Genomic DNA, 55,433 nt, shown 5'->3' on the forward strand with positions numbered 1-55,433 from the left:
CTCCCCTACGCCTCCACCCTCTGCGGCGCCTGCTACGACGTCTGCCCCGTCGCCATCGACATCCCCGAAATCCTCGTCCACCTCCGCGAACGCGTGGTCCAGGGCGGCCCCGTCACCGTGCGCGGCACCCGCACCACCATCAAACCCGCCAAGGGCCACGCCGCCGAGCGAGCCGCGATGCGCGCCGCCCGGTGGACGCTGGACCGTCCGGCGGTGTGGGGCACGACCCAGCGGATGGCCGGCGCCACCCGCCGCCTGCACCCGAGGCGGCTGCCGCTGCCCGGCCCAGCACAGGCGTGGAGCGGCAGCCGGGACCTCCCCGAGGTGCCCGCGCAGGGGTTCCGCGCCTGGTGGCAGCAGCGGGAGAAGGACGCGAAGCGCGGAAAGGGCGAGCAGAAGTGACCGACGACAACAGCAGCCGTACCGAGATCCTGCGCCGTATCCGCGCCGCGCTGACCGACGTGCCCGGCACCCCCGACGAGCGGCCGATCCTCCGGGACTACGCCGTCGTCCACGCCGAGCGCACCCCGGAGCAGAGCACCGACCTGCTCGCCGAGCACCTGTCGGACTACCGCGCCCACGTCCACCGCTGCACCGCCGCCGACCTGCCCCGTACGATCGCGGAACTGCTCACCGCACACGGCAGCCGCAGCGTCGTGGTGCCACCCGCGCTGCCCGACGGATGGCTGCGGGACGCGGCGGACATCGAGATCACCGTCGGCGGTGACGACCTCGGCACGCACGAACTCGACCGCATCGACAGCGTCGTCACCTGCTGCGCGCTCGCCATCGCCGAGACCGGCACCATCGTCCTGGACGCGAGCCCGGACCAGGGCCGGCGCCGGATCACGCTGGTGCCGGACCACCACGTGTGCGTCGTACGGGTACCGGAACAGGTGGTGGACTCGGTGCCGCAGGCGCTGCCCAGGCTCGACCCGGTCCGCCCGCTGACCTGGATCTCCGGCCCCTCGGCCACCAGCGACATCGAACTCGACCGCGTGGAAGGCGTACACGGCCCGCGCACCCTGGACGTCGTGCTGGTGTCGGGGGCCGAGCCGCCGGTGTCCGGGTCCGCGCCGGACTCGGCGCCCGGCTCAGTGCCGGGCTCAGTGTGAGCCGGACGCCGCCGAGCGGCTGACCTTCACGGCCCAGATGACCAGCGGCACTTGGAGCGGCAGCCGGGCGTAGGCGGCGGCCCTGAGCGGGGCGGGGCGGTGCCGCCAGTCGTAGGCCATCTTGACGTTGGCCGGGAAGACCGCGGCGAAGAGGCCGGCCGCGAGCAGGCCGCCGGTCCTGCGGGTGGCCGGCAGCGCGACAGCGGCCGCGAGCGCGACCTCGGCGACGCCGCTGGCCCGGGTCCAGTCGCGGGGGCGGCCCGGCAGGGCGGTGGGCACGATGGAGTCGAAGGGCTCGGGCCGCAGGAAGTGCAGGGCGCCGGCGGTCGCGAGCAGTCCGGCGAGCAGCGGTGCGGGGCGTATGAGCACGTGGACGGCCTCCTCGAACGGGCGGGCGATTCCCGCCGGAAGCCCACCTTACCCACGGGTAACGTCGTGTCGGCAAGCCCGCGCACCGGATTCTCAGGGCGCGATGACCGCCGGTTCGAGCGCGGCCGGGGCTCCGGCGGCCTCGTCGGCGTGCTGCTCGCCGCGCCGGCTGAGGGCCGCGTACCGCCCGTCGAGGGCGAGGAGTTCGTCGTGGGTGCCGCGTTCGACGATGCGTCCGGCGTCGAGGACGGCGATCTGGTCCGCGTCGCGGATCGTGGACAGCCGGTGGGCGATGGTGATGGTGGTGCGGCCCGCCGAGAGGGCGTCGATCGCGTCCTGGACGGCGGCCTCGGTGCGGGTGTCGAGCGCGCTGGTGGCCTCGTCCAGGATCAGCACCGGCGGGTCGCGCAGGATCGTACGGGCGATGGCCAGGCGCTGCTTCTCGCCGCCGGAGAAGCGGTAGCCGCGCTCGCCGACGAGGGTGTCGTAGCCGTCGGGCAGGCCCGCGATGTGGTCGTGGATCTGCGCGGCCCTGGCGGCGGCCTCGATCTCGGCGTCGGTGGCCTCGGGCTTGGCGAAGCGCAGGTTGTCGGCGACGGAGGCGTGGAAGAGGTAGGTCTCCTGGGAGACGACGCCGACGGCGGCCGCGAGCGTGTCGAAGCTGAGGTCGCGCACGTCGGTGCCGTCGAGGGTGACCCGGCCGCCGGTCACGTCGTACAGGCGCGGCACGAGGTAGCTGAGGGTGCTCTTGCCGGAGCCGGTCGCGCCGACCACGGCCAGGCTGCCGCCCGCGGGCAGGGTGAGGTCGATGCCGCGCAGGGTCGGCGCGGCGTGCTTGCCGCCCTCCGCCTCGTAGGCGAAGTCCACGTCCTCGAAGCGGATGTCGCCGCGGACCCGGTCGATGCGCACCGGGTCGGGGCGCTCGGTGATGTCCACCGGCAGGTCGAGGTACTCGAAGATGCGCTGGAAGAGCGCGAGCGAGGTCTGCACCTCCACGCCGGTGGCGAGCAGCTGCACGGTCGGCCGGAACAGGCCCTGCTGGAGGGTGACGAACGCGACCAGGGTGCCGATGGAGATCGCCGAGCCGGGACCGCCGCCGCCGGTGAGGCCGGCCGCCCAGTACAGCAGCGCGGGCATCGCGGACATCACGATGCCGATCACGGCCATCCGCCAGCGGCCCTGCATGTTCGAGCGGACTTCGAGGTCGACCAGGCTCTCGGACTCGGTCGAGAAGTCGCGGGTCAGGGAGTCGGCCCGGCCCATGGTGCGGCCGAGCAGGATGCCGCTCACCGACAGCGACTCGGTGACGATCGCGGACAGCGTGGCCATCTGCTTCTGCCGCTTGGTGGCGATCTTCTTGCGCTCGCGGCCGACCTTGCGGGCGATCCAGACGAACACCGGCAGCAGGAGGAGCGAGACGATCGTCAGCTCCCAGTCCAGGGCGACCATGGCCACCACCGCGGCGACCACCGAGGTGAGGTTCGAGACCAGGGAGGTGGCCGTGGACGTGACGGTGGCCTGCATGCCGCCGATGTCGTTGGCGATCCTGGACTGCACCTCGCCGGTGCGGGTGCGGGTGAAGAAGGCGAGCGACATCCGCTGGAGCCGCTCGTAGACGGACGTGCGCAGGTCGTGCATGACGCGCTGGCCGACGGTGGTGGAGATCAGGGTCTGCATCACGCCGAACACGCCGTTGGCGACGGCGGTGGCGATCATGCCCAGGGCCAGCACGGCGAGCAGGCCGGTGCGGCCCTGCGGGATGGCGGTGTCGAGGATCGCGCGCAGCAGGAACGGCGAGGCGACCGACACCAGCGAGGACAGGGCGACCAGCAGGCCGACGAAGACCAGCCGGGCGCGGTACGGGCGGAACAGGCGCATGATGCGGCGGACGTCGACGTCCGCGCGGGTGCCGGGTGCGCTCTTCGGTGGCGTCCACCGGCTGACGAGGTCGTTCTCGGGGCGCAAAAGGCTCCTCCGGGTTCGGGTACGGATACGGGCCAGGGTCCGCGTTCGGGATACGCGGACATAGGGAGTATAGGTCATTGTTACCTATACTCACAATGGGGTGTGTCCTGATAGCCTGAGGACATGGACCCCCGCACCACCGCGACCGCCGAGGAGAGCGCGGCCGGACAGGCTTCGCGTCCGGCGGACAGCGAGGCAGCAGCTCCGGATTCCGGCCAGGTCGCCGCGGCCGCCGGCCAGGCACGCGACGAAGCCGCCGCCCGGGCGCTCGCGTCCGGCGCCGACGAGGTCACCGGCCGGCTCGCCGACCAGTTGCTGACGCTGAGCCGGCGGCTGCACCGCTCGCAGCGCCGGCTGATGGAGCCGCTGGGCATCACACCCGCCCAGTCCCGGCTGCTGCGCACCCTCGCGCACTGCGAGGCGCCGCCGCGGATGGCCGACCTCGCACAGCGCCTCGACGTGGTGCCGCGCGCGGTCACCACGCTGGTGGACGCGCTGGAGGAGCTGGAACTGGTCCGCAGGGTCCCCGATCCGCACAACCGGCGGGTGATCAGGATCGAGCTGCGGGAGGACGGCGCGCGGGCGCTGTCCGCGCTGCGCGGGGCGCGCCGGGCCGCCGCGGCCGAACTGCTGGCGCCGCTGGACGGCGAGCAGCGCGCCGCGCTGTCGGCGCTGCTGGACGTGCTCGGCGAGGGCGAGCCGTCAGGACACGGGCACGGACACGGGCACGGGCACGAGCGCGGGCACGGTCGCCAGTAGGGAGGGACGGCGAACGGCGCGCCGCGGTGGAGACGCGGCGCGCCGTTTCGTCGGCAGCGCGTGGCTGCCTGTGCCGCTACTTCGTGATGTCGACCCCGGCGGCGTCGCTCACACCGGCGCCGTCCTTCTCACCGCCCTGGGCCGGCACCGTCGGCGTGAGCACCGCGGTGCAGGCGCTGCACCGCTTGGCCGCGGCGGGGATCGCGCTCAGGCACTCCGGGCACTCGCGGGTCGGGGCGCTCGCGGCCTTCGGGAAGAACTTCTCCTGCATGCGGTTCATCGGCAGCACGACCAGGAAGTAGATCACCGCAGCCACGATCACGAAGCTGATCGCCGCGTTGATGAACACGCCGTACGGGAAGGTGACGCCCGAGGCGTGGAAGTTCCGGTGGCTGAAATCTCCGGTGGCACCGCTCACCAGGCCGACGATCGGTGTCAGGAACGCCCCGACGAAACCGTTCACCAGCGCGGTGAAGGCCGCACCGACGACGATGCCGACCGCGAGGTCGACGACGTTGCCGCGCAGCAGAAATGCCCGAAAGCCCTTCATGTGGGGGGTCTCCTCTGGTGACCATGGTGTGGAGCCACACAGTGTGCCGTTTCCGGCCGCGGACCTGCAAAGTCGGTGTGGTTCAGGTCACTCGCACGAGTGGCGGCCGAGTTCGAAAACCGTTTGACCCGACGGCGGGGGCGCGGCGAGTCTTGCACGGCTCACGGTTGTTTCCGGCCCGATTGCGGGGGATCGCCCGGAAGACCCGGAGCGCCGTACCTCGTCCGCCGCCGCCCGGGCCGCAGTTCCGTCCGGGCTCCGACTCCTGCCCGCACGCCCGCATCCACCTCAGGACATCATGCCGTCCCTCAGCAGCATCCCCTTCGCCGACCCGGGTCGGCCCGACACCCGTTCCGGCCGACGGCTCCTGATCTGGCTGGAGTTGGGCCAGTGGCGCGGTCAGGTGGCCGCGGCCGCGTGGGGCACCCTCCACATGGCCTCGCTGGCGTGTTTCCCCGCGGTGGTCGGGGTGGCCGTGCAGGCCGTCGTGGACCGCTCGGGCACCCGGCTGGTACTGGCCGGTGTCGTGCTGCTCGTGCTCGGCCTGCTCACCGCGCTTGGCGACACCATGCTGCACCGCACCGCGGTCACCAACTGGATCAGCGCCGCCACCAGGGTGCAGCAGCTCCTCGCCGCCAAGGCGGTCGAGCTGGGCGCGATCCTGACCCGGCGGGTGGCGGCAGGAGAAGTCGTGGCGGTGAGTACCGGCGACGTCGAGAAGATCGGATGGTTCGTCGAGGCGCTGGCCCGCTTCACCTCGGCGCTGCTGGCCACCGTGGGCGTGGCCGTGGCGCTGCTGGTGTACGAACCGAAGCTCGGTGTCATGGTCGCCGCGGCCGTACCGGTGCTGGCGCTGTCCGTGCTGCCGCTGCTGCCCGCGGCCACCCGCCGCGCCGACCTCCAGCGGGAGAAGGGCGGCCGGGCCACGGAGCTGGCCGCCGATACGGTGGCGGGGCTGCGGGTGCTGCGCGGGATCGGCGGCGAGCAGCTCTTCCTCGACCGCTACCGCCGCGTGTCGCAGGAGGTGCGCCGGGCCGCCGTGCACAGCGCCCGGATGTGGGCCACCATCGCGGCCGTCCAGGTCGCGCTGCCGGGACTGCTGCTGGTCGGCGTGGCCTGGTATGGGGCGCGGCTGGCGCTGGACGGGCAGATCTCGGTCGGCCAACTGGTCACGGTCTACGGCTCGGTGTCGTTCCTGATGTTCCCGCTGCAGAACTTCGAGGAGATCGCCATGGCCTGGTCGTTCTCCAGGCCGTCGGCGAAGCGCGCCGCGCGGGTGCTGGCGCTGCGGCGGAGCGACGTCGACGGGGCGCCCGCAGAGGTGGCCGGCGGAGTGGGCGGCGGGGCGCTCGACGGCGCGGCCGGCGACCCGCTCGCGCTCAGCGGCGAGCTGTACGACCCCGCGACGGGGCTGCGCGCGCCGTCCGGGCTGCTCACGGCCGTGGTGTGCGGGGACCCGGACGCCGCGGGCCGGCTCGCCGACCGGCTGGGCGGGCACAGCCCGGTCGCCGTCGAGGGCGAGCCGTCGGCGCTGCTCGGCGGCAGGGCGCTGGACGCCGTACCCCTGGCGGTGGCCCGCTCCGCCGTACTCGTGCACGACAAGGACCCGGTGCTGCTGTCCGGCACCCTGGCCGACCTGCTCGACGTGCCCGCGTCCGGGCGCGTCACCGCCCCGGCGGCGCTGGCCGCCGCGCAGTGCGCCGACGTGCTCGACGCGCTGGTGCGGTCCCTGGACGGGGCTGACGCGGACTCCGGCGACGCGATGCGGGCCCGGATCATCGAGCGCGGCCGGTCGTTGTCGGGCGGCCAGCGGCAGCGGCTCGCGCTGGCCCGTTCGCTGGTGGCCGACCCCGAGGTGCTGGTGCTTGACGAGCCGACGTCGGCGGTCGACGCGCACACCGAGGCGCGGATCGCGCACGGTCTGCGGGAGATCCGCGCCGGCCGTACCACCGTGGTGTTCACGTCGAGCCCGCTGGTGCTCGACCGTGCCGACCAGGTGGTGTTCGTCCACGACGGCACCGCGGTGGCCGCCGGTGTCCACCACGAACTGCTGCGCGCCACCCCGCTGTACCGGGCCGTGGTCACCCGTGAGGACGAGGCCCAGGGGGACGCCGCGACCGCGACCGGAGCGGCGGCTCGCGCGGCGGGCGAAACCGGAACAGACGAAACAGCCGGAACCGCCAGAACCGCCGGAACCCCCGATGTCCGTGACGACATGTCGATGGAGGAGTCCGCATGATCGGCGTACGACCGCCGGAGCACGACCCCTCGATGCCGACCCGGAACAGCATCACGCTGCCGGTCGGTTCGCCCGCCACGGTGCGCGGTTACGTCCGCGAGCTGGCCCGGCGGCACCGGGGCGCGTTCGCCGTGCTGCTCGGTGTCAACACGGTCGCGGTCGTCGCGTCGATGATCGGGCCGTTCCTGCTGGGCGACCTGGTGCAGGACCTGGCCGACGGCCATCGCGACATCCATCTGACCTGTACCGTCTGCCTGTTCCTGGCCGCGCTGGCGGTGCAGGCGTGCTTCGTGCGGATGGTCCGGCTGCGCGGGGCGGTACTGGGCGAGCGCATGCTCGCCGACCTGCGCGAGGACTTCCTGGTGCGCTCGGTCTCGCTGCCGCCGGGCGTACTGGAGCGGGCCGGCACCGGCGACCTGCTGTCGCGGATCACCACCGACATCGACCGGCTGTCGGAGGCGATGCGGGAGGCGGTGCCGCAACTCGCGATCGCCGTGGTGTGGGCGCTGCTGCTGCTCGGAGCCCTCGCGGTGACCGCGCCGCCGCTGGCGCTGGCCGTGCTGGTGGGGCTGCCGCTGCTGATCGTCGGCTGCCGCTGGTACTTCCGGCGGGCACCGGCCGCCTACCGCGCGGAGGTGGCGAGTTACGCGGCCGTCGCCGCCGCGCTCGCCGAGACCGTCGACGCCGGCCGCACCATCGAGGCGCACGGCCTGGGCGAGCGCCGGGAGGAGCTGTCCCGGACCCGGCTGCGGAACTGGGTCGGCTGGAGCCGCTACACGCTGTGGCTGCGCAGCGTGCTCTTCCCGGCGATCACCATGACCCACGTGCTGATCCTCACCTCGGTGCTGATGATCGGCGGTGGATTCGCGCTGCACGGCTGGCTGGCCGTGGGCGCGCTGACCACGGGCGCGATGTACGCGCAGATGCTGGTCGACCCGATCGGCCTGATGCTGCGCTGGTACGACGAGTTGCAGACGGCGCAGGCGTCGCTGGCCCGGCTGGTCGGGGTGCGCGAGGTCGCGGTCGACGAGGGCGACGGCACGCTGACGCCGGACGGCCGGACCATGACCGCGGACCGGGTGCGGTTCGGCTACGTCGAGGGCACCGATGTGCTGCACGACGTGTCGCTGAACGTGCCGCCCGGCACCCGGCTGGCGCTGGTCGGGCCGTCGGGCGCGGGCAAGTCCACGCTCGGGCGGCTGCTGGCCGGGCTGTACGCGCCGCGGACCGGCGAGGTCACCCTCGGCGGGGCCGCGCTGGCCCGGATGCCCGCCGAGCGCGTGCGGGAGCACGTCGCCCTGGTCAACCAGGAGCACCACGTCTTCGTCGGCACCCTCCGCGACAACCTGCGGCTGGCCCGTCCGACGGCCGGCGACGGCGAACTGTGGGAGGCGCTGGCCGCCGTCGACGCGCAGGAGTGGGCGCACGCGCTGGACGACGGCCTGGACACCGAGGTCGGCTCCGGCGGCTCCGTCCTGACCCCGGCGCAGGCGCAACAACTCGCGCTCGCCCGGCTGGTGCTGGCGGACCCGCACACCCTGGTGCTCGACGAGGCGACCTCCCTGCTCGACCCGCGCGCCGCCCGCCACCTCGAACGGTCCCTGTCCCGGGTGCTGGACGGCCGTACCGTCGTGGCCATCGCCCACCGCCTGCACACCGCGCACGACGCCGATGTGATCGCCGTGGTCGAGGACGGCCGGATCAGCGAGTTGGGCAGCCACCACCAACTGGTCGAGGCGGAGGGCGCGTACGCGGCGCTGTGGCGCTCCTGGCACGGATGAGCCTTCCACGGCGGGACGGGTGAGCCTTCCGCGGCGGGTGGACGGTGAATGTCGGCAGTGCGCGGCGCGGATGTCGCAGCGTCACGTGTCGCGGCCCGTGGAGCCAGGAGGAGGTCGGTCCCCGCGGTCGTAGGCTTCCTGCGAGGCTGATACGTCGCCGAGGTGCGCGATCGACCATTCCTCCAGCGCCCGCAGCGGCCCGCGCAGGGTGCGGCCCGCCTCGGTGAGCGCGTACTCGACGCGGACCGGGACTTCGGGGTGGACGGTGCGGCGCACCAGCCCGTCCCGTTCGAGCCCGCGGAGGGTCTGGGTGAGCATCTTCTGCGAGATGCCCTCGATGCGCCGGCGCAACTCCGAGAAGCGGGCGCTGCCGTCCCAGAGGGCGCCCACGATGAGCACCGTCCAACGGTCGCCGATCCGATCCAGGATGCGGCGAGTCGGGCAGTCCGCGCGGTAGGGGCTGTCACGGAGCATCGACTCGGCCCGGGTGGTTACCACAAAGTGCCTTCTTCCCATGGGAGAGCTGCTTTCTTACGGTAATCGCATCGCGTCGCCCGACGTCACCCGTCCCGGAGAAGGGCACTTCGTGTGTCGGCGCCGTATCCGCGCCCGGCCCTCCCTGGCCACCTGACAACGTACGGAGAGACATGTCGCGCCCAGCCCGCCCGGAGGACTTCCCCCTGCCGGCCACCCGAAGCGACCTGCCGATCGTCGACTCCCACCTCTTCGACGACCTGATCCCGCCGGAGGCGGCCTTCGAGCTGACCGCACCCTTACGCCGGCATCGCGAGCCCTACGTCGGCATCACCGAGAACGGCACCCCGCGCCGGGGCCTCTACCGTCTCCACCACCCGGCGGCATCCCCGAAGACCGCCGTCACGGCCGCCCGGGCCTACCTCGACGGGCTGGCGCCCCACCAGAGGGTGGTCGCCGCGCTGCCGATGGACGCCCCGGAATGGCGGTTGTGGACGAACGCGATCCCGACCTGGCACCCGAAGGGCATGCGCCTGGAGCGGCTCACCGGCCGTGACCGCGATCGCGCGCTCGCCGTCGTCGAGGCGAGCCTCAGCCCTGCCGGCTACGCCCAGGTACGAGCCGCGATGGCACTCAACGAGCACCTGGGCGAGCTCATCGACGACTACCGGGACACCCTCACCGAATTCGCCTACTGGTTCACCGTCTTCGGGACCCCTTCGGGCGACTCCCCGTGGGGGTGGCAGCTGATGGGGCATCACGTGGACCTGCACTGCGTCTTCGTCGGAGGGCAGGTGGTTCTCGCCCCCGTGTTCCTCGGCGCCGAGCCGACGTCCGGGACGGGACGGTTCGCGGGCATCACGGCTTTCGGCGACGAGACCGAGGTCGCCCTTTCCTTCCGCCGCGCCCTGGACCCCGACCGGGAGGGCGAGTTCCTGATGGGTCCCTCGCTTCGCGCGGAGGACCTTCCGCCCGAACTCGCCGGCCCGTGGAAGGGCCGGCATCTCGCCGGCGCGGGCAGTGACAACCTCATCCTGGCTCCCGAGGGGATCGTCGCCGCAAGCCTGCCGGCCGACCAGCGTGACGCTCTGGTGGAGCTGATCCGGGTCTATCTCGACCGTCTCCCGCAGCCCCAGGCCGAGCGCACCCTGGCGCTCGTCCGTGAGCACTTCGACGAGACGCGGTTCGCCTGGCGCGGCGGCCACGACGACGAGTGCGCCTTCTACTACCGGATTCACTCACCCGTGCTCCTGGTCGAGTACGACAACCATCCCGGTGTCTTCCTCGCCAACCCCGAGCCCGCCCGCTTCCACGTCCACACCATCGTGCGAGCCCCCAACGGCAACGACTACGGACGTGATCTCCTCGCCCATCACTACCGGCTCCACCACGGCGGTTGACCGGGGCGGAACGGAGACCAGTCCCTGGCGGCCGGGCTACCGCCGTTCCCCGGCCGCCAGCCGGTGAAGCGTCCACCCTCGCCCCTGCGGATCGAACGGCCGGGTGGCGGCCGTGAAGACCTCCGCGGCGCGGCGGTAGGACAACCGGCCCCGGGCGGTCGTGAACAGCGGTCCGTCCACGCGCCCGAGAGTGAGCAGCGGAAGCAGCCCGGCCGATCCGTCGCCCCAGCGCAGGGCGCCGCGCCCGCGGGTGCGCCGGCCGGGCAGGTCCAGGTCGTCGACGTCGAGAGCGAGGACGCGCTCGATCGTCGCCCCGGTCTCGTGCAGCAGGTGCCAGAAGGTCGTCTCCCGCAGCGGGACCGGCAGGTCGAGAACGGCTCCGACCTGGGCGGCGTCCAGCCGGATTCCGGCCGCCGGCGCGGCCGACACCGGCAGGCGCCGCACGCCGGTGAGGGGGTCGCCCGCCAACCAGCCCTGCCCGCGCCACCAGTTGACCGCGGCGGCCAGCACCGACAACTCGCGGTTGGCCGTACGGGCACCGACCACCGCGGCTCGCGCGGCGAAGGCGTCCCGCAGCCGCCCCGGGGTGTGCGGGGCGTCCAGCAGGGCCAACGGCACGGCCGGCGGCAGGGCGTTGCGCCGCGGCTCCCCCACCGGCGGGACCTTGTCCACCAGCGCCCAGGCCCATGTGGTGAGGGCGATCCGGTAGACCCGGCGCGAGCCCGCTCCCAACGCCGCGGCGGCAACAAATCCGTCCACGGCCACGGCGTACTCGACGGGTCGACTCATACCTCCCCCTTATCAACTCACCGCAGTAAACGCACCCTTGAATGCCCCGAACAGGAGCTTAACTTGATTCGATCCGACTCACGTTTTCTCGACCGCGTATCTGGCGTGTCGTCAACGGCCCCTTGCACGCTGCGCTCATGCCCCTCCCCAACGGCCTGGCGGTACTGCGCGAGCGCGACTTCCGCCGCTTCTTCATCGGCTACGGCACCTCGCTGCTCGGCTCCTCCATGGCCTCCGTCGCGGTCGCCTTCGCGATCCTCGACACCGGTGGCGGTGGGACCGAACTGGGCGGCGTCCTCGCCGCCCGGACCCTGCCGCTCCTCCTCGTCCTGCTCGCCGGCGGCGTCGTCACCGACCGGCTCGGCAGCCGGCGGGTGATGCTGGCCGCCGACACGGTGCGCTGCCTCACCCAGGGCGCCCTCGCCCTGGTCCTGCTCGGGGCGCGTCCCGGGCTGTGGGCGCTGGTCTTCCTCGTCGCCCTCTGGGGCGCGGCCGAAGCCCTGTTCAACCCGGCCCTCAACGCCCTGGTCCCGCACCTCACCCGCGGTGCGGCGCTGTCCGACGCCAACGCCCTGCTCGGCATGGCCGCGTCCGCGACGTCCATCGCGGGCCCGATGCTCGCCGGCGTCCTGACCGCGGTCAGCGGCCCGTCCTGCGTACTCGCCCTGGACGCGGCCGGCTACGCCGTCAGCGTCGTCGTGCTCCTCCTGCTGCCGCGCGCGGCCCCGCTGCCCGCACCCGCCGCGTCCTTCACGGCGGACCTGAAAGGAGGCTGGACCGCGTTCCGCTCCCGCACCTGGCTGTGGGTGACCACGGCGCACATCGGCCTGATGAACCTCTTCGTCTGGGGGCCGTTCCTCGTCCTCGGTCCCGTCGTCTCCCAGCGGCGGCTCGGCGGGGCGTCGTCGTGGGGCCTGGTGATGGCCGTCGACGGTGCGGGCGCGGTGGCCGGCGGCATCGCCATGCTCCTCCGGCGACCCCGACGGCCGCTGTTCGTGGCGATCGCCGCCTCGCTGGGCTGGTCACTGCCCTCCGCCGCGCTCGCCACCGGCCTGCCGCTGGCGGGGGTCTGTGGCGCCGCCTTTTTGGCGGGCATCGGCTCGGCGGTCTGCGGCACCCTCTACCCGGCCGCCGTGCAGCGTCATGTGCCGCGCGAGGTGCTGGCCCGGGTGAGCGCCTACAGCTCCTTCGGGGCCTTCGTCCTCGGCCCCGTCGGACTGGCCGCCGCCGGGCCGGTCGCCCTGCTCGTCGGCACCTCAGGGGTGCTCGGCTTCGGCGTGCTGTGGCAGACCTCCGCGGTGATCGCGGTGCTCGCCCTTCCCGCGATACGCGCCGTCGGCCCGCCGCGCCCCCTCCACGGCGGCACCGCGGAGCCGCCGGCCGATGAGGAGGCGGCTGGCCGAACTAGCCGAACAGCCCGAGGGCGCCGACGGCGCAGGCGCCGCCCGCCACGAAGAACACCGGGGTGAGGATCTTGATCTCCACCCAGCTCCCGGCCCGGAAGCGCATGAACTTCGGCGGACCCAGCGGGTGCCAGCGCCTGCGGCCGACGGGTATCGGCCACAGGATCGGGCAGCCGGAGACGGTCAGCGCGTCGCCGAGGCAGTGCACCAGCGCGCCGAGCACGATCGGCATGCCGATCCACATGTAGTGCTGGCCGGGTTCGGTGAACAGCCACGCCTTGCCGTTGCCCGGGTCGTCCAGCACGTCGGCGAGCATCCACGCGCTCGTCGCACCCAGCAGCCACACCAGGACGTGGCTGGAGGCGCGTGCCTGCCGCCACAGCAGGCCGTCCACCGCGAGCACCATGTGCACGAAGAGGATCGCCAGCACCGCCCACCGGCCACCGTAGACGGCCAGCGCCGAGAAACCGACGCCGAGCAGCGCCGCCCACAGCCAGGTGTGGGTCAAGGTCCGGTGGCCGCCGGCCCGGCGGGGGTCACCACTCTTCCGGGTCGCCTTGTAGGTGACGTGGGAGAGCGAGTCGATGAACTTGCAGGCCAGGTGGGACAGCGGACCGAAGGCGCGGGAGATGGTCGCCGCCTGGTGGTCCAGGTCGGGCGCGAGGGCCGCACCCGCACAGATCAGCGCACCCACCACGAGAGTCGGCCACGGCATCGGATCGCCGAGGCCGGCCGCGATGGCGCCGACACCCAACCAGGCCGTCGCTCCCGACAGCGAGTGTGCTGGTCCCATCATGGTCTGGCGATACCCCCGATTCGGCCGCCCACAGGCGGAGTTGACACGTGGCCGACGCCACACCCTACCCGTGGTGATCATCGGCTTCACCGCCGGTTCCGCCCTTGGGCGTCCGGACGGGCAAGATGGAGGGGTGACCCTTATCGATCAGCTCCCTTCCGAAGCCGACCCCGATGCCCTCTTCGAAGCGTTCTCGACGTGGGCCGAGGGCCAGGGCATCGCCCTCTACCCGGCCCAGGAGGAGGCGCTGATCGAGGTGGTCTCGGGGGCGAACGTGATCCTCTCCACCCCCACCGGCTCCGGAAAGAGCCTGGTGGCGGCGGGTGCGCACTTCGCCGCGCTGGCCCGCGACGAGGTCACCTTCTACACCGCGCCGATCAAGGCGCTGGTCTCCGAGAAGTTCTTCGACCTGTGCAAGATGTTCGGCACCGAGAACGTCGGCATGCTCACCGGCGACGCCTCGGTCAACCCGGACGCCCCGGTGATCTGCTGCACCGCCGAGGTGCTCGCCTCGATCGCGCTGCGCGACGGGCGGACCGCCGACGTCGGCCAGGTCGTCATGGACGAGTTCCACTTCTACGCCGAACCGGACCGTGGCTGGGCGTGGCAGATCCCGCTGCTGGAGCTGCCGCAGGCGCAGTTCGTGCTGATGTCGGCGACGCTCGGCGACGTGGCCCGGTTCGAGGAGGACCTGACCCGGCGCACCGGGCGTCCCACCGCGGTGGTCAGGTCCGCGACCCGGCCGGTGCCGCTGAGCTACGAGTACCGCACCACGCCGCTGACCGAGACCCTCACCGAGCTGCTGGAGACCCGCCAGTCGCCGGTGTACATCGTGCACTTCACGCAGGCCGCCGCGGTGGAACGGGCGCAGGCGCTGATGAGCATCAACATGTGCACCCGCGCCGAGAAGGACGCCATCGCCGAGCTGATCGGCAACTTCCGCTTCACCACCGCCTTCGGCCGCAACCTCTCCCGCTACGTGCGGCACGGCATCGGGGTGCACCACGCGGGGATGCTGCCGAAGTACCGCCGGCTGGTGGAGAAGCTGGCGCAGGCCGGGCTGCTGAAGGTGATCTGCGGCACCGACACCCTCGGCGTCGGCGTCAACGTGCCGATCCGCACGGTGCTGTTCACCGCGCTGACGAAGTACGACGGGCAGCGGGTGCGGGTGCTGCGGGCCCGGGAGTTCCACCAGATCGCCGGGCGGGCCGGGCGGGCCGGCTTCGACACCGCCGGGTTCGTGGTGGCGCAGGCTCCCGAGTACGTGATCGAGAACGAGAAGGCGCTGGCCAAGGCCGGCGACGACCCGAAGAAGCGCCGCAAGGTGGTGCGCAAGAAGGCACCGGAGGGGTTCGTCGGCTGGGGGCAGAACACCTTCGAGAAGCTGATCGCCTCCGAGCCTGAGGCGCTGACCTCCCGCTTCCGGGTCACGCACGCGATGCTGCTGTCGGTGATCGCCCGGCCGGGCAACGCCTTCGACGCGATGCGGCACCTGCTGGAGGACAATCACGAGGACCGCAGGTCCCAGCTCCGGCACATCCGGCGGGCCATCGCGATCTACCGCTCGCTGCTCGACGGCGGTGTGGTGGAACGCCTCGACGAGCCGGACGCCGAGGGCAGGATCGTCCGGCTCACCGTCGACCTCCAGCAGGACTTCGCGCTCAACCAGCCGCTGTCCACCTTCGCGCTCGCCTCCTTCGAGCTCCTCGACCCCGACTCCCCCTCCTACGCCCTGGACATGGTCTCCGTGGTGGAGTCCACCCTCGACGACCCCCGCCAGATCCTCGCCGCCCAGCAGAACAAGGCGCGCGGCGAGGCGATCGCGGAGATGAAGGCCGACGGGGTGGAGTACGAGGAGAGGATGGAGCGGATTCAGGACGTCTCCTACCCCAAGCCGCTGGAGGAGCTGCTCCTGCACGCCTACGGCGTGTACCGCAAGAGCCACCCGTGGGTCGGCGACCACCCGCTGTCGCCGAAGTCCGTCATCCGCGACATGTACGAGCGGGCCATGACCTTCTCGGAGTTCGTCTCCAACTACGAGCTGGCCAGGACCGAGGGCATCGTGCTGCGCTACCTGGCCGGCGCCTACAAGGCGCTGGACCACACCGTGCCCGACGACCTGAAGTCGGAGGACTTCCAGGACCTCACGGCCTGGCTCGGCGAGCTGGTGCGGCAGGTCGACTCCAGCCTGCTCGACGAGTGGGAGCAACTGGCCAACCCCGAGGTGGAGAGCGCCGAGGAGGCCGCCGAGCGCGCCGACCAGGTCAAGCCGGTGACCGCCAATGCCCGTGCCTTCCGGGTGCTGGTCCGCAACGCCCTCTTCCGCCGGGTCGAGCTGGCGGCGCTGGAGAAGTACCACCAGCTCGGCGAGCTGGACGCCGAGTCCGGGTGGGACGCCGACGCCTGGGCCGACGCCATGGACGCCTACTGGGACGAGTACGACGACCTCGGTACCGGGCCGGACGCCCGTGGGCCGAAGCTGCTGCTCATCGAGGAACAGCCGGAGCACGGCCTGTGGCGGGTCCGGCAGACCTTCGCCGACCCCAACGGCGATCATGGCTGGGGCATTTCGGCGGAGGTGGACCTGGCGGCCTCCGACGAGGAGAGCCGCGCGGTGGTCCGGGTCACCGACGTCGGCGAACTGTGAGGGCCGCCGCGCACCCCACCACCAGCCGTACCCGCAGTACCCGCACCCGCGTCCGCTGACCGGTTTCTGCGCCCCAGCAGCCGCAGCAGCCCCCGCAGGCCCGGCCGGCCGTCGTCGCCAGAACCGTCCGGCCGGGCCGGGCCGGCGGCGCCGTCGACACCGGCGCGTTCCGCGCCATCCGCGCCTTCCCCGACCTCAGCGGCAAGCTCGTCCGGCAGCGGAAGCGGGCGCGGAAGCAGCGGCGCCGTGGCGGACAGTGGCACGGGCCATGACGCAGGCTCCGCAGCGAGTTCCGCGGCGGCGCCGACGGCCCGGCCCGGTGCCGGCCGCAGTTCCCTTGCCCGGCCGAGCGCGTCGGCCAGGGCCACGAGGGCCAGTGCGATCTCGTCCGGATGGTCGGCGGTGCTGATCACCTTGATCTGCTCGGGCGTGGCCAGACCGGGACGGCCAGGTGGCAGGGCCGCCCGCAGTTTGCGCAGATGCGCCCGTTCGTAAGGGTCGGGCAGCGCGCTGTCGACGAGCTCCGGCCCGAGCAGCGCCGACCACACGGCGGCTTCGTCCCACGCGTCGTAGGTGTCGCGCACGAGTTGGGCGACACGGCGGGAGCGCCAACCGCGGGCCCGCTCGTCCTCACCGTCGGCCACCGCCGCCCGCAGCCCCTCGGGCAGGGGGCCGCTCAACAGCGCCGGGCAGTGCTCGGCGAGCACCGGAAGGTCCCGGGCCAGGTACATCCACACCAGCGCGTGATATCGGTTCACATACCAGCGGACCGGGCGGATGTGCCCCACCCTGGCCAGCCGGACGAACCGCTCCCGGCCCACACCGAGTTCCTTCGCCGCCTCGGCGCTGCCGACCAGCCTGATCCGGTCGAGCAGGGGCAGCGGGTGGCCGTCCTCGGCGACGAGCTGGTCCACCTCGTCCGATCTGACCTTCCAACTGCGCGAGCCGCAGGCGACCGTGGGAACCTCCCCGATCTGCACGGCGAGGTCGAACTCGTCGTAGTCGAGGCCGAGCGCGTCCCGGGCCCGGGCGAGCGTCATCAAGGGGCCGTCAGGCACCGCCGGGGGCGGGCCGTCCGCCACGAGCCGGTCCTGCCGCGCCCGCTCCGGCCCACCGCGGTCCGGCCCGACGCTCTCCGGCCCCGCCCCGCCCGGTCCACCCGGGCCACCCGGGCCACCCGGGCCACCCGGGCCACCGCGAACCGGACCACCGTGGCCCGGAAGTCCGCGGTCCACACGGCGCCGATCCTGCTTCGACCGCGCGACCCGCGCCCGGTCCGCGCCCGCCCGTCCGACCCGTTCCTGCCGCTGCTGCCGCTGCTGCGTCGCACCCATGTCCATCACCTTCCGCGAAGCTCGATCACTGACAGTGACCAAACTAGCGCGAAAGGCCGACACCCCGCGGAGAGCCTGTGGATAACTCCGAAAACAGGACGAACCCGCAGGTCAGGCGCGTGTCGTTCCGGACTGCCGAGGTGCGACACCGAGATGTTCGCCGACCCGCCGCACCAGCCGGGTCATCTCGTACGCGACCTGGCCGATGTCCGCGTCCATCCCGCTGAGCACCGACAGGCAACTGCCGTCGCCCGCCGCCGTGACGAAGAGGAAACCCTCCTCGAACTCGATCATGGTCTGCCGCACCCCGCCGGTGCCGAACTGCCGGCCGGCGCCCTTGGCGAGGCTGTGGAAACCCGATGACACAGCGGCCAGGTGCTCGGCGGTCGGCCGGTCGAGATCACCGCTGGCACCCGTGACCAGGCCGTCGTTGGACAGCACGAGCGCGTGCTGCACGTGCGGCACCCGCTTGGTCAGGTCATCGAGCAGCCATGCGAGCCCGTTGCCCACCGTCATGGCCTACCTCCCGTCTCCGCTGCGCTACGCAGCCTGGTACGCCGGGCGCGCGAGGGCAAGCCCCTCCCGGTGGCGAGCACGATCGGACGGGAGTTCGCCCGGCCGCGGACGGACGGAATCAGCCACCGCGCGGGGCGTACATGATCACGCCGACCCCGACGAGGCAGACCACCGCGCCGATCACGTCGAAGCGGTCCGGCCGGTAGCCGTCGAGGATCATGCCCCACACCAGCGATCCCGCGACGAACACCCCGCCGTACGCCGCCAGGATGCGCCCGAAGTCCCCGCTCGGCTGGAGCGTCGCGACGAATCCGTAGCAGCCGAGGGAGACGACACCCGCGGCGATCCAGCCGATTCCGCGGTGCTCGCGCAAGCCCTGCCAGATCAGCCACGCGCCGCCGATCTCCAGAACGGCGGCCAGCAGGAACAATGCGACGGAGCGCAGCGTGATCATGCAACCATGATGCATGGCCGGAATGGAGCGCGGAAACGAGCAGGTGCGGGAGTTCTTCGCGGCACGGGCCGCCGGCTGGGAAGGTCGTTTTCCCGGCGACGGCCCGGCGTTCGCGGCCGTGGTCGCCGAGTTGGAACCGCGGCAGGGCGACACGGTGCTCGACGCGGGATGCGGTACGGCGCGTGCGCTGCCGCAGTTGCGGACCGCGGTCGGCCCCGAGGGCGTCGTCGTCGGCGTGGACCTGACCTCCGAGATGCTGCGGGAGGCCGTGTCGCTCGGCCGCCGGGCGCATGGGGTGCTGGTCGAAGCCGACTGCGGGCGCCTGCCGTTGGCGTCGGGCACGTTCGACGCCGTGCTCGCCTCGGGGCTGGTGCACCACCTCCCCGACCCCGCCGCCGGCCTGCGCGAACTCGCCCGCGTGACCAAGCCGGGCGGCCGTCTCGCGCTCTTCCACCCGCTCGGCCGCGCCGCCCTCGCCGCCCGCCACGGCCGCCCGCTCTCGCCCGACGACATGCGCGCCCAGCCCCGACTCGGCCGGCTGCTCGCCAGCACCGGGTGGGAACTGCTGCTCCTCGACGACTCCGACGCGCGCTATCTGGCGCTGGCGGTCAGGAAGCCCTGAACGACCGGGCGGAACCTGCCGCGGCGAAGCCGCTGTTCACCGCCGCCGCACCCCCGACCGCACCGCATGCCCCGACCGCGCGGCACGCCCCGACCCCGGCGCCCGGCGGACATCGGTATGGGTGGGGTCCTCGCAGGCGAGCGCCCTCTCGACCGGCACGCCCGTGGCCGCCGCGTGTACGAGCCGTTCCCGGACCTCGCGCGGGGTGCGCGGACGGTATCCGGGCCCGTCCAGGCAGCACATGCAGGTGGGGGCGAACCGGAGCCCCGCGGCCAGCACGGCGGCCAGGGCTCGCCAACCGGCGGTGTCCCGCTTGCGCGGCACGGCGAGTTGCGCGCCCGCGTCCACGAGCGCGCCGCCGCAGCGCGGACAGACGTCCCCGCGAACGCCGTTGCCCTGCTTCTTCCACGAAGCGCGGCACGGCACGCAGACGAAGTGGGAACGCATGATCCGGGCCATGGCCGCGATCGTAGGCGCCAACTCCCCCCTGCTGCCAACGATTTGCGTCGAGCACGCGCCTTCCTGCGCGGCACCGGAACGCCGCACGCACGTTTTCCTCACTTCCAGGCCCCTCGACGCGGAGGTTACCCGCTGGTTAGGGTGCGGCGGACCGGGCGGTGACAGGGAGGCAGGGATGGACGGCAAGGCGCAGGACACGCCGGAGGAGGACGCGCTGCTCGTGCTGACCGCGGCGATGCTGACGCCGGGCGGTTTCCCTGGGGTGCTGGGCGACGACTACCCCGCGGCGTGCTCGCGTTTGGGGCTCGAACCGCTGGCCGGCGGCTACGGGCTGGTGTTCGGTCAGGACTCCGCCGGGGCGCGCTGGACCGTGGCCACGACCGACGCCGCGATGGTCGCGTGCGCGCTCGCCGCGTGGGACTGCGGACTCGAGTACGACCTGTCGCCGGACGAGAGCACCATGGTCGCGTCCCTCCCGGGTTGGCCGCTGCCGGTCGCCGTCGCGGCGCCGGGCGTCCCCGCGCCGCACGACCCCGACGAGACGGCCGGCGCGGGTCCCGCTCTCGCCCCGCCCGACACATCGGTGTGGGGGCCGCAGCAACGGCGGTTGGGCGCCGACGAGATAGCGATCCGTTGGCGCGAATGGCGCGACCAGATCGGCTCCGCCGCCGAGGACACCGCGGACGCGGACACCAGCGGCGACGCCCCCGCCACGAAGGCACCCGACGCACCCGCCGCACCCGACGCACCCGAGAGCAGCCACGCACCCGCCGCGCGTACCGGCACCGCCACCGACGCCGACGTGGAGACCCCCGTCCCCGCCCTCTCCCACGACGGGGTCCGGCGCGCCCTGGAAAGCGCCGAGGCATACACCCGCGAGCCCCCTCCGCCCGGCCGGGTCCGCACCACGTACGGGGCGGTGCGCGCCGACGGGCCCGGCTGGAGCCTGGTGGCCAGGACGGACGACATGGCGTTCGTGCTGCTGGACGACGCGCCCGGCGAGGTCCTGCCGGTGGGGCGCGGCCCGGCGTTGCCGCCGCTGCTCGAAGCCCTCGGCCGGCTCGCCACCGCCGAGGTCAGGTCGGGCTGACGCCCCGGGTGTCGGCGCCGCCCGCCGTGCGCGCGATGTCGGCGGCCACCGTGTCCGCCGCCTTGCGCGCGGCGACCAGCACGGGGTCCCATACCGGCGAGAACGGCGGGGCGTAGCCGAGGTCGAGATCGACCATCCGCCCGACGGTCATCCCCGCGGTGAGCGCGACCGCACCGACGTCCACGCGCTTGGCGGCGCCCTCCCCGCCGACGATCTGGAGGCCGAGCAGCCGTCCTGTGCCGCGCTCGGCGAGCATCTTGACGGTCATCAAGGCCGCCTGGGGGTAGTACCCGGCACGGCTGGTGGACTCGATGACCGCGCTGACGAAGTCGAGGCCCGCGGCCCTGGCCTGGGACTCCTTGAGGCCGGTCCTGGCGATCTCCACGTCGCACACCTTGCTGACGGCGGTGCCGACCACACCGGGGAACGTGGCGTAGCCACCACCGATGTTGGTGCCGATGATCCGGCCGTGCTTGTTGGCGTGGGTGCCCAGCGCGATGTGCTGCCAGGCGCCGGAGACGAGGTTGAGCACTTCGACGCAGTCCCCGCCGGCCCAGATCCGCTCGGTGTCGCGCACCCGCATCGAACGGTCGGTGAGCAGCCCGCCATGCGTTCCCAGCGGGAGTCCCGCGTCGCGGGCGAGCGCGGTGTTCGGCCGGACGCCGAGGCCGAGGACGACCAGGTCGGCGGGGTACTCCGCGTCGTCGGTGGCGACGGCGCGGGCCCGCCCGTCGGCGTCGGTGAGCACCTCGCGGGCGGCGGCGCCGGAGACGACGGTGACGCCGAGTCCTTCGAGGGCCTTGCGCACCAGACGCCCCATGTCGGGGTCCAGTGTGGTCATCGGCTGCGGGTTGCGGTCGACGAGGGTGACGTCGAGGCCGTGCCGCAGCATCGCCTCGGCCATCTCGACGCCGATGTAGCCGCCGCCGACCACCACGGCCCGCCGCACCCCGTGGCGGTCCAGGCCGCGCAGTACGGCCTCACCGTCGTCCAGGGTCTGCACCCCGAAGACACCGGGCGCGTCGATACCCGGGATCGGCGGCCGTACGGGCAGCGCACCGGTGGCGATCACCAGATGGTCGTAGCCCGTCCACCGCTCGCGGCCGTCGGCGTCGCGCACCAGGACACGGGCGCCGTCGCGGTCGATCTCCGTCACCTCGGTGCCCAGGCGTACGTCGATACCGCGGTCGCGGTGCTCGGCGGCGGTGCGGGCGACCAGCGCGTCGGGGCCGGTGGTGTCGCCGGCGATCCAGTACGGGATGCCGCAGGCGCTGTAGGAGACGTGCCGGCCGCGCTCGAAGGCGACGATCTCCAGGTCGTCGGCCGGCCTGCGGCGACGGGCCTGGGAGGCGGCGGACATGCCGGTGGCGTCGCCACCGACGACCACGAGGCGTTCGGTCATGGGGCGAAGGGTGCCTCTCGTCCGAGAGCCTGCGCGTCGGGGACCTGTCCGTTGGGGACCTGTCCGCCGAGGACCGGCCCGTCGAGAGTCCGCGCTCCGGGCGCCTGCCCCTCCAGGGCGGCTCCTTCGGGGGCGGCGAGCTCGTCCCTGGCCGCCATGAGGGCGAAGCCGAGCAGGTTCAGGCCGCGCCAGGCGTCGGGGCGCTCGGCGCGGTCGTCGTCGGCGGCCAGGCCGATACCCCAGACCCGGTCCAGCGGGCTGGCCTCGACCAGCACCCGGCGGGCCGTACCGAGCAGGTAGGCCCGCAGGTCGGGGTGCTGGCCGAACTTGTGCACGCTGCCCGCGACGACCAGAGCGAAACGCTCCCGCTCCCACACCGCCTCGTCGAAGCCGCGGACGCTTCGGCCCACGGACTTCGCGGCCTTCGGGTGGCCGGCGGCGATCGCGCGGCGCGCCGCGTCCTCGTCGCCGAACAGCCGGGCCTTGCCCGCCATCATCCAGTGCTCGGCGGTGGCATAGGTGACGCCGTCCACCGTGAAGGGGGCCGGCCACCACTGGCTGAGGCAGCCCGGGCCGACGCTGCCGTCGCGCTGCGGGCGGTGGCCCCAGAAGTGCAGGTACTTCACCCGGGTGCCGGAGGCCACAAGGGCGGCCAGTTCGGGGACGGAGCGCACGGCGCCGGCCTTGGACACCGGGGGGCGCCCCGGAGCGGATGCGGGGGTATCGGCCGTCATGGGCAGGTTCAGACCTTTTCCAGTGGGCGGTGCGGTGCGGCGGGCAGCTCGACGGCGATCGGGTCGCCTGGGTGTACGACGCCGCCCTCGAGGACGACGCTCATCACACCGCCCTTGCGGATGATCGCCCCTGCCTCGTCACGGCCGACGACCTGCTTGAGCAGGCCGCTGCGGAACGTCTCGATCTGAGCGCAGGGATTGCGCAGGCCGGTCAGCTCGATCACGGCGGCGGACCCGAGCCGAAGCCGGGTGCCCGCGGGCAGGTCGAGGATCGCGAGGCCGCTGGTGGTGATGTTCTCGCCGAGTTCGCCGGGCCCTACGTGGTACCCGGCCGCGCGCAGTTCGTCGAAGAGTTCGGCATGGATGAGATGCACCTGCCGAAGGTTCGGCTGGGTGGGGTCCCGGGCCACCCGCGACAGGTGCTGGACGGTGACGCCGAGGTGCGCGTCGCCCTCGATACCGAGCCCGGCGAGCAGCCGGACGCTGTCCTGGTTGACCTTGCTGAACCGGTGCGTGGCGTCACGGCTGACCGCGACGACGGAACCGCTGAGCATGAGGTTTTTTCCCCTCGATCGGATTCCCTGACCCGACGCTTCATCCTATCGAGGGGACCGCGCGGTCAGCGACCGATTTGCCGGCGGCTCACCCGGCGCAGCCGGCGCCGCTGGGAGGAGTCGAGCGTGAAGTACGCGACGGCCGGCACGCCGATCACGACCAGGAAGAACACCCACCAGGGAATCCAGGCGAGCAGGATCAGCCCCACCACCACGCCGCCGATGGCGACCTTCGTACGATTCGTCATGCTCCCCAGCCTCCGTCTCACGGCGGCCCGCGCCGCGCGCTCACCGTACCTATCCAGTGGAACGCGCCGCGAGCCCTCCTGGTTCCCCGGGCCCCGCGACGCAAGACCCGGCGGGTAAAAACCGGGCAAGGCATCACGGGTGTCGCCCGGGATGTAAGGGGTGCCCTCCTGGGTCGTGGAGCTTACTTGCCGCCGGTCAGGCCGGCCCGGCGCAGGGCGTCGGCCATCGCACCGCTCGGCGCGGGCTGACCGGAGCCACCGCGCCGCCCGCCGCCCTGGCCGCCGTTGCCGCCCCGGCCGGCGCCCTGACCGCCCTGACCGCCATTGCCGCCGTTGCCACCACGGCCGCCGCCCTGACCGCCGCGACCGCCCTGGCGCGGCGGCCCGCCGCGCCGCTCGCCGCCCTGCCGTTCGCCACCGCGCTGATCGCCGCCGCGCGGGCGCGCCTCGTCCTGGAGCCGCAGCGTCAGCGAGATCCGCTTGCGCGGCAGGTCCACGTCGAGGACCTTGACGCGCACGATGTCACCGGACTTGACGACGTCGTGCGGGTCGGACACGTAGGAGTCGGACAGCGCGGAGACGTGCACCAGACCGTCCTGGTGGACGCCGACGTCGACGAACGCGCCGAACGCCGCCACGTTGGTGACCACGCCCTCCAGCAGCATCCCCGGCCGCAGGTCCTTCATCTCCTCCACGCCCTCCTTGAAGGTCGCGGTCTTGAAGGCGGGGCGGGGGTCGCGGCCGGGCTTCTCCAGCTCGGCGAGGATGTCCGTGACGGTCGGCAGGCCGAACGAGTCGTCCACGAACTCCTGCGGCCGAAGGGCCCGCAGCACCGTGCCGTTGCCGATCAGCGCCGGGATCTCGGTCCCCGCGCTCGCGCTGATCCGCCGCACCACCGGATACGACTCCGGGTGCACGCTGGAGGCGTCCAGCGGGTCGTCGCCGCCCTGGATGCGCAGGAAGCCCGCACACTGCTCGTACGCCTTCGGGCCGAGCCTGGCGACGTCCTTGAGGTCCTTGCGGGTACGGAACGGGCCGTTGCTGTCACGGTGCGCGACGATGTTGCCGGCCAAGCCCTCGGTGATGCCCGACACCCGGCGCAGCAGCGGCACGGACGCGGTGTTCACATCGACACCGACGCCGTTGACGCAGTCCTCGACGACCGCGTCCAGGGAGCGCGACAGCTTCACCTCGGACAGGTCGTGCTGGTACTGGCCGACGCCGATGGAGCGCGGGTCGATCTTGACCAGTTCGGCGAGCGGGTCCTGGAGGCGGCGGGCGATGGAGACCGCGCCGCGCAACGAGACGTCCATCTCGGGCAGTTCGGCCGAGGCGTACGCCGAGGCGGAGTAGACCGAGGCGCCGGCCTCGGAGACGACCGCCTTGGTGAGCTTCAGATCCGGGTGCGCCTTGATCAGGTCGGCGGCGAGCTTGTCGGTCTCGCGGGAGGCGGTGCCGTTGCCGATCGCGATCAGGTCCACCCGGTGGGCGGCGGCGAGCCGGGCGAGTGCGGCCAGGGACTCGTCCCAGCGGTTGCGGGGGGCGTGCGGATAGATCGTGTCGGTGGCGACGACCTTGCCGGTGCCGTCGACCACCGCGACCTTGACGCCGGTGCGCAGGCCCGGGTCGAGCCCCATGGTGGCGCGGGTGCCGGCGGGGGCGGCGAGCAGCAGGTCGCGCAGGTTGGCGGCGAAGACCCGGACGGCCTCGTCCTCGGCCTGCTGCCGGAGCTGGACCCGCAGGTCGATGCCCAACCGGACCAGGAAGCGGGTGCGCCAGGCCCACCGGACGGTGTCGGCGAGCCACTGGTCGGCGGGCCGGCCGCGGTCGGTGATCCCGAACTGCTGGGAGATGCGCCGCTCGAAACTGGTCGGGCCCTCGGCGGGCTCCTCGGGCTCCAGGGTGAGGTCGAGGACCTCCTCCTTCTCGCCTCGCAGCATCGCCAGCACCCGGTGGGAGGGCAGCTTGGTGAACGGCTCGCCGAAGTCGAAGTAGTCGGCGAACTTCGCGCCGGACTCCTCCTTGCCCTCGCGCACCTTGGCGACCAGCCGACCGCGGTTCCACATCCGGGTGCGCAGTTCTCCGACGAGGTCGGCGTCCTCCGAGAAGCGCTCGGTCAGCACGGCACGGGCGCCCTCCAGTGCCGCCGCCGCGTCCTCGACGCCCTTGTCGGCGGACACGTATCCGGCCGCCTCGGCCTGCGGGTCGAGGCCGGGGTCGGCAAGCAGCGCGTCGGCAAGCGGTTCGAGACCGGCCTCGCGGGCGATCTGGGCCTTGGTGCGCCGCTTGGGCTTGTAGGGCAGGTAGATGTCCTCGAGGCGCGCCTTGGAGTCGGCGGCCATGATCTGGGCGCGCAGCGCGTCGTCGAGCTTGCCCTGCGCGTCGATGGACTCCAGGACGGCGGTGCGGCGCTCGTCCAACTCCCGCAGGTAGCGCAGCCGCTCCTCCAGGGTGCGCAACTGCGCGTCGTCCAGGGTGCCGGTCGCCTCCTTGCGGTAGCGGGCGATGAACGGCACGGTCGCACCGCCGTCCAGCAGGTCGACCGCCGACCGGACCTGTCCTTCGCGTACGCCAAGCTCCTCGGCGATCCTGGCTTCCACCGACACGTTGCCGCTGATGATCTCGCTCCTAAGCTCGCCTGCCGGGCGGCGCATCCCGCGCACCGCCCCGCGTGTGTCTTGCATCGTAGACGCCGGGCGGCGGTGGACGTCGTTGGCCGCACCAGGAGCGGTAGGTGCACCCGAACGCCCGCGCGGTCCGGCCGCGCCGCGGCACCCGGGCCGGCCGGTGCGGGCAGGACGCGCGGCTCAGGTCGGCTTCTTCTCGAACCAGTGGTCCGCGTAAGGGCTTTCGGTGTACCCCTCGATCTCGCGGTAGCCGAGCCGGGCGTACAACGCGCAGGCCTCGACCAGGTCGTTGCGGGTGTCCAGGAGGACGCGCGTGGCGACGGGATGGGTGCTTGCGGTACTGCTCCGGTCGGGGTGGTCGGGCGAGGTCACGGCGCCGTCCTGGCAGTAGCGGGGTGGGGTTATCCCCCGGTTCTCCGTGGGGCCGCCCCAGGGGAAGCCGGGTGATGGCGCCATGGCCGCGGGCCGCGCCGGTTCCTAGCGTCAGGAGTGCGGCCGACGAAGGCCGCCCACCGACTTTTCCGGCCCGCGGCACACACGCGGTGCGGAACCATGCCCGAGGAGCGCCCATGCCGCCTGCCAGCCGCACTCTCGCCGTCGCGCCGCCCGTGCCGCCGCCTGCCGCACCTGTCGCACCTGTCGCGCCTGCCGCAGCGCCGACCGCCACGCCAGCCGTCCCACGCGCGCAGGAACGGGCCCCGGGCAGCGAGTTCGCCCCGCTGCTGCGGCAGATCAAGGACGCCGGCCTGCTGCGGCGCAGGCGCGGGCACTACGCGCTGTCGCTGGCGGTGAACCTTGCGGCCTTCGCCGCGGTGTGGGCGGCGGTCTTCCTGGTCGGCGGCACCGGGTCGTGGTGGGTGCTCGCGCTGGCGCTGCCGGCAGCGGTGCTGTCGGCCCGCACCGGCTTCGTCGGGCATGACGCCGGGCACCAGCAGATCGCGGCGGGCCGGCGGGCGAACCGGGTGATCGCGCTGCTGCACGGCAACCTGCTGCTGGGGATGGGCGCCGCCTGGTGGTCCGACAAGCACAACAAGCACCACGCCAACCCCAATCACGTCGGCAAGGACCCGGACGTCGAGGTGGGCGCCTTGGTGTGGACACGGGCGCAGGCGATCGAACGGAAGGGCTTCGCGCGCTTCCTGACGAAGTACCAGGCGTGGCTCTTCTTCCCGATGCTGCTGCTCGAAGGGCTGGCGCTGAAGGTCGCCAGCTTCCAGGACCTGCGCCGGCTGGACCGCCGGGAGCGGCTGGTGGAGGGCGGCCTCCTGGTCGCGCACCTGGCGGGATACGCGGCACTGCTGCTGACCGCGCTGTCCCCGGCGCAGGCGATCGCGTTCGCGGCCCTGCACCACGCGCTGTTCGGGGTGCACCTGGGGTGCGCGTTCGCGCCCAACCACAAGGGGATGGCGATGCCCGAGGAGGGCTCGCGCTGGGGCCACCTGCGCCGCCAGGTGCTCACCTCGCGCAACGTACGCGGCAACCCGGTGACCGACTTCTTCCTCGGCGGCCTCAACTACCAGGTGGAGCACCACCTCGTGCCGAGCCTGCCGCGCCCGCACCTGCGGCTGGCGCAGCCCCTGGTCCGCGCGCACTGCGCCCGCCTCGGCATCCCGTACACCGAGACCGGGCTGATCGACTCCTACCGGCAGGCGCTGAGCCACATGCACGCGGTCGGCGAGCCGCTGCGCTGAGCGGGCCGGGACCGCGCCGGGAACCGCGCCCGGACCGGTCGTCGGCGCCCTGACCGGTCGTCGGTGGCCGGGCCGATTGTCGGTGGCCGGTTGTCGGTGGCCGGGGCTAGCGTGGAGGCATGGGGGAGATCGTGTATGTGCGGGGCGACGCCACCGCACCGCAGGGCAAGGGCGTCAAGGTGATCGCGCACGTCTGCAACGACCTGGGCGGCTGGGGCAAGGGGTTCGTGCTGGCGGTCTCGCGCCGCTGGCCGGAGCCCGAGACGGCCTACCGGCGCTGGCACCGCGAGCGGGCGCGCAACGACTTCGGTCTGGGCGGGGTCCAGCTCGTCCGGGTCGGCACGTACACATGGGTGGCCAACATGGTCGGCCAGCGCGGCATACGCACCGGCAGCAAGGGCGTGCCGGTGCGGTACGAGGCGATCGGCACCGCGCTCGGGTCCCTGGCCGAACGGGCCCTGGAGCTGGGCGCGTCGGTGCACATGCCGCGGATCGGGTGCGGCCTGGCCGGCGGGAAGTGGGAGCGGGTCGAGCCGCTGGTCACCGCCCGGCTGGTGGAGCGCGGAATCGCTGTCACGGTCTACGACCACGACTGACGGGCCGGGCCGTGGATCGCCCGTTGCCGGCGGGGCGGGGAGCGCGCCTCACAGGTGCGCTGGCCGCTCCGCGCCGTACAGCCAGGTGGCGAAGAGCGGTCGCAGGTCCCGGGAGGTGAAACGTGCGCAGAACGCGGTGAAGTCGGCGGTGGACGCGTTGCCGTGGCGGTGCGCGGCCGGCCACGCCTTGAGCAGCCGGTCGAAGGCGGACGCCCCGAGCGTGCGGCGCAGTTCGTACAGCACCAGGGCGCCGCGGCCGTAGACAGGGGCGGCGGAGACCGCGGCCGCGTCGGGCGGGGAGGCGGGCGGGAAGGCCCAGTTGGCGCTGTCGGCGAAGGCGTCCGCGGCGCTCGCGTCGAGGGACGGGCCGCCCTCGTGCTCCTGCCACAGCCACTCGGTGAGGGTGGCGAAGCCCTCGTTGAGCCACATGTCCTGCCAGGCGGCGGGGGTGACGGAGTCGCCGAACCACTGGTGCGACAGCTCGTGCACGAGCGTGACGGGGTCGACCGCGGGCGGCGGGCCGTCGCCGGGGAAGACCGGGCGGTTCTGCGCCTCCAGCGCGTAGCCGACCCGCCCGCGCGGCAGGTGGTCGACGATCGCGCCCGCCGACGCGAAGGGGTAGGGCCCGAACAGGCCCTCCTCCCAGCGCAGTATCTCGGGGATGCGGGCCAGCGTCGCGGCGGTCTCGGCGTCGTCGGAGCGCGGGTCGACCGCGACGTACAGCGGCAGCCCGTCCGGTGTCGTCGAACGGGTGACGTCGAAGTGCCCGATGGCGACGGTCGCGAGGTAGGTGGCCATTGGCGCGGCGCTGCGCCAGTGGTAGGCGGTGCGGCCGCCGGAGGCGGGTCGGGTGGTGAGGAGTTCGCCGTTGGAGACCGCGGTGAGGTTGTGCGGGACCGTGACGGTGATGTCGTAGGCGGCCTTGTCGGAGGGGTGGTCGTCGCCGGGGAACCAGGCCATGGAGCCGACGGGTTCGCCCAGCGCGAGGGCGCCGTCGTCGGTGCGGAACCAGCCCTCGTGGGAGCCGTCCGGGTCGGTCAGCAGCCGGGGCACGCCCTGGTACTCGACGGTCGTGGTGAAGTGCGCGCCGCGCCGCGGGGGGTGGGCGGGGCTGATCCGGAGTTCGGTGCCGGCGCGGGAGGTGCGGGCCTTCGTGCCGTCGACGGTGACGCGCCGGACGTCGAGCCCTGCCAGGTCGAGGTCGAAGCGGGACAGGTCCTGGTCGGCGGTGGCGGTGAGGGTGGCGGTGCCGCGCAGCCGGCCGGAGGCGGGGTCGTAGTCGAGGTCGAGCGTGTAGTGGCCGACGTGGTAGCCGCCGTTGCCCGCGTCGGGGAAGAGCCGGTCGCCGACCCCCGGCGCGCCGGCGTCGGGGCCGCCCGCCCGGTCGCCGCCGGTGCAGGACAGGCAGCAGGCGAGCAGGCAGCCCGCGAGCAGCGGCAGCGGGACCGCGCGCGGCGGCGGGCGTAGGCGCACGCCGGCCAGCGTACGAGGTGTCCGGCCGGTAGCCGTGCCCAGGCGGCCGGTGGCGCGCCGCCGGCCTGACGACCTGGGTCCAGGCAGGCCGTAAGGCCCGTGCACCAGGAGAGCGGGGCTTACCGCGACCCTCCCGGTGCCATGGGTGCCGCCCGGTGCCCCGGGACACCGGGCGTTCGCGGACGCGTCAGTCCGCGAACCGCTCGCCGAGCTCGGCCTTGGCCACCAGCAGCGCGGGCGGCTCGAACTGCTCCCCGTACGCGGCGGCCAACTCCCGGGCGCGGGCGGTGAACCCGGCGACGCCGCCGTCGTACCCGTTGATGTACTGGAGCACTCCCCCGGTCCAGGCCGGGAAGCCGATGCCCAGCACCGAGCCGATGTTGGCGTCGGCGACGGAGGTCAGGACGCCCTCCTCGAGCAGCCGTACGGTGTCCAGGGACTCCGCGAAGAGCATGCGCTCCTGCATGTCGCGCAGCGACGACCCGGCCGCCGTCGCGGGCTCCGCCGCCCCGAAGTGCTCGGCGAGGCCCGGCCACAGCCGTGTCCTGCGGCCGTCCTCGTAGTCGTAGAAGCCCGCGCCGCCGGCGCGCCCGGTGCGGTCGAACTCGTCGACCATGCGGTCGATCACCTGCTCCGCCGGGTGCACGCGCCAGGTGCCGCCGGCCGCCTCGACCGCCGCGCGGGCCTCGGCCCGGATCTTGCGCGGCAGCGTCAGCGTCAGCTCGTCCACCAGGGAGAGCACCTTCGCGGGGTAGCCGGCCTGCGCGGCGGCCTGCTCCACGGAGGCGGCCGGGATGCCCTCGCCGACCATGGCGACGCCCTCGTTGAGGAAGTGGCCGATCACCCGGGAGGTGAAGAAGCCGCGCGAGTCGTTGACGACGATCGGCGTCTTGCGGATCTGCCGGACCAGGTCGAACGCGCGGGCCAGCGCCTCGTCGCCGGTGTCCCGGCCGCGGATGATCTCGACCAGCGGCATCTTGTCGACCGGGGAGAAGAAGTGCAGCCCGACGAAGTCGGACTGCCGCCGGACTCCTTCGGCGAGCGCGGTGATCGGCAGGGTGGAGGTGTTGGAGCACAGCAGCGCGTCCGGGGCGACCACGTCCTGGATCTCCTGGAACACCTTGTGCTTCAAGGCGGCGTCCTCGAAGACCGCCTCGATGACGGCGTCGCAGCCCGCGAGGTCGGCCGGGTCGGCGGTCGGGGTGATCCGGGCGAGCAGCGCCGCCCGCTTCTCCGGCGTGGTGCGGCCCTTGGCGAGCGCTTTGTCCAGCAGCCCGGCGGAGTACGCCTTGCCGCGCTCGGCGGCCTCCTGGGTGACGTCCTTGAGGACGACGTCGATGCCGGCGCGCGCGCAGGAGTAGGCGATGCCGGCGCCCATCATGCCGGCGCCCAGCACCGCGACCTTGGCGACCTGGCGGGCAGGCACGTCCTTGGGGCGGCTGGCACCGGAGTTGACGGCCTGCATGTCGAAGAAGAACGCCTGGATCATGTTCTTCGAGACGGGGCCGCAGGCGAGTTCGGTGAAGTAGCGCGCCTCGATGGTGAAGGCGGTGTCGATGTCGACCTGGGAGCTCTCGACGGCGGCCGCCAGGATGGCGCGCGGCGCCGGGAACGGGGCGCCGGCGAGCTGCTTGCTCAGGTTCGCCGGGAACGCGGGCAGGTTCGCGGCGAACGCGGGGCTCTTGGGGGTGCCGCCGGGGATCTTGTAGCCGGGCACGTCCCAGGGCTGCCGGGCCTCGGGGTTGGCGAGGATGAAGGCGCGGGCGCGGGCGAGCAGGTCGTCGCGGTCGGTGGCCACCTCGTGGATCAGACCGGCCGCCAGGGCGCGCTCCGGGGTGTACTGGCGGCCCTGGAGCAGCACCTTGAGCAGGGCGTCGGCGATGCCGAGCAGCCGGACGGTGCGCACCACGCCCCCGCCGCCGGGCAGCAGCCCGAGGGTGACCTCCGGGCAGCCGATCTTGCTGCCGGGCGCGTCCAGGGCGACCCGGTGGTGACAGGCGAGCGCGATCTCGTAACCGCCGCCGAGCGCCGCGCCGTTGATCGCGGCGACGACGGGCTTGCCGAGGGTCTCCAGGCGGCGCAGGCGGCGCTTGATGCGCAGGGACCCGGCGAAGACGTTCTCGGCGGTCTCGGGGGTGGCGCGGATGAGGTCGCGCAGGTCGCCGCCGGCGAAGAAGGTCTTCTTGGCGGAGGTGACGATCACGCCGCGGATGCCGTCGAGTTCGGCCTCCAGGCGGTCGAGGGTGGCGTCGAGGGAGTCGGCGAAGGCCGCGTTCATGGTGTTCGCGGACTGCGCCGGGTCGTCGAGGACGAGGGTGACGACGCCCTCGGCGTCCTGCTCCCAGCGGATGGTGGTGGACTCGCTCATGGTCTTCGAAGCTCCGTTGGTCCGGTTGGTCCGGCGAGGTGCGGGCGAGGGGTGGAACGGCCGTGCGCGGTGGTGCGGGGCGCGGGCGGCCGCGGGGTGCGGGAGCGCGGCCGGGTCAGAGGCGTTCGACGACGGTGGCGACGCCCATGCCGCCGCCCACGCACAAGGTGGCGAGGCCGTAGCGCTGGTCGCGGCGCTCCAGTTCGTCGATGAGGGTGCCCAGGATCATCGCGCCGGTCGCGCCGAGCGGGTGGCCGAGCGCGATGGCGCCGCCGTTGACGTTGACCTTGTCGATGCTGACGCCGAGGTCGGCGGCGAAGCGCAGCACGACCGCCGCGAACGCCTCGTTCATCTCGATCAGGTCGATGTCGCCGACGCTCAGCCCGGCCTTGGCCAGCGCCTTGCGGGAGGCGGGCGCGGGGCCGGTGAGCATGATGGTCGGCTCGGAACCGGAGACGGCCGCGGACAGGATGCGGGCGCGCGGGGTGAGGCCGTAGCGCTCGCCGACCTCGCGGTTCCCGATGGCGACCAGCGCCGCGCCGTCCACGATGCCGGAGGAGTTGCCGGCGTGGTGGACGTGGTCGATCCGCTCCACCCAGTGGTACTTCTGGAGCGCGACCGCGTCGAAGCCGCCGGCGTCGCCGATGGTGGCGAAGGACGGCTTGAGGGCGGCCAGCGACTCGGGGGTGGTGCCCGGCCGCATGTGCTCGTCGCGGTCCAGGACGGTCAGGCCCGCGCGGTCCACGACCGGGACGACGGAGCGGTCGAAGCGGCCCTCCTTCCACGCCTCGGCGGCGCGCTCCTGCGACAAGGACGCGTACGTGTCGACGTCGTGCCTGCTCCAGCCGCCGATGGTGGCGATCAGGTCGGCACCGATGCCCTGGGGCACGAACCCGGTCTCGAACGACGTCATCGGGTCCATGGCCCAGGCGCCGCCGTCGGAGCCCATGGCGACGCGGGACATCGACTCCACGCCGCCGGCCAGCACCAGGTCCTCCCAGCCCGAACGGACCTTGGCCGCCGCGAGGTTGACCGCTTCGAGGCCGGAGGCGCAGAAGCGGTTCTCCTGCACGCCGGCGACGGTGTCGGGCAGGCCCGCGGCAATGGCGGCGATCCGGGCGATGTCCGAACCCTGGTCGCCGATCGGGCTGACCACGCCGAGCACGATGTCGTCGATGGCCGCGGGGTCCAGGTTCGGGAAGCGGCGGCGCAGTTCGTGGATGAGGCCGACGACGAGGTCGATCGGCTTGGTGCCGTGCAGGGAGCCGTTGGCCTTTCCGCGCCCGCGCGGGGTGCGTACGGCGTCGTAGACGTAGGCGTCGGTGCTCAACGTCGTGCCTTTCGGTGAGGGTTCGCGGGTGGGGTGGCGCTGGGTGCGTCGGACCCGGTCAGCCGGAGGGACCGCCGGCTGGTCCGGAGTCGTCGGAAGCGGACGCGGTGTTGGCGGAAGCGGACGCGGTGTTGACGGCGGGTACGGAGCCGGCGGCAGCTACGGAGCCTGCGGCGGGCGCGGGGTCCGCGGCTATCAGGGCGGGGGTTTCCCAGTCCCGGGCCACCTCCGCGGTGTGCGCGCCCGGAAGCGCGGGCGGGCGGCGCAGCGCGGCCGGGGTGGCGGAGAAGCGCGGCGCGGGAGCGGGTTGCACCACGCCCTCGTACGCCGCCAGGGTGCCCCGGGCCGCGATGTGCGGGTGGTGGTGGGCCTCGCCGAGCGGCAGTACGGGCGCGACGCAGGCGTCGGTGCCGTCGAAGACGCCGGCCCACTGCTCGCGGGTGCGGGTACGGAATCGGGCGGCGACGGCCTCGCGCAGTTCCGGCCAGCGGGCGGGGTCGGTGCGCAGGGCCGCGGCCTCGGCGGGCAGGCCGAGCAGCGCGGTGAACTCGTCGTAGAAGCGCTGCTCCAGGGCGCCGACCGCCATGTGGCCGCCGTCCGCCGTGGCGTAGACGCCGTAGAAGGGGGCGCTGCCGTCCAGCAGGTTGGAGCCGCGCCGGTCCTGCCAGGCGCCGGCGGAGCGCATGCCGTGGAGCATCGCGGTCAGGTGCGCGGTGCCGTCCACGATGGCCGCGTCCACGACCTGGCCGCGGCCGTGGGCGCGGGCGTGGTGGAGGGCGGCGAGCACCCCGGTGACGAGGTAGAGGGAGCCGCCCGCGTAGTCGCCGAGGAGGTTGGCGGTGGGGGCGGGTGGTCGGTCGGGGGCGCCTGCCAGGTCGAGGGCGCCGGTCACCGCGATGTAGGCGATGTCGTGGCCCGCGGTGCGCGCGAGCGGGCCGTCCTGGCCCCAGCCGGTCATCCGGCCGTAGACCAGACGGGGGTTGCGGGCCAGGCAGGGCTCCGGGCCGACGCCCAGGCGCTCGGCGACGCCGGGGCGGTAGCCCTCGATGAGGATGTCGGCCCGGGCGACGAGGTCGAGGACGGCGGGCGGGCCGGTGGCGGCCTTGAGGTCCACCAGGACGGAGCGCTTGTTGCGGTTGGTGACGTCGTGGGCGGGGTCGACGCCCAGGCCCTGGCCGCCGGGGCGGTCGACGCGCACGACGTCGGCGCCCAGGTCGGCGAGGAGCATGGCGGCGAACGGACCGGGCCCGATGCCGGCGAGTTCGACGACGCGCACTCCCGCCAGCGGGCCGGGTGGGGAGCCGGCGGCCGGGTTCGACGGTTCTCGTGTCACTTCCGCGATGGTAGGAACGTGTTCCAGTTTTGGCAAGGGCTGACTGAGCGCTCGCTCAGCGGGTCGCGTGGCGACCCGGTGGGCAGATGTACCTACGCTTGAACGTCACTTCCACGACCCTTTGCGATGGAGCGTTGCCGATGAGCGCGTACGACCCGAACAACGTGAAGATCAGCCCGTCGACGTGGGTGGCCGAACAGGCCGAGCGGTACGAGTCCTCCAACGGCACGGAGGGCACCGACATGAACGGCTCGCCCTGCCTGCTCATCGACTACCTCGGGCGCCGCAGCGGCGTCTGGCACCGGACGGTGCTGATCTACGGGCGCGATGGGGAGGACTATCTGATCGTCGCGTCGAAGGGCGGTTCCGACGAGCACCCGGTGTGGTTCCTGAGCGTGCGGGACAACCCCGAGGTGCACTTGCGGGTGGGCACCGAGCGCTTCGCCGCGCGGGCCGAGGTGCTCTCGCCGCAGGAGAAGGCGCGGGTGTGGCCGCATCTGGTGGAGGTCTACCCGCCGTACCAGGAGTACCAGGAGAAGACCGAGCGGGACATCCCGGTGGTCCGCCTGCGCCGGGTCTGACCGGGCCGCCTCCGCGCGACAAGTAACGCGCCGAGTAGGACGAGTAAGGGGCACCCTCCCTGGAGGATGCCCCTTACTCCTTTGCTCCCCGACCCCGTACGGACGGCCCGGCCCCGCGCGCCCCGGCGACTACTTCCCGTGCTTCCTGCCGCGGGCGGCGAGCGACGCGGTCAGTGCCGCGAGCACCACTTCGAGCGCCAGCAGGAACATCAGGCCGAGCCCGAAGGCGTGCGGGTAGCGGGCCGGAGCCCCGTCGCCGGTCGCGCCGTAGAAGATGATGCCGATCAGCGCGATGCCGAGGGCGCCGCCGATCTGCTGGATGGTCGCCACCACTCCGGACGCCGACCCGACCAGGTCCTCCCGGACCGTGCCCAGCGCCGTGTGGGTGAGCGGCGCGATCACCATGCCCATCCCGATACCGTCCACGGCCAGACCCGGCACCAGCTCCCACAGGCTGCCGGTGGTGCCCGAGGCGTGCACCGCGTCCCACAGCCCGCCCAGCCCGACGGCCATCAGCAGCGCGCCGACCGGAACCGTGGCGGCGCCCATGTGGGCCGCGATGCGGTGCGCGGTGGTGGAGGTGATCAGATAACCGCCGCCGATGGACAGGAACACGGTGCCGGACTCCAGCGCGCCGAGGCCGCGGCCGGCCTGGAGGTAGAGGGCGAGGACGAGGAAGAACGAGCCCTGCCCGGTCCAGAAGACCAACTGCGCCAGGGCGCCCCACGCGAACCCCCGCTCCCGGAACAGCGCGGTGTTCAGTACCGGGTCGCCGCCCGCCCGGCCCAGCCGGCTCTGGTGCGCGACGAACGCGGCGCCGAGTATCGCCGAGCCGGCCAGGCTGAGCCAGGTCCACAGCGGCCAGCCCTGCGCGCGGCCCTGGATCAGCGGCAGGACCAGGGCGACCACGGCCGCGGTCGACAGCGCCACACCGGTGTTGTCCAGCCGCGGCCGGCGCGGAGCGCGCGACTCGGCCAGCGCCCTGGGCGCGAGCACCAGGGCGGCCAGCCCGACCGGCACGTTGATCAGGAAGCAGGCGCGCCAGCCCAGGCCGAGCACGTCCGCCTTGATCAGCAGACCGCCGATGAGCTGCCCGAAGACGGCGCCGACGCCCATCGTCATGCCGTACATGCCGAACGCGCGGGCCTGCGCCTTGCCGGTGTAGGCGGACTGGAGGATCGCGAGCACCTGGGGACCCATCAGCGCCGCCGACAGCCCTTGCAGGACGCGGGCGGTGATCAGGGTGTCGGCGGTCGGCGCCACACCGCACGCCGCCGAGGTGACGGTGAACAAGGCCAGCCCGACCGCGAACACCCGGCGGCGGCCGAAGATGTCGCCCAGCCGGCCGGCCGTGATCAGGCCGGTCGCGACGGCCAGACCGAAGCCCGCGACCACCCACTGGATCGAGGCGGCTCCGGCGTGCAGGTCGCTCTGCATGGCGGGGATCGCCACGTTGACGATGAAGATGTCCAGGGCCGCCATGAAGGTCGCGGCCAGCAGGACCATGAGGCCCAGCCCGGACCGGCCCGAGTCCGCGGCGGGGCGGTGGGGCACGGAGGGGCTGAGGGTGGAGGAGGCCGAGGCCATGACGGTGCTCCTGTTCTTGTCTGCGGGACCGCCGGACCGTGGGGGACCACGGACCGGCCGGATCGCGGGACGCGTCCCCGGCTCCTGGGAGCCGAGTCGCTTGCGCGTTGTCCTTGCAGGTCAAGACGGTACGGAGCGAGCCGGCCGGCCGAATCAGTCACGGTTAGGTACTTGCGGCGGCCGGTATCGGACACGCCGTCATGGCCCGCGCGGCACGACCGGGGCGACGCACCGACACAACGCGGCCGGACGACGTCGCGAGCGGGCCGTACACCGGCACGACACGGCCGGACGATGTCGGGAACGGGCCGTACACCGGCACGACGGGGCCGCGCCGCGCCCGATGGGGTGCCCGCACCTCGACTGCCCGGCCATGACGCGGCCGGCCGCGCCGTCAGCGAGCCGGCCGAACCGTCAGCGCGGGCGGACGCACCGTCAGCGCGGGCTGGTGAGCAAGGGCGTGAGCGCGTCGAGCGCCTGCGTGAGCCTCGGGGTCGTGCAGTGGCGGGCGAGCCGGGCCGCGTCGCGGGCGAGGGAGCGCGCGGCGTCGTGGTCACCGGTCAGGGCGCGGGCCTGGGCGGTGCGCGCGGAGTACAGCGCGCGGTCGCGGACGAAGCAGGGGTCCTGCATCGCCAGGGCCTGTTCCAGCAGCGGGCGGGCCTCGTAGGGCAGGCCGAGGTCGAGCAGCGCCAGGCCCTGCTGGGCGGCGAGTTCGGCGGTGTCGAACCCGTACAGCCAGGGCGGGGCGGACTCGCTCTCGGCGGCGTCCAGGCGGCGTTCGGCCTCGGCGGCGGCCCGCCGGAAGGCGCCCTCGGCGCCGAGCGCGGCGTGCGCGCGGGCCAGCCGGATCGCGGCCAGCGCGCGGACCGCCGAAGGGGTGCCGCCCGCGGCGCGGACCGCCGCCTCGGACGCGGCGACCGCGTCCTGCGGATGCCCGGTGATGACGGCCTGGAGCGCGAGGCCGCCCCACAGGGCGACCGCGAGCGGGCGGTCCCCTGCGGCGTGGGCGAGCCGCAGCCCGGTCAGGTAGTGGCGCTGGGCGGCGCCGTACCGGCCCCCGTCGGTGGCCGCCCAGCCGCCGAGCTGGGCGAGGTCGGCGGCGACCCGCAGCAGGCGCCGCTCGATGGCGGGGCTCTGCGGCTGCCGCTCCAACAGCCCGCGGACCAGCCGCAGATCGGCCTCGACTCGATGCCGTACGGCCGAGCCGCCGAGCCGGTCGTCCAGCCGCCGCAGCCCGAGCGCACCGGCTTCCAGCCAGTCCAGCACCCCGCTGTCGACGGTCCCGGGGGCTCCCACCTGCTCGGGCACCCGCGCGCGCCGGGCAGATCCGGGCGCCGGGGCCGGGGGCGCCGGCTGAGCGCCGCGTCCCGGCCCGACCGGCCATACGGCCACCCGGCTCGCGGGGGCGGCGGAGCGAGGACCGGTCCGCGCACCGGGAACGGCCCGTACGTCGGGACCGGGCCACGCACCGGGAACCGCCCGCGTGTCAGGGCCGGTTCGTCCCCCGCGAAGGGCGGAGCCGCGCGGCCCCGCGCTCCGCACGGGCGCGCCCGGCCCGCCGGCAGTGGGAAGTGCTCTGTCCGGGACGGGATCTGACGGTGATGAGGGGGGTACGCAGGGCGCGGCGACGGCCGTGTCCCAGTCGGCGATCGCGTTCCGCAGCCCGATGCCCTCCGCGATCGGGAAGCCGCGGGAGTCGTCCGCCGCGTCGTCCAGGAGCGCGTCGAGGGCGGCGCAACTGCCGTCCACGTCCCAGGGCAGGCCGTCCGGCATCCCGGTGTGCGCGGGCAACCAGCGCGGCCACGGGTGCAGTTCGAGCTCGCGCGGGGCGATGCCCAGCGCGCGGGCGAGGGCGCGCTGGCTGTCGGCCTCGGGCACCACACCCCAGTGCTCCCACCGCCACACCTTCTCGCGCCGCGCGGCCATCGGTACGCCGAGCACCCGCGCGTGGTCCGCGATCACCCGCGCCAGGTCCTGGTAGCTCCAGCCGTGCCGGCGTCGCACATAGGCCAGTGGATGCGTGGACGCGGCGGGCGTACCCTCTCTTGCCACGTTACTTTCGTCCATTCACCTGGTCCCCACTGGACTCACCCGTCATCATCGCGCGGCGCCCGCGCGCGACGATCAGGTTTTCGAATGTCAACTATGCCGTGTCCCACACCTGTCGGCGACCGGCCTACCCGGACGTCCCGGGTCCGAATCCGGTTCCCAAACCCCGGCAACAATACGGGACTACACCGAGACAACAGGTCCGGTCTTGTCCTGAACCGGCGCATACCGATTGGCTGTTCGCGATCACTGGACGTCACGTGCGCCGTGGAGGGCTGCCCGCGGATGACCCCACCGCCCCCACCCTTCCGCTTCAGGCGAGGCAAGGACGACGTCACCTTCGATCCCGCTTTCGGCGACGAGGAGCTGGTCGCCGCCCGCGCCGCTCTCACCCAGGGCCGCTGGACGGACGTCCGCGCGCTGCTGGCTTCCACCGGTGACGACTGGGACTCCCGCGGGCACCGCCTGGTGGTCCTCGGCGAGGGCAGGTCCTCCGCCGCGTGGGCCGAGGAGTGGCGGCTCGCCGAGCCGGAGAGCGCGGACGCCGCGGCACTGGCCGCCGCCGCGGCCGTCTTCCGGGCCATCAGAGGCAAGCAGAAGCCCGAGGACGCACGGGAGTTGTGCCTGCGCGTGGCACGGATGGCGCCGACCGACCCGACGCCCTGGCTGTTCCTGCTGGTCCTGGCCCGGCGCACCGGCAGCGACGACGAGCAGGTGCGCGCCTTCGACCAGGTGCGCGGCCGGCACCGCGGCCACCACCACGCGCACCACCTGATGACGCAGTGCCTCGCCGAGCGCCAGAAGACCGACGGGGACGACCCGTTCCACGAGGTGTACGAGTTCGCGGAGTGGGCGGCCGGCGAGGCCGGGCGCACCTCGCCGCTGTCCGCGCTGCCGCTGGTCGCGCTCGTGGAGCGGTACCGCGCGCTGGCGGCGTCCGGCGCGCTGCCGTCCGACCCGGCCCGGCTGCCGTACTGGACCAGCGCGCGGGCCCGCAACAGCGTGCGGGCGGGCTTCGACTGGTGGCTGGACTGGGACCGCGTGCCGTACCCGCGGCTGCCGGTCGACCTCAACCACCTGGCGTACGGCAAGTTCCACTCCGGCGACACGGTGGCCGCGGCCGCGCTGTTCAACCGGATCGGCGCCGACGCGACCCGCGTGCCCTGGTCGTACCCGGACCGCGACCCGAAGAAGGCGTTCCGCGCCGCGCGCAACTACGCGCTCGGTTTCGGTTCGTCGTGACTCCCCCCGAACTCCCCACCAACTCCCCCCCGAACTCCCCCCGACAGACCCTGCTTCCACCCGACAGACCCTGCTCCACCCGTACCTCCCGTACCTCCCACCTTGCACCGGAAGGAACCGCGGCCATGCTGACGGGTAGTACCAACGAGATCAGCACGTTCAAGGGCGAGCAACGCGCGTTGCGCGCGGACCGGATCGGCGCACCCGCACTGCTGCTGTCGGTGCTCGCCGCGACCGCGCCGCTGATGGTGGTGGCGGGTGTCATTCCGACCACCTTCGGCACCATGGGCATCATCGGGGTGCCGCTGCTGTTCGTGATCGTCGGTGTCGTGCTGGCCCTGTTCAGCTTCGGCTACGCGGAGATGAGCCGCCACGTGCACAACGCGGGCGCCCTGTACGCGTACATCTCGCGCGGCCTGGGCAGCACCATGGGCGCGGGTGCCTCCTACGTGGCGCTGTTCGCGTACAGCATCATGCAGGTCGGCACCTACGGGATCTTCGGCTTCGAGATATCCGGGCAGATCTTCCAGCACTGGCACCACAACGTGTCCTGGTGGATACCGGCGTTGTGCGGCGTGGTGATCACCGCGGTCTTCGGCGCGCTGAAGATCGACCTGAACGCCAGGACGCTGGGCGTGCTGCTGATCGTGGAGACCCTGCTGACGCTGGTCTTCGACTTCAGCTTCCTGGGCGACCCGGGGCCGCAGGGCGTGTCGATGCACGCGTTCAACCCCAGCACGCTGAGCGGGGCCGGGCTCGGCACCGCGCTGTGCTTCGTGATCGCCGGCTTCGTCGGCTTCGAGCAGGCGCCGGTCTACGCCGAGGAGACCAGCGAGCCGCAGCGCGTGGTGTCGAAGGTGATGTTCCTGGCGATCGGCTTCGCCACTCTCTTCTTCGCGTTCAGCTCCTGGGCGATCACCGTGGCGACCGGCCCCTCGCACGTGGTCGGGCAGTCGCAGGAGCAGTCGGCGAACCTGATCTTCGCGCTCAACCAGGGCCGGCTCGGCGGGGCGTTCACCGACACGCTGAACGTCTTCTTCATCACCGGCATCTTCGCGTCGATGCTGAGCTTCCACAACGTGGTGGCCCGCTACGCGTTCGCGATGGGCCGCGACGGCCTGCTGCCCCCGGCGGTCGGCCGGACCTCGAAGTCCAGCGGCGCCCCCGCGGTCGGGTCGTTCCTCCAGTCGGTGGTGGCGCTGGTCGTCGTGGTGCTCTTCGCGGTGACCGACCACGGCAAGTTCGGGCCGCAGGGCCCGGACCCGACGGCGCCGGTGCTGCGGCTGTTCACCTGGGCGGGCAACGTCGGCGCGCTGGGCGTGGTACTGCTGATGGCGACGGCGGCCGTCGCCGTGATCGTCTTCTTCGTGAAGCGCGGCGCGGCCGCGGTGCAGGGCTGGCGGCTGGTGACCTCGGGCCTCGCCGCGATCGGGCTGCTGGTCATCTTCGTCTACTCGGTGAAGGACTTCGCGGTGCTGCTCGGCGCCAACCCGGGCCACGGGCTGCGCTGGATTCTGCCGGGCATCATCGCGCTGGCCGCGGTGATCGGCCTGGTCTACGGCGCGGTGCTGCGGGCCCGGCGGCCGGAGGTGCACGCCAGGATCGGCAAGGGCAACGAGGCGTTCCAGCTGGAGAAGGCGGCCGCGGCCGCGGGTTCGGCGGAAGGCACCGGCTGACCCTTCCCCGGCGCTGGTCCTCCCCGGGTCCTGGCCCGCCACGGCCTCGGCCCGGACCCGGTTCCGCCCGGCGGCACGCGCCGGGGCTCAGTCCGCGAGCCCCGGCGCGCCCCATACCGGGAACCAGCGCGACAGGTCCTCCTCCAGCCGCAGGTCGTTCGCCACGAGCGCCTTGACCTGGAGTTCCAGGGCGCTGTCGCGCTTCTCGCCGGGAAGCGGGCAGAACGGGTAGAAGCTGCCGCGCTTGTAGAGGTACACCAGCGCGAGGGTGCGGCCGGCCGGGTCCTTGAAGCTGACCAGCGAGCACAGCAGCTGGGGTCCGAAGCCCTGCTGTTCGAGCGCCGAGTTGATGGCGTGCAGGTCGGTGACGAGGTCGGTGGTCTCCTCCGGACCGTGCCGGGACAGCAGCCAGGTGTAGCCGTAGCCGTCCTGGCTGGTCTCGACCGTCGGCAGCAGGGCGCGCAGGTCCTGCTGGATCTCGGCGAACGCGCCGCCCTCGACCGCGGCGAAGCACACCGCGCCCATGCCGGTGGGGCGCAGGTCGCTCGCCGCCTGGAGGGTGATCGCGGCGGAGGTGAGGCCGAAGAGCTGGTCGAGGTCGGGGCGGACCGGCTTGCTGCGGCCGAGCAGCACATCGAGCAGGCCCATCAGCGGCGGTCCAGTTCGCGGGTGATCTGGCTGAGCTGCTCCAGCCGCCGCTCCAGCGTCGGGTGGGTGGAGAGCAGCTTGGAGGCCGTGGAGCCGGCGCTCAGCGCGGGGGCGAAGAAGAACGCGTTGAACGGCTGGGACCTGCGCAGGTCCTCGGTGGGGATGGCGGCGATCTGGCCGCTGACCTTGGTGAGCGCGGAGGCCAGCGAGGAGGGGCGGCCGGTGAGCAGCGCGGCGCTGCGGTCGGCGGACATCTCGCGGTAGCGCGACAGCATCCGGGTGAGCAGGAAGCTGATCGCGTAGACGACGGCGCTGACCAGCGGGATGAGGATGATGAGCGCGCTGCTGTTGGGATCGCGGCTGCGCCGGAAACCGCCGAAGAGGGCGACGCGGGTCATCATGCCGGCCAGCACCCCGAGGAACGACGCGATCGTCATGACGGCGACGTCCTTGTGGGCGACGTGCGACATCTCGTGCGCGATGACGCCTTCCAGCTCGTCGGGCTCCAGGCGGCGCAGCAGGCCGGTGGTGGCGCACACCATCGTGTTCTTCTTGTTCCGCCCGGTGGCGAACGCGTTCGGCACGTCGGAGTCGGCGATCGCGACCTTGGGCTTGGGCATGTCGCCCAGGGCGCAGATGCGGTCGACGACGCCGTGCAGCTCGGGGGCCTGCTCGGGGGTGACCTCACGGGCGCCCATGCTGAAGGCGGCGATCTTGTCGCTGAACCAGAACTGCGCGATGAACAGTCCGCCCGCGATGAGGAGGATCATCGGCCAGGCGCCGCGCAGCAGAGCGAGCAGCACGCCGACGAAGACGACGTAGAGCAGTCCGATCAGGAACATCGTGACGACCATGCGGGTCGTCAGTCCCCGGTCGGGGGCGAAGCGGTTACGTGGCATGGCCCCTCCCGAGTCGTACGGGGCGCGCGGGTCGCTAGGCCGCGGCCCGTCGTACTCCCGAGGTTGGTGAACAGGTGCGCCTGTCGGCTACCTACCCAACGATGCAACGTCTCGGACGTCCCGCCCGGTTCCACTTCCACCACGGCATTCGGGTGGTCTTGCCCACAGCGGTGCTCCGGACGGGCTACGACCGACGCCCCAGGGGTCAGGCGCGCACGTCGAGGACGAGCTTGCCGGTGGTGCGGCGGGCCCGCAGGTCCTCGTGGGCGCGGGCGGCGTCGGCCAGCGGGTGGACCGCGCCGATCAGGGGGCGCAGCCGGCCCTCGGCGGTCATGGCGAGCAGCTCGTCGAGCGGCTCGTGGTACATGCCGGGGCGGCCGAGGCAGTGCGCGAGCCAGAAGCCGATGACGGCCCGCGAGCGGCCCATCAGCCGGGCGGGCTCGATCGGGGTCGGCGGGACGCGCGAGGCCATGCCGTAGGTCACCAGGCGGCCGAAGGGGGCGAGCGCCGCCAGCGAGGCGTCGAAGACCGGGCCGCCGGTCATCTCCAGGACGGCGTCGACCTTGTGGCCGCCGTTCGCCTCGACCAGGCGCTCCTTGAGGTCCCGCGGGTCGGCGTCGACGGCCGTGTCGGCGCCCAGTTCCAGGGCGAGCGCCCGCTTCTCCTCGGTGGACGCGGTGGCGATCACCCGGCCGGCGCCGAACTCCTTGGCGAGCTGCACCGCCAGTGAACCGGTGCCGCCGGCCGCCGCGTGCACCACGACGCTCTCGCCGGGGGCGAGCCGCGCGCAGGTGCGCAGCAGGTGCCAGGCGGTCACGCCCTGGATGACCAGGGCGAGGGCCTGCCCGTCGCCGACGCCGTCGGGCACGTCGTGGGCGAGGCGGTCGGCCACGAGCGCCTTCTCCGCGTAGCCGCCGTTGTCGGTGAGGGCGACGACCCGCCGGCCGTCGGCGGTACGGCCGACCACCTCCGCGCCGGGCACCATCGGCAGCGAGGAGGCCGCCAGGTAGCTGTTCTCGACGGTGTGGGTGTCGGCGTAGTTGACGCCCGCGGAGTCGACCTCGATCAGGAGCTGTCCGGGCTGCGGGACGGGGTCGGGCAGTTCGGTGAGGCGCAGCACCTCGGGGCCGCCGAACTCGGTGATCTGGATCGCGCGCACGGTCGCCACTCCTCCGGGTGGGGCGGTGCCCGCCGGGTGACGGGAACCTCGACCCCAGAGACTACCGACTGGTCGGTATGTGCCGCACCCGGGGCGCCCGGGTGTCGCCCGGATGTCGCCCGGCCCCGTGATCCGGGCGCCCCGGGCCGATCGGCGGATGGGCGGCTCGGCCGATCGGCCGGCGGTCGGCTGGGCGGGCCGCTCAGGCGGCCGGCACCGGGCGCGCGGGCGGCGGACCCACATAGCGGGCCAGCGGGCGGATGATCTTGCTGTCCTCCGCCTGCTCCAGCACGTTGGCGCTCCAGCCGACCATCCGGGCGGCCGCGAAGGTCGGCGTGAACATCTCCCGGGGCAGTCCGCACAGCTCCATGACCACACCGGCGTAGAACTCGACGTTGATGTGCAGGTCGCGGCCCGGCTTCAGCTCGGCGAGTATCGCCTCGGCCCGCTCCTCCACCTGGAGGGCGAAGTCGACCAGGTCGCCGCCGAATTCGCGCGCGATGGCCTTGAGCATCCGCGAACGCGGGTCCTCGGTGGTGTACACGGGGTGGCCGAACCCCATGATCCGGTCGCCGGCGAGCACCCGCTCGCGCAGCCAGTCGTCGATCCGGTCCGGGGTACCGATCGCGTCCAGGGTGTCGAGCGCCCTGCTCGGCGCGCCGCCGTGCAGCGGCCCCGACAGCGCGCCCAGGGCGCCGACCAGGCAGGCGGCCAGGTCCGCACCGGTGGAGGCGATCACCCGCGCGGTGAACGTGGACGCGTTGAAGCCGTGGTCGACGGTGGAGATCAGATAGCTCTCCACCGCCCGCGCCTGGGCCGCCTCCGGCTCCCGCCCGGTCAGCATGTACAGGTAGTTCGCCGCGTACGGCAGGTCGTCGCGCGGCTCGACCGGCGCCAGGCCCTGCCCGAGCCGGTGCAAGGCCGTCACCAGCGTGGGTACGGCGGCGCACGCGGCCAGGGCGTCGGCCCGGCGGCGTTCGGGGTCGATGTCGTACACCGGGCGGAACCCGGCGGACGCCCCCGCCAGCGACAGCGCGGTGCGCAGTCCCGCGAGCGGCCCGGACAGCGCCGTGGAGCGGGCGATCGCGGGCAGCGCGTCCGCGACGTCGGCGGGCAGGTGCCGCAGCTCCGCCGTGCGGGCCCGGAACGCGGCCAGCTCCGCCGCGTCCGGCAGCGCGCCGTGGAACATCAGGTGCCACACGTCCTCGAAGGTGCGGGTGCGCGCCAGCTCCACCGCCGAGTACTCGCGGTAGTGGTAGAAGCCTTCGGCCCCTCGCACGTCGCCGATGGATGTCTCGGTGACGACGACGCCCTTGAGACCGCGGGGTACGTCGATCGGGGCGCTGGGCTCGGTGGTCGGCATGGTCTTCCTCCTTGGGTATGTACGTGACTGTCCATGATTGATTCAGGCGTGTCAATGTTGATTGAATCAATACATTGGGTGATCGAGTACAGATACGGTGGGTCCATGACGAGGGAGCAGCCGGAGCAGGCAGGACGGCCGGGACCGCGGGACGCGGGCACGGACAGCGCGGAGAGCGTCGACAGGACGGGCGGGGGCGCCGCCCCGGACCCGACCGACGCAGTGAGCGGCCTCCTGGGCGATCCGGCCACGGAGGAGCGGATCGGCACCCGGGAGGCGGCACGGCGGCTCGGGGTGAAGCCGGAGACGCTGTACGCGTACGTCAGCCGCGGGCTGCTGGACAGCCGCCGCGCGCAGGGCGGCCGGGGCAGCACCTTCGACCCGGAGCAGGTCGCGGCGCTGGCCAGGCGCGGGCGACCCGCGGCGCAGCCGGACCCGGCGGGATCGGGCCCCGGCGCGGCTGCGGGCGGCGGCATCACCGAAGGCTGGGGCCGGCTGCGCACCGGGATCACCCTGATCGACTCCGACCGGTACTTCTTCCGCGGCGTCGACGCGGTCGGCCTCGCCGGGACGTACGGCTACGAGGAGGTCGCGGAGTGGCTGTGGACGGGGGTGCTGCGGCCCGGCACACGCTTCACCGCCGCCCCGGCGCCGCTCGCCGCGGCCCGTACGGTGGCCGGCGCGCTGCCCGCCGGGAGCGGTCCGATGGACCGGCTACGGGTGGCCGTCGCGGCGGCGGCGAGCGCGGACCCGTTGCGCTTCGACCTGTCCGGGCCGGCCGTCCTGGGCACCGCGCGCAGCCTGATCGCGACGCTGGTGGACGCGCTGCCGCCGGTCGGCCGCCCCCACGAAGGCGACGGCCCGCTGGCCCTGCGGCTGTGGCCGAAGCTGACCGCGGCCCCCGCCGGCGAGGCGGCGCTGCGCGTCCTGGACACCGCGCTCGCGCTGCTCATCGACCACGACCTGGCCGCATCCACCCTCGCGGCACGGGTCGCCGCCTCGGCCCGCGCGCACCCGTACGCCGTCGTCTCGGCGGGGCTCGGCGCCCTCGACGGGCCGCTGCACGGGCAGGCCAGCGCGCTCGCCCACCGGATGCTCGCCGAGGTCGCGGCGCAGGACGGCGCGGGTCCGGTCGTCGCGGACTACCTGCGGGCAGGGCAGCGCGTTCCCGGCCTCGGCCACCGGCTCTACCGGGGCGAGGACCCCCGGGCCCGTACCCTGTTCGCGCTGCTCGACGAGGTGCCCGCCGCCGCGTCCGCGCTCGGCGCGGCCCGCGACGTGGTCGCGACGACCGCGGCCCGCCACCGCGACCTGCACGCCAACGTGGACCTGGCGTTGGGCGTGCTCTCCGTCTCCCACGGGATGCCGGCGCAGGCGGGCGAGACCGTGTTCGCGGTCGCCCGTACCGCCGGATGGATCGCCCACGCCTTGGAGGAGTACGCCGAGCCCCCGCTGCGCATGCGCCTGATCGGCGCCTACACCGGCCCGCGGCCCGGACGCCCCCTCCCCCGGGCCGGCCAGGACTGACGGGGCCGGGACTGACCGGGCCAGGACTGACCGGGCCGGGAGGACGTGAGGGTCGGCCGTGTCGACCGGTTCAGACGCCGGTGAGGCGGGGGACGCGGCCGACGAGTTCGGCCCACTCCGAGTCCGTCTGGCCGGGCACCATGCGGCCGGCGGACTGCCATTGGGCGACCAAGGCGGCGAAGAGGGGCGCGTCGCGCGCCTGCAGAACCGTTACGCCACCGGGGGCGGGAGCGTTCCCCGACCGCCAGGCCGCCGGCGCCCCGGTGGGCGGGGCCGCGGCGGTGCCACTGACCGTGAGATCCTGGCGAATCCACTTCGTTGCTGCCATACGCCGATCAACGAGGACAAGTCAGGTGCGCCACTGCGGCGGCGGGCGCGGCACACGAACGAGTGACAACGGCACCGCGCGGACCCGGAATTTCCGGCGGGCACCGCCCGTTCTCCTGCCATGAGCACTGTAGAGCTGACCAAGGAGAACTTCGACGAGGTCGTGTCCGACAACGACTTCGTCCTCATCGACTTCTGGGCCGCCTGGTGCGGACCGTGCCGGATGTTCGCGCCTGTGTACGACCAGGCGTCGGAGAAGCACGGCGACCTGATCTTCGCGAAGGTCGACACGGAGGCGCAGCCGGAGCTGGCCGCCGCCTTCCAGATCCAGTCGATCCCCACGCTGATGATCGTGCGCGACAAGGTGGCGGTCTTCGCCCAGCCCGGCGCGCTGCCCGAGCCGGCGCTCGAGGACGTCATCGCGCAGGCCCGCGCGCTGGACATGGGCGAGGTGCACAAGGCGGTCGCCGACGCGCAGGCCGGCGACGCGGCGGGCGGCGCTTCCGCGTAGCCCGCGGCCGCGGCGGAAGCCGTCGGCGTGGCCGGACCGGTCGGCAGGGTGCCGAGCGGGTGCCGAGCCGATGCGGACGGAATGACGCCGACCGGCACGGCGCTTCGGCGCCTTCCGCCCTGCCCGAGCCGTGCTCCCCATCGACCCTGGGTGCCCCTTCCCCGTCCGCGGGAGAGGGGCACCGTTCGCTGTCCGGCCGCGGCGGCCGGAGCCGCCGCCCGCGCGGGCGGCGGGAATTGTCAGAGGTCGCACCTAGGGTCGGGGTATGGAAAGCGTGGTGGCGGTGGTGCCGGACCCGGTGGGGTCCGGTGGTCGGCTGTGCCCGCTCGGCCCGGACGGGCGGCCGGCCGGGGCCGGCGAGACGGCCCCCGATCTGGCCGCCGCGGTGGCGCGGCGCGAGGCGGCCGAGCGGCCGCGCTGGGTGTGGGCGGCCACCGACGAGATGTACCCGCGGCTGCTGGAGCGCGCCGCGGTGCGGCCGGCGCGGTGCCATGACGTGAAGCTCGTCGAGTCGCTGCTGCTGGGGATGGCGGGGCAGCACGGCCGGCCGCGGTCGCTCGGCGCCGCGTGGGCGCGGCTGCGGGACCTGCCCGAGCCGCCGGACGCGCCCGAGCCGGGCGCCGACGACCAGCCGGTGCTGTTCGCGGCCGACCGGCACCATCTGCCGCAGGACACCGACCCGTTGACGGCCCTGACCGCCGTCTACGCCGACCAGCGGCGCCGGATCGCGGCGAGCGAGCACCCGGACCGCACCCTGCTGCTGTGCGCCGCGGAGTCCGCGGGCGCGCTGGCCGCGGTGGAGATGGGCCAGGACGGCCTGCCGTGGAGCGCCGCCGTCCACGACGAACTCCTCACCGGCCTGCTCGGCCCGCGCCCGGCCGGCGGCGCCCGCCCCGCGATCCTCGGTGACCTCGCGCTGCGCATCCAGCAGGAGCTGGGCCGCCCGGTCAACCCCGACTCCCCCGCCCAGGTGCTGCCCGCCTTCGCCCGGGTCGGCGTCCAGTTGCGCACCACCCGCTCGCACGAACTGCGCGAGGTCGGCCACCCCGCCGCCGCCTTGCTGCTGCGCTACAAGGAGCTGTCCCGTATCCACGCCGCGCACGGCTGGGCGTGGCGCGAGGCGTGGGTGCGGGCGGGCAGGTTCCGGGCGGAGTACGTGGTCGGCGGGGTGGTGTCGGGGCGGTGGGCGACACGCGGCGGCGGCGCGCTGCAGATCCCGCGGCTGCTGCGGGGCGCGGTGGTCGCCGACCCGGGGTACCGGCTGATCGTGGCGGACGCCGGCCAGCTCGAACCGCGGGTGCTGGCCGCGATGTCCGGCGACCCGGGGCTCGCCAGGGCCTCCGCCGCCGGTGACCTCTACGCGGCGCTCGCCCTGGACGCCTTCGCCGGTGACCGGCCACGCGCCAAGATCGCCCTGCTCGCGGCGATGTACGGGCAGACCAGTGGCGAGGCCGGGCAGCTCCTCGCGGTGATGCGGCGCCGTTTCCCCGCCGCGCTCGCCCTGGTGGAGGCCGCGGCCCGCACCGGCGAGGCGGGCGGCGTCGTACGCTCCCAGCTCGGCCGCACCTCGCCCACGCCCTCGGCAAGTCGCTTCATCGACACGGAAGGCGGCTTCGCCGGGGAGGCCGCCGACCCGGGTGACGCCTCCGCCCTCGATCAACGCGCCGCCCGCTCCTGGGGGCGCTTCACCCGCAACTTCGTGATCCAGGCCAGCGCTTCGGACTGGGCGCTGGCCATGCTCGCCGCGCTCCGCCGCCGGCTCACCGCGATCGGCCCCGAGCCGCGTCTGGTCTTCTTCCAGCACGACGAGGTGATCGTCCACGCCCCCACCGAACTCGCCCCCGCCGTCGAGTCGGCCGTCGCCGCTGCCGGCGACGAGGCCCGCCGCCTGGTGTTCGGCCCGACCCCGGTGCCGTTCCCGCTGGAGACCCTCGCGGTCGAGTGCTACGCGGACGCGAAGTAGCGCCCCGGAGCAGCGGGTTCGCGTCCCGCCACTCCCCACCGCCCGACCCCGACGCCAGGGGTCAGGCGGTAGGGGCGGCGGGGACCGTGCGGACGGTCACGCCGGCCGTGGTCAGGGCCGACAGTTCGTCCTGCGAGGCGCGGTCGTCGGTGACGACGGTGTGCAGCGCGGTGACCGGCACGACGAAGGCGAGGGCGGTACGGGAGAACTTGGCGGCGTCGGCGACCGCGATCACCCGGCGGGCGGAGGCGATCGCGGCACGCTTCACGGCGGCCTCGGCGAGGTCGTAGGCAGTGAGCCCGTCGGCGGCGCTCAGCCCGCAGCAGCCGAGCACGGCGGTGTCGAAGCGGAGTGCGGCCAGGGCCGACTCGGTGAGCGGGCCGGTCAGGGCGAGTTCGCCGGGGCGGGGCTCGCCCCCGGGGATGATCAGCCGGAGCCGCGCCGCGCCGGTCAGCGCGTTGGCCGCGTGCAGGGACAGCGGCATCACGGTGAGCCGCCGCTGCTGAAGGACCCGCGCCACCTCCAGGCAGGTGGTGCCGCTGTCGAGCACGACGGTCTCGCCGTCGGCGACGAGCGCGGCGACCTCGGCCGCGATCCGCTGCTTGACCGCGCGGCTTTCGGTCTCCCGGAGCGCGAACGGCGGTTCCTCGCCGCGCAGCAGCAGGCTGCGGGCGCCTCCCCGGTAGCGCTCCAGGACGCCCTGCCCCGCGAGGATCTCCAGGTCCCGGCGGACGGTCATCTCCGAGGCGCCGGTCAGGGCGGCCAGTTCGGCGACGCCCAGCCGGCCCTCCGCTCGTACCGCCTCGACGATCTGCCGGTGTCGCTCGCTGCTTGCCATGCCCCCATTGAACACCACGAACAAAATTGGTGTGCGATATCGGCAGTGACGAACGCCAAGAATGTTTGTTATGTTCGCGGCCATGCAGCGAACCCTTCGTGCCGCCCGGGCGGCCACCTTCGCGTACTTCGCCCTGAACGGGTTCGTCCTGGGGATGTGGGTCGTCCACATCCCGGCGATCGAGCAGCGCGCGGGCATCAGCCACGCCGTGCTCGGCTCACTGCTGCTCCTGCTGGGCGCGGGGGCGTTCGCCGGGATGCAGCTGGTCGGCCCGCTCGCCGACCGGTTCGGCGCGCGCCGGGTCGTCCCGGTCAGCGCGGCGCTGTGCGCGGCGGCGGTCGCCCTGCCGGGCACGGCCACCAGCGGATGGGCGCTCGGCGCGGCGCTGCTCGTCCTCGGCTTCGGCAACGGCTGCCTGGACGTCGGCATGAACGCGCACGCCGTCCAGGTGGAGCGCGGCTACGGGCGGCCGGTGATGTCCTCGTTCCACGCGGTGTTCTCGCTCGGCGGGGTGGCCGCGTCGCTGGTCGGCGCCCGCACGCTCGGCTGGGGCTGGAGCGCGCCGGCCACGCTGAGCGGTACCGCCGGGGTGTGCCTGGTCGCCGCCCTGCTGGTCGCGCCCGCGCTGCTGCCCCGGCAGCAGGCCGCGACTCCGGAAGCGCAGGCACCCGGCGCGGATACGGCTGCGCAGGCACCCGACGCGGCCGGGACCGGCACCGTTGTCGCCGCGAAGCGGACCCGGCGCCGGGTACCCGGGCGGATCTGGCTGCTGGCCGCGCTCGCCTTGATGGTCATGCTCTCCGAGGGCGCCGCCAACGACTGGAGCGTGCTGGCCACCCGCGACGTCCTGCACGCGTCGCCGGCCACCGCCGCCTTCGCCTACGGCTGCTTCGCCACGGCCATGACGGCCGGACGGTTGCTCACCGACCGGGTGGCGGGGCGGTTCGGCCCGGTCGCGGTGGTCCGGTGGGGCGCGGGCACGGCGGCGGTGGGGATGGTCGCGGTCGTCTGCTCGCCCTGGATCGCACTGGCGCTCGTCGGCTGGACGGTGTTCGGCATCGGCCTGTCGGGATGCGTGCCCCAGCTCTTCAGCGTGGCGGGCCACGCGGACCACGAAGCCGCGGGCGCCAACGTCTCCCGGGTGGCCGGGCTCGGCTACCTCGGCATGCTCGCCGGCCCGGCGGCCATCGGCGCGCTGACCCGGATCGTCCCCCTCAACGTGGCGTTCCTGCTGCCCTTGGCGCTGTGCGCGGTGGCCGCGGCCGCGGCCGGCTCGCTGCGCACCCCGCCCGAGGCGGCCACCCCGGACCGGCCCGCCCAGGCGCCGGCCGCCCCCGCTACCCGAACGGCGGCCCCGTAGCACCACGCGGCTCACGTCCGCCCGGCTCACGTCCACGCGGCTCGCCTCCGCCCGGCTCACGTCCCCGCAGCTCACCTCCGTCCGGCTCAGCTCCGGACGCCGCGCGGGCCGGCATCGGGAACTCCGCCCGCAGGTGGGCGCCTTGGGCGTGCGGCACCACCACGAGGCTGCCGTCGTGCGCGGTCGCGATGTCCCGTGCGATGGACAGGCCCAGGCCGGAGCCGCCGGTGTCACGCCGGCGGGCGTGATCGAGACGGGCGAACCGGTCGAAGACGGTGGTGTGATACTCCGGCGGGATGCCGGGGCCGTCGTCGGTGACGTCCAGCACGGCCCGGGTCCCGGACCTGCCGAGGGCGACGCCCACCTCCGTGGCCGCGTACCGGACGGCGTTGTCCACGAGGTTCGCCACCAGGCGGCGCACCTGCTCAGGCGAGCCCCGCACGGGGACCTCCGGGGTGAGGTCGAGGGTGACCCGCACGTCCAGCCGCGGGCGGCGGCGCGCGGCCTCCTCCGCGACGAGCTGTGCGAGGTCCGCCTCCTGCGTGCGCGGCGGTTCGCGGGCGTCGAGCCGGGCCGGCAACAGCATGTCGGAGGTGAGCGACTGGAGCCGCGCCACGCCCACGCCGCCCGTCCTTTCCTGACGTCGCCGCCGTGCCCTCGGCCGTATCCGGCCCGGCCCACGGAAGGCAGACCGCCGGACCGGCGGAAACTCATCGGGGGCAGTGACGGGGGCCGGCAGCCGGTGGGTTGCCGGCCGGGCCGTCAGTTGTCGCCGGCCGCGTCCTTCTCGGCAGCCGAGGCCGCGGCGTCCGCACCGTCCACGAGCTTGCGCATGTGGGCCAGTTCGGACGCGGACGGCGCGGGCGGAGCCGATGCCGTGCCGGACGCGCCGGGGGCGGCCGCGTGGTCGTGCTGCCCGCACCCCGCCAGCAGAGCGGCTCCCAGAACGACCGCGGGCAGTGCCGCCAACGCCCCTTTGCGCGCGGTCACTTCGCTGCCGGCTTCGAGGCGTACCCCTGTGCGCCGCACCAGGTCCGCACGGCGTCGAGGTCGCTGCTGCGCTGGGTCAGGGTCGGCACCAGCGACTTGCGGAACGTCAGCCTGTCGTTGAGGTAGGTCTCCACGGCCGTCTGGCCCTTGCTCTGCGCGGCACTCACCCGCTTCTGCAAGCGGGCGATCGAACCGCGCTTCGTGGCCGGGCCGTTGAGGCGGGCCAGCGCGCGGTCGATCCGGGCGTCGATGGCCGGCACGCGCTTGCAGAGGCGCACCGCCCCGTCCCTGGAACCGCCCGCGCCCTTGGTGGTTCCCGTCCCGGCCGACGTGCTCGACGTGGCACCGGGCGTCGCCCCGCTTCCGGTGTCCGCCGCCGCGCTTCCCGCCGCCCCGAGCACCGCCGCCATCGCCGCGGTCGCCGTGACCGCGCTGCGGAACCTGCGCATCGTCCTGCTCCCTTCGCTCCGCGGGCCCTTCGCCCGCCGGCGCGGTCACCGTAGGAAGGCTTTTTGTGGAAACCATGTGGCCCTCCGGCGCCCGCTCCCGCGGGGATGTCAGGCGGGCGGCGGGCCGGAGAGCCAGTCCCGGCGGCGGGGCAGGACGAGGGTGTCCGCGTCACCCGCGGCACCGGCGGGCAGGTCGAGGACGATGGCGGTGCCCGGGCGCCCGTCGGGGCGGCCCGCCGCGGCCACGGTGCCGCTGTGCAGCGCCGCCTGCTGGCCGACCAGCGCCAGACCGAGGCCGGAGCCGGGGCTGCCGGGGCGGCGGTGGAAGCGGCGGAAGACGTCGGCACGGGCCGCCGGGGGTATGCCGGGACCGTGGTCGGCGACGGTGAGGCGGACCGTGGCCCGGTCGGCGGACGGTCGCAGCAGGACCTCGACGGCCGCGGTGCCGTCCCCTCCGCGGCCGTGCACGGCCGCGTTGGTGAGGAGGTTGTCGACCGCGGAGCGCAGTCCCTGCGGCCAGCCGTACACCGCGCAGCCGGGCGCGAGGTCGAGGGTGACCCGCGCGGCCGGGTGGGTACGGCGCAGGTCGGCGACGGCGGCGCCGACCACCTCGGCGAGATCAACGCAGCTGAAGGACCCGGCCTCGACCAGGTCGCCGTCCGCGAGGGCACGCAACATGACGAGCAGCCCGAGCAGCCGTTCGTGCTCGGCACGCAGGTCGGCGACGATCTCGGCGCGCTCGGCCGCACCCGGCGCGGGCGTGCCGTCGAGCACGTCCAGGTTGATGCGCATGCTCATCAGCGGCGTGCGCAACTCGTGCGAGGCGTTGGCAGCGAACGTACGGGCTGTGGCGAGGGCTTCACTGCTGCGGGCGGCCTGCTCGTCGTACCGGGCCAATACGGTCGTGAGGGTGCGGGCGAGGTCGTCGATCTCGGGCACCCGGGTGGGGGTGTGGTCGAGCCGCGCGGTGCGGGCCCGGGGGTCGATACCGGCGGCGCGGCGCTGGAGGAGCAGCAGCGGGCGGGCGAGCCGGGTGGCGGCGAACCAGGCCGCGGCGCCGGCGACGGGTGCGGTCAGCAGCGCCACGGTGAGGACACGGCGTCGCACCTGACCGATCTGCGCCTGGCCCGCGGTGTCGCTGCTGAA

The 55,433-nt window shown here is 73.7% G+C and carries 49 protein-coding genes and 2 pseudogenes (1 of these 51 running past the window's edge); 19 read left to right on the forward strand and 32 right to left on the reverse strand.

What is annotated here, in order from left to right; all coding sequences use genetic code 11:
- Together ACIPAE_RS11385 and ACIPAE_RS11390 are read left to right on the forward strand one after the other, a co-directional pair.
- Positions 1-402: lactate utilisation protein LutB domain-containing protein (locus ACIPAE_RS11385; protein ID WP_366410179.1), on the forward strand; the 402-nt coding region annotated here is incomplete at its 5' end.
- Entirely contained in the window at positions 399-1,115 is a 717-nt protein-coding gene (locus tag ACIPAE_RS11390) for a lactate utilization protein C (protein WP_402444518.1), read from the forward strand. The genes ACIPAE_RS11385 and ACIPAE_RS11390, both read left to right, overlap by 4 nt.
- Here the strand turns inward: ACIPAE_RS11390 and ACIPAE_RS11395 are convergent.
- Both ACIPAE_RS11395 and ACIPAE_RS11400 read right to left on the reverse strand, forming a co-directional pair.
- Positions 1,107-1,484 carry a hypothetical protein gene (locus tag ACIPAE_RS11395; protein WP_329362560.1) on the reverse strand — a complete coding sequence of 126 codons (378 nt, stop codon included), beginning with the start codon at positions 1,482-1,484 and terminating at the stop codon, positions 1,107-1,109. The two genes, ACIPAE_RS11390 and ACIPAE_RS11395, sit on opposite strands and share 9 nt — an antisense overlap.
- Before the next feature lie 93 nt (positions 1,485-1,577).
- Positions 1,578-3,362 carry an ABC transporter ATP-binding protein gene (locus tag ACIPAE_RS11400; protein ID WP_329373699.1) on the reverse strand — a complete coding sequence of 595 codons (1,785 nt, stop codon included), beginning with the start codon at positions 3,360-3,362 and terminating at the stop codon, positions 1,578-1,580.
- A 210-nt stretch (positions 3,363-3,572) separates the two neighbouring features.
- On the opposite strand from ACIPAE_RS11400, the gene ACIPAE_RS11405 reads away from it, so the two are divergent.
- The gene (locus ACIPAE_RS11405) at positions 3,573-4,208 is read left to right on the forward strand and encodes a MarR family winged helix-turn-helix transcriptional regulator (RefSeq protein WP_402444521.1); all 636 of its coding nucleotides are present in this window, start codon (positions 3,573-3,575) and stop codon (positions 4,206-4,208) included.
- A gap of 76 nt (positions 4,209-4,284) precedes the next feature.
- Here the strand turns inward: ACIPAE_RS11405 and mscL are convergent, their stop codons facing one another.
- Positions 4,285-4,758: a large conductance mechanosensitive channel protein MscL gene (mscL, locus tag ACIPAE_RS11410; protein ID WP_329362564.1), complete on the reverse strand. Its 474-nt coding sequence runs from the start codon at positions 4,756-4,758 to the stop codon at positions 4,285-4,287.
- A 298-nt stretch (positions 4,759-5,056) separates the two neighbouring features.
- Between mscL and ACIPAE_RS11415 the strand changes: the two genes are divergently transcribed.
- Positions 5,057-6,997, forward strand: coding sequence for an ABC transporter transmembrane domain-containing protein (locus ACIPAE_RS11415; RefSeq protein ID WP_402444523.1), 1,941 nt, complete (start codon positions 5,057-5,059; stop codon positions 6,995-6,997).
- Positions 6,994-8,778 carry an ABC transporter ATP-binding protein gene (locus ACIPAE_RS11420; RefSeq protein ID WP_402444525.1) on the forward strand — a complete coding sequence of 595 codons (1,785 nt, stop codon included), beginning with the start codon at positions 6,994-6,996 and terminating at the stop codon, positions 8,776-8,778. Before ACIPAE_RS11415 ends, ACIPAE_RS11420 begins: the two co-directional genes overlap by 4 nt.
- 81 nt (positions 8,779-8,859) lie before the next feature.
- On the opposite strand, the gene ACIPAE_RS11425 is transcribed toward ACIPAE_RS11420, so the two are convergent.
- On the reverse strand, positions 8,860-9,276 hold the full coding sequence (locus tag ACIPAE_RS11425; RefSeq protein ID WP_402444527.1) for a winged helix-turn-helix transcriptional regulator: 417 nt from the start codon (positions 9,274-9,276) through the stop codon (positions 8,860-8,862).
- A 149-nt stretch (positions 9,277-9,425) separates the two neighbouring features.
- Between ACIPAE_RS11425 and ACIPAE_RS11430 the strand changes: the two genes are divergently transcribed.
- A complete protein-coding gene (locus ACIPAE_RS11430; protein WP_402444530.1) occupies positions 9,426-10,652 on the forward strand; it encodes a DUF3500 domain-containing protein in 1,227 nt (408 codons plus the stop codon).
- Positions 10,653-10,688: 36 nt separating this feature from the next.
- Here ACIPAE_RS11430 and ACIPAE_RS11435 read toward each other — a convergent pair whose 3' ends face one another.
- The gene (locus ACIPAE_RS11435) at positions 10,689-11,441 is read right to left on the reverse strand and encodes a hypothetical protein (RefSeq protein WP_402444532.1); all 753 of its coding nucleotides are present in this window, start codon (positions 11,439-11,441) and stop codon (positions 10,689-10,691) included.
- 137 nt (positions 11,442-11,578) lie between these two features.
- On the opposite strand from ACIPAE_RS11435, the gene ACIPAE_RS11440 reads away from it, so the two are divergent.
- The gene (locus ACIPAE_RS11440; RefSeq protein WP_402444534.1) at positions 11,579-12,910 is read left to right on the forward strand and encodes an MFS transporter; all 1,332 of its coding nucleotides are present in this window, start codon (positions 11,579-11,581) and stop codon (positions 12,908-12,910) included.
- Here ACIPAE_RS11440 and ACIPAE_RS11445 read toward each other — a convergent pair.
- The gene (locus ACIPAE_RS11445) at positions 12,846-13,640 is read right to left on the reverse strand and encodes a metal-dependent hydrolase (RefSeq protein ID WP_329362576.1); all 795 of its coding nucleotides are present in this window, start codon (positions 13,638-13,640) and stop codon (positions 12,846-12,848) included. The genes ACIPAE_RS11440 and ACIPAE_RS11445 overlap by 65 nt on opposite strands.
- 133 nt (positions 13,641-13,773) lie before the next feature.
- Here ACIPAE_RS11445 and ACIPAE_RS11450 point away from each other — a divergent pair, with 133 nt between their 5' ends.
- On the forward strand, positions 13,774-16,287 hold the full coding sequence (locus ACIPAE_RS11450) for a DUF3516 domain-containing protein (protein ID WP_329362578.1): 2,514 nt from the start codon (positions 13,774-13,776) through the stop codon (positions 16,285-16,287).
- Here ACIPAE_RS11450 and ACIPAE_RS11455 read toward each other — a convergent pair.
- The 3 genes from ACIPAE_RS11455 to ACIPAE_RS11465 form a co-directional block, all read right to left on the reverse strand.
- On the reverse strand, positions 16,194-17,327 hold the full coding sequence (locus tag ACIPAE_RS11455) for a DUF6397 family protein (RefSeq protein ID WP_402444537.1): 1,134 nt from the start codon (positions 17,325-17,327) through the stop codon (positions 16,194-16,196). The two genes, ACIPAE_RS11450 and ACIPAE_RS11455, sit on opposite strands and share 94 nt — an antisense overlap.
- 405 nt (positions 17,328-17,732) lie before the next feature.
- A complete protein-coding gene (locus ACIPAE_RS11460; protein WP_329362581.1) occupies positions 17,733-18,137 on the reverse strand; it encodes a roadblock/LC7 domain-containing protein in 405 nt (134 codons plus the stop codon).
- A 118-nt stretch (positions 18,138-18,255) separates the two neighbouring features.
- Complete coding sequence (locus ACIPAE_RS11465; protein WP_328472085.1) at positions 18,256-18,591, reverse strand: YnfA family protein; 336 nt, start codon at positions 18,589-18,591, stop codon at positions 18,256-18,258.
- A 13-nt stretch (positions 18,592-18,604) separates the two neighbouring features.
- On the opposite strand from ACIPAE_RS11465, the gene ACIPAE_RS11470 reads away from it, so the two are divergent.
- Positions 18,605-19,213: a class I SAM-dependent methyltransferase gene (locus tag ACIPAE_RS11470; protein WP_402444539.1), complete on the forward strand. Its 609-nt coding sequence runs from the start codon at positions 18,605-18,607 to the stop codon at positions 19,211-19,213.
- 36 nt (positions 19,214-19,249) lie between these two features.
- On the opposite strand, the gene ACIPAE_RS11475 is transcribed toward ACIPAE_RS11470, so the two are convergent.
- The gene (locus ACIPAE_RS11475) at positions 19,250-19,672 is read right to left on the reverse strand and encodes a hypothetical protein (protein WP_402444541.1); all 423 of its coding nucleotides are present in this window, start codon (positions 19,670-19,672) and stop codon (positions 19,250-19,252) included.
- Positions 19,673-19,847: 175 nt separating this feature from the next.
- Here ACIPAE_RS11475 and ACIPAE_RS11480 point away from each other — a divergent pair, with 175 nt between their 5' ends.
- On the forward strand, positions 19,848-20,762 hold the full coding sequence (locus ACIPAE_RS11480) for a hypothetical protein (RefSeq protein WP_402444543.1): 915 nt from the start codon (positions 19,848-19,850) through the stop codon (positions 20,760-20,762).
- Here the strand turns inward: ACIPAE_RS11480 and ACIPAE_RS11485 are convergent.
- From ACIPAE_RS11485 to ACIPAE_RS11510, 6 genes and pseudogenes are all read right to left on the reverse strand, one after another.
- Positions 20,749-22,164 carry an FAD-dependent oxidoreductase gene (locus tag ACIPAE_RS11485; RefSeq protein ID WP_402444544.1) on the reverse strand — a complete coding sequence of 472 codons (1,416 nt, stop codon included), beginning with the start codon at positions 22,162-22,164 and terminating at the stop codon, positions 20,749-20,751. The two genes, ACIPAE_RS11480 and ACIPAE_RS11485, sit on opposite strands and share 14 nt — an antisense overlap.
- A gap of 131 nt (positions 22,165-22,295) precedes the next feature.
- A pseudogene (locus tag ACIPAE_RS11490) lies at positions 22,296-22,898 on the reverse strand (NADAR family protein); the annotation flags it as partial.
- An 8-nt stretch (positions 22,899-22,906) separates the two neighbouring features.
- Positions 22,907-23,452: an MOSC domain-containing protein gene (locus ACIPAE_RS11495; protein WP_329362589.1), complete on the reverse strand. Its 546-nt coding sequence runs from the start codon at positions 23,450-23,452 to the stop codon at positions 22,907-22,909.
- 65 nt (positions 23,453-23,517) lie between these two features.
- The gene (locus ACIPAE_RS11500) at positions 23,518-23,700 is read right to left on the reverse strand and encodes a hypothetical protein (RefSeq protein WP_328472075.1); all 183 of its coding nucleotides are present in this window, start codon (positions 23,698-23,700) and stop codon (positions 23,518-23,520) included.
- A 182-nt stretch (positions 23,701-23,882) separates the two neighbouring features.
- A complete protein-coding gene (locus tag ACIPAE_RS11505; RefSeq protein WP_402444547.1) occupies positions 23,883-26,354 on the reverse strand; it encodes a Tex family protein in 2,472 nt (823 codons plus the stop codon).
- A gap of 153 nt (positions 26,355-26,507) precedes the next feature.
- Positions 26,508-26,645 (reverse strand): annotated as a pseudogene (locus ACIPAE_RS11510) (GNAT family N-acetyltransferase); the annotation flags it as partial.
- 251 nt (positions 26,646-26,896) lie between these two features.
- Between ACIPAE_RS11510 and ACIPAE_RS11515 the strand changes: the two are divergent.
- A complete protein-coding gene (locus tag ACIPAE_RS11515) occupies positions 26,897-28,018 on the forward strand; it encodes a fatty acid desaturase family protein (protein WP_402444549.1) in 1,122 nt (373 codons plus the stop codon).
- A 119-nt stretch (positions 28,019-28,137) separates the two neighbouring features.
- Positions 28,138-28,614, forward strand: coding sequence for a macro domain-containing protein (locus tag ACIPAE_RS11520; RefSeq protein WP_366410194.1), 477 nt, complete (start codon positions 28,138-28,140; stop codon positions 28,612-28,614).
- Between the two features lie 48 nt (positions 28,615-28,662).
- Here ACIPAE_RS11520 and ACIPAE_RS11525 read toward each other — a convergent pair whose 3' ends face one another.
- The 4 genes from ACIPAE_RS11525 to ACIPAE_RS11540 form a co-directional block, all read right to left on the reverse strand.
- Positions 28,663-30,087: a M1 family metallopeptidase gene (locus ACIPAE_RS11525; RefSeq protein ID WP_402444551.1), complete on the reverse strand. Its 1,425-nt coding sequence runs from the start codon at positions 30,085-30,087 to the stop codon at positions 28,663-28,665.
- Positions 30,088-30,274: 187 nt separating this feature from the next.
- Entirely contained in the window at positions 30,275-32,455 is a 2,181-nt protein-coding gene (locus tag ACIPAE_RS11530) for a 3-hydroxyacyl-CoA dehydrogenase NAD-binding domain-containing protein (RefSeq protein ID WP_402444553.1), read from the reverse strand.
- A 115-nt stretch (positions 32,456-32,570) separates the two neighbouring features.
- Entirely contained in the window at positions 32,571-33,785 is a 1,215-nt protein-coding gene (locus ACIPAE_RS11535; RefSeq protein WP_328472063.1) for an acetyl-CoA C-acetyltransferase, read from the reverse strand.
- Positions 33,786-33,843: 58 nt separating this feature from the next.
- Positions 33,844-35,061, reverse strand: a complete 1,218-nt coding sequence (locus tag ACIPAE_RS11540) for a CaiB/BaiF CoA transferase family protein (protein WP_402445035.1) — start codon at positions 35,059-35,061, stop codon at positions 33,844-33,846.
- A 197-nt stretch (positions 35,062-35,258) separates the two neighbouring features.
- Between ACIPAE_RS11540 and ACIPAE_RS11545 the strand changes: the two genes are divergently transcribed.
- Positions 35,259-35,699, forward strand: a complete 441-nt coding sequence (locus tag ACIPAE_RS11545) for a nitroreductase family deazaflavin-dependent oxidoreductase (protein WP_329362606.1) — start codon at positions 35,259-35,261, stop codon at positions 35,697-35,699.
- A 129-nt stretch (positions 35,700-35,828) separates the two neighbouring features.
- Here ACIPAE_RS11545 and ACIPAE_RS11550 read toward each other — a convergent pair whose 3' ends face one another.
- Both ACIPAE_RS11550 and ACIPAE_RS11555 read right to left on the reverse strand, forming a co-directional pair.
- Positions 35,829-37,286, reverse strand: a complete 1,458-nt coding sequence (locus ACIPAE_RS11550) for an MFS transporter (protein ID WP_402444555.1) — start codon at positions 37,284-37,286, stop codon at positions 35,829-35,831.
- Positions 37,287-37,721: 435 nt separating this feature from the next.
- A complete protein-coding gene (locus ACIPAE_RS11555) occupies positions 37,722-39,338 on the reverse strand; it encodes a tetratricopeptide repeat protein (protein ID WP_402444557.1) in 1,617 nt (538 codons plus the stop codon).
- Positions 39,339-39,620: 282 nt separating this feature from the next.
- Between ACIPAE_RS11555 and ACIPAE_RS11560 the strand changes: the two genes are divergently transcribed.
- Both ACIPAE_RS11560 and ACIPAE_RS11565 read left to right on the forward strand, forming a co-directional pair.
- Positions 39,621-40,577 carry a hypothetical protein gene (locus ACIPAE_RS11560; protein ID WP_402444559.1) on the forward strand — a complete coding sequence of 319 codons (957 nt, stop codon included), beginning with the start codon at positions 39,621-39,623 and terminating at the stop codon, positions 40,575-40,577.
- A gap of 125 nt (positions 40,578-40,702) precedes the next feature.
- Positions 40,703-42,253 carry an APC family permease gene (locus ACIPAE_RS11565; protein WP_402444561.1) on the forward strand — a complete coding sequence of 517 codons (1,551 nt, stop codon included), beginning with the start codon at positions 40,703-40,705 and terminating at the stop codon, positions 42,251-42,253.
- A gap of 87 nt (positions 42,254-42,340) precedes the next feature.
- Here the strand turns inward: ACIPAE_RS11565 and ACIPAE_RS11570 are convergent, their stop codons facing one another.
- The 4 genes from ACIPAE_RS11570 to ACIPAE_RS11585 form a co-directional block, all read right to left on the reverse strand.
- Positions 42,341-42,901 (reverse strand): hypothetical protein, encoded by a 561-nt coding sequence (locus ACIPAE_RS11570; RefSeq protein WP_328472049.1) that lies wholly within the window; start codon positions 42,899-42,901, stop codon positions 42,341-42,343.
- Positions 42,901-43,800, reverse strand: coding sequence for a zinc metalloprotease HtpX (htpX, locus tag ACIPAE_RS11575; protein ID WP_329362616.1), 900 nt, complete (start codon positions 43,798-43,800; stop codon positions 42,901-42,903). The genes ACIPAE_RS11570 and htpX overlap by 1 nt, the downstream gene beginning before the upstream one ends.
- A gap of 205 nt (positions 43,801-44,005) precedes the next feature.
- The gene (locus tag ACIPAE_RS11580) at positions 44,006-44,959 is read right to left on the reverse strand and encodes a zinc-binding dehydrogenase (RefSeq protein ID WP_329362618.1); all 954 of its coding nucleotides are present in this window, start codon (positions 44,957-44,959) and stop codon (positions 44,006-44,008) included.
- 202 nt (positions 44,960-45,161) lie between these two features.
- A complete protein-coding gene (locus ACIPAE_RS11585; RefSeq protein WP_328472043.1) occupies positions 45,162-46,322 on the reverse strand; it encodes a citrate synthase/methylcitrate synthase in 1,161 nt (386 codons plus the stop codon).
- Positions 46,323-46,427: 105 nt separating this feature from the next.
- Here ACIPAE_RS11585 and ACIPAE_RS11590 point away from each other — a divergent pair, with 105 nt between their 5' ends.
- Entirely contained in the window at positions 46,428-47,849 is a 1,422-nt protein-coding gene (locus tag ACIPAE_RS11590; protein ID WP_402444564.1) for a citrate/2-methylcitrate synthase, read from the forward strand.
- A 70-nt stretch (positions 47,850-47,919) separates the two neighbouring features.
- Here the strand turns inward: ACIPAE_RS11590 and ACIPAE_RS11595 are convergent, their stop codons facing one another.
- Complete coding sequence (locus ACIPAE_RS11595) at positions 47,920-48,177, reverse strand: hypothetical protein (protein ID WP_328472039.1); 258 nt, start codon at positions 48,175-48,177, stop codon at positions 47,920-47,922.
- Between the two features lie 120 nt (positions 48,178-48,297).
- Here ACIPAE_RS11595 and trxA point away from each other — a divergent pair, with 120 nt between their 5' ends.
- Together trxA and ACIPAE_RS11605 are read left to right on the forward strand one after the other, a co-directional pair.
- Positions 48,298-48,687 (forward strand): thioredoxin, encoded by a 390-nt coding sequence (trxA, locus tag ACIPAE_RS11600; RefSeq protein ID WP_402444567.1) that lies wholly within the window; start codon positions 48,298-48,300, stop codon positions 48,685-48,687.
- A 265-nt stretch (positions 48,688-48,952) separates the two neighbouring features.
- Positions 48,953-50,650 (forward strand): bifunctional 3'-5' exonuclease/DNA polymerase, encoded by a 1,698-nt coding sequence (locus ACIPAE_RS11605; protein ID WP_402444569.1) that lies wholly within the window; start codon positions 48,953-48,955, stop codon positions 50,648-50,650.
- 61 nt (positions 50,651-50,711) lie between these two features.
- Here ACIPAE_RS11605 and ACIPAE_RS11610 read toward each other — a convergent pair whose 3' ends face one another.
- Complete coding sequence (locus ACIPAE_RS11610) at positions 50,712-51,488, reverse strand: DeoR/GlpR family DNA-binding transcription regulator (RefSeq protein WP_402444571.1); 777 nt, start codon at positions 51,486-51,488, stop codon at positions 50,712-50,714.
- Positions 51,489-51,570: 82 nt separating this feature from the next.
- Here ACIPAE_RS11610 and ACIPAE_RS11615 point away from each other — a divergent pair, with 82 nt between their 5' ends.
- Positions 51,571-52,848, forward strand: coding sequence for an MFS transporter (locus tag ACIPAE_RS11615; protein WP_402444572.1), 1,278 nt, complete (start codon positions 51,571-51,573; stop codon positions 52,846-52,848).
- On the opposite strand, the gene ACIPAE_RS11620 is transcribed toward ACIPAE_RS11615, so the two are convergent.
- The 4 genes from ACIPAE_RS11620 to ACIPAE_RS11635 form a co-directional block, all read right to left on the reverse strand.
- Positions 52,826-53,470: a sensor histidine kinase gene (locus tag ACIPAE_RS11620; RefSeq protein WP_402444574.1), complete on the reverse strand. Its 645-nt coding sequence runs from the start codon at positions 53,468-53,470 to the stop codon at positions 52,826-52,828. The two genes, ACIPAE_RS11615 and ACIPAE_RS11620, sit on opposite strands and share 23 nt — an antisense overlap.
- Before the next feature lie 140 nt (positions 53,471-53,610).
- A complete protein-coding gene (locus tag ACIPAE_RS11625) occupies positions 53,611-53,838 on the reverse strand; it encodes a hypothetical protein (protein ID WP_366410208.1) in 228 nt (75 codons plus the stop codon).
- Entirely contained in the window at positions 53,835-54,287 is a 453-nt protein-coding gene (locus ACIPAE_RS11630) for a hypothetical protein (RefSeq protein ID WP_402444576.1), read from the reverse strand. Before ACIPAE_RS11630 ends, ACIPAE_RS11625 begins: the two co-directional genes overlap by 4 nt.
- Before the next feature lie 108 nt (positions 54,288-54,395).
- A protein-coding gene (locus ACIPAE_RS11635) for a sensor histidine kinase (protein ID WP_402444578.1) crosses the window boundary here: on the reverse strand, positions 54,396-55,433 show its 3' portion. Its footprint extends 435 nt past the window's final position; only the last 1,038 of its 1,473 coding nucleotides appear in the window; the start codon falls outside the window, past its right edge; it ends in the stop codon at positions 54,396-54,398.

The organism is Streptomyces sp. NPDC087270 (genome assembly GCF_044744625.1).
Classification (GTDB): domain Bacteria; phylum Actinomycetota; class Actinomycetes; order Streptomycetales; family Streptomycetaceae; genus Actinacidiphila.

What these genes read in the sequence shown, in the direction of transcription:
- ACIPAE_RS11500 (WP_328472075.1), bottom strand. Translation starts at nt 23,700, where the DNA reads ATGACGAATCGTACGAAGGTCGCCATCGGCGGCGTGGTGGTGGGGCTG.
- ACIPAE_RS11565 (WP_402444561.1), top strand. Translation starts at nt 40,703, where the DNA reads ATGCTGACGGGTAGTACCAACGAGATCAGCACGTTCAAGGGCGAGCAA.
- ACIPAE_RS11485 (WP_402444544.1), bottom strand. Translation starts at nt 22,164, where the DNA reads ATGACCGAACGCCTCGTGGTCGTCGGTGGCGACGCCACCGGCATGTCC.
- ACIPAE_RS11495 (WP_329362589.1), bottom strand. Translation starts at nt 23,452, where the DNA reads ATGCTCAGCGGTTCCGTCGTCGCGGTCAGCCGTGACGCCACGCACCGG.
- ACIPAE_RS11445 (WP_329362576.1), bottom strand. Translation starts at nt 13,640, where the DNA reads ATGATGGGACCAGCACACTCGCTGTCGGGAGCGACGGCCTGGTTGGGT.
- ACIPAE_RS11470 (WP_402444539.1), top strand. Translation starts at nt 18,605, where the DNA reads ATGGCCGGAATGGAGCGCGGAAACGAGCAGGTGCGGGAGTTCTTCGCG.
- ACIPAE_RS11420 (WP_402444525.1), top strand. Translation starts at nt 6,994, where the DNA reads ATGATCGGCGTACGACCGCCGGAGCACGACCCCTCGATGCCGACCCGG.
- ACIPAE_RS11530 (WP_402444553.1), bottom strand. Translation starts at nt 32,455, where the DNA reads ATGAGCGAGTCCACCACCATCCGCTGGGAGCAGGACGCCGAGGGCGTC.
- ACIPAE_RS11405 (WP_402444521.1), top strand. Translation starts at nt 3,573, where the DNA reads ATGGACCCCCGCACCACCGCGACCGCCGAGGAGAGCGCGGCCGGACAG.
- ACIPAE_RS11545 (WP_329362606.1), top strand. Translation starts at nt 35,259, where the DNA reads ATGAGCGCGTACGACCCGAACAACGTGAAGATCAGCCCGTCGACGTGG.
- ACIPAE_RS11520 (WP_366410194.1), top strand. Translation starts at nt 28,138, where the DNA reads ATGGGGGAGATCGTGTATGTGCGGGGCGACGCCACCGCACCGCAGGGC.
- ACIPAE_RS11595 (WP_328472039.1), bottom strand. Translation starts at nt 48,177, where the DNA reads ATGGCAGCAACGAAGTGGATTCGCCAGGATCTCACGGTCAGTGGCACC.
- ACIPAE_RS11615 (WP_402444572.1), top strand. Translation starts at nt 51,571, where the DNA reads ATGCAGCGAACCCTTCGTGCCGCCCGGGCGGCCACCTTCGCGTACTTC.
- ACIPAE_RS11585 (WP_328472043.1), bottom strand. Translation starts at nt 46,322, where the DNA reads ATGCCGACCACCGAGCCCAGCGCCCCGATCGACGTACCCCGCGGTCTC.
- ACIPAE_RS11480 (WP_402444543.1), top strand. Translation starts at nt 19,848, where the DNA reads ATGGACGGCAAGGCGCAGGACACGCCGGAGGAGGACGCGCTGCTCGTG.
- ACIPAE_RS11605 (WP_402444569.1), top strand. Translation starts at nt 48,953, where the DNA reads ATGGAAAGCGTGGTGGCGGTGGTGCCGGACCCGGTGGGGTCCGGTGGT.
- ACIPAE_RS11560 (WP_402444559.1), top strand. Translation starts at nt 39,621, where the DNA reads ATGACCCCACCGCCCCCACCCTTCCGCTTCAGGCGAGGCAAGGACGAC.
- ACIPAE_RS11590 (WP_402444564.1), top strand. Translation starts at nt 46,428, where the DNA reads ATGACGAGGGAGCAGCCGGAGCAGGCAGGACGGCCGGGACCGCGGGAC.
- ACIPAE_RS11570 (WP_328472049.1), bottom strand. Translation starts at nt 42,901, where the DNA reads ATGGGCCTGCTCGATGTGCTGCTCGGCCGCAGCAAGCCGGTCCGCCCC.
- ACIPAE_RS11505 (WP_402444547.1), bottom strand. Translation starts at nt 26,354, where the DNA reads ATGCGCCGCCCGGCAGGCGAGCTTAGGAGCGAGATCATCAGCGGCAAC.
- htpX (WP_329362616.1), bottom strand. Translation starts at nt 43,800, where the DNA reads ATGCCACGTAACCGCTTCGCCCCCGACCGGGGACTGACGACCCGCATG.
- ACIPAE_RS11415 (WP_402444523.1), top strand. Translation starts at nt 5,057, where the DNA reads ATGCCGTCCCTCAGCAGCATCCCCTTCGCCGACCCGGGTCGGCCCGAC.
- ACIPAE_RS11440 (WP_402444534.1), top strand. Translation starts at nt 11,579, where the DNA reads ATGCCCCTCCCCAACGGCCTGGCGGTACTGCGCGAGCGCGACTTCCGC.
- ACIPAE_RS11460 (WP_329362581.1), bottom strand. Translation starts at nt 18,137, where the DNA reads ATGACGGTGGGCAACGGGCTCGCATGGCTGCTCGATGACCTGACCAAG.
- ACIPAE_RS11400 (WP_329373699.1), bottom strand. Translation starts at nt 3,362, where the DNA reads ATGCGCCTGTTCCGCCCGTACCGCGCCCGGCTGGTCTTCGTCGGCCTG.
- ACIPAE_RS11515 (WP_402444549.1), top strand. Translation starts at nt 26,897, where the DNA reads ATGCCGCCTGCCAGCCGCACTCTCGCCGTCGCGCCGCCCGTGCCGCCG.
- mscL (WP_329362564.1), bottom strand. Translation starts at nt 4,758, where the DNA reads ATGAAGGGCTTTCGGGCATTTCTGCTGCGCGGCAACGTCGTCGACCTC.
- ACIPAE_RS11430 (WP_402444530.1), top strand. Translation starts at nt 9,426, where the DNA reads ATGTCGCGCCCAGCCCGCCCGGAGGACTTCCCCCTGCCGGCCACCCGA.
- trxA (WP_402444567.1), top strand. Translation starts at nt 48,298, where the DNA reads ATGAGCACTGTAGAGCTGACCAAGGAGAACTTCGACGAGGTCGTGTCC.
- ACIPAE_RS11630 (WP_402444576.1), bottom strand. Translation starts at nt 54,287, where the DNA reads ATGCGCAGGTTCCGCAGCGCGGTCACGGCGACCGCGGCGATGGCGGCG.
- ACIPAE_RS11610 (WP_402444571.1), bottom strand. Translation starts at nt 51,488, where the DNA reads ATGGCAAGCAGCGAGCGACACCGGCAGATCGTCGAGGCGGTACGAGCG.
- ACIPAE_RS11475 (WP_402444541.1), bottom strand. Translation starts at nt 19,672, where the DNA reads ATGGCCCGGATCATGCGTTCCCACTTCGTCTGCGTGCCGTGCCGCGCT.
- ACIPAE_RS11455 (WP_402444537.1), bottom strand. Translation starts at nt 17,327, where the DNA reads ATGACGCTCGCCCGGGCCCGGGACGCGCTCGGCCTCGACTACGACGAG.
- ACIPAE_RS11465 (WP_328472085.1), bottom strand. Translation starts at nt 18,591, where the DNA reads ATGATCACGCTGCGCTCCGTCGCATTGTTCCTGCTGGCCGCCGTTCTG.
- ACIPAE_RS11435 (WP_402444532.1), bottom strand. Translation starts at nt 11,441, where the DNA reads ATGAGTCGACCCGTCGAGTACGCCGTGGCCGTGGACGGATTTGTTGCC.
- ACIPAE_RS11550 (WP_402444555.1), bottom strand. Translation starts at nt 37,286, where the DNA reads ATGGCCTCGGCCTCCTCCACCCTCAGCCCCTCCGTGCCCCACCGCCCC.